The sequence below is a fragment of the Demequina pelophila genome (assembly GCF_000971175.1).
GTDB lineage: Bacteria > Actinomycetota > Actinomycetes > Actinomycetales > Demequinaceae > Demequina > Demequina pelophila.
In genome coordinates, this window is the sequence record NZ_BBLY01000010.1 from 1 (window position 1) to 56,532 (window position 56,532).

Below are 56,532 nucleotides of genomic sequence, written 5' to 3' on the forward strand. Positions count from 1 at the left end.
CGCGGACACCGGGGGGAGAGGATCATGGCACGCACTGTGCTCGTCCGTGCACTGCTGTCCGTCGCCGCGGCGATCGGACTCACCGCGGCACTGGCCGCGCCCGGCGCCTCCGCGCCGCCACATCCGACGCCTGGCGATGATCAGCGCGTCATCTCGATGCCGAACGCGTACGGCTCGAAGTTCTACGACAACGCCGTCACGGGGCCCGGGGGCGACTACGTGGCCTTCGCGGGCGCGGCGCTGGCCGACTACATCGCCGTCTACTGCCCGGACCGGATGTCCGAGCCCGACACGGTCTTCGGCACGCTCCGAGTCAAGCCTGACGGGCCGCTGCTCGCGCCCGGCAGTAAGGATCGCTTCTGGGTGAGCGCCACGCGGGTGCCCGTCGAGGTCTACGAGTACGACGGGGGCGACGCGTACGTGTTCCTCGACGCCGTCTGCGACGGCCTCGAGCCCACGCTGTACGCCGCGGGTGCCGGCGTCCTCTGGGGACGCGGGACCAACGAGTACTCCACCAACGGTGCCGGCGAGACGGTCGCGGCGAGGCTCGAGGAGAACGGCGTGCGCGCCTCCCTGCCCGGGGTGGACGGGTCGAGCGTGCAGGTGCGCGGCTACGCGGACCTCGAGTATCGCGTGGTGAACCCGGGCACGCCGGCCCAGCGCGTCGAGTTCGACGGGCCGCCCCTCGCGGTGAGCCTCGACGTGTGGGGCGGGTGACCGCCATGCCCGCACTCGGAGGGTCCAGGAAATGTCGGGATTGTGGGATCCGCGTTCCGGGCCTACGGTCGAAGGAGGTCCCGCGGGACCGCCGCGCTGTCCGCGATTCGCGAGCGTTGCCACAGGGGGAGGCGCTCGCCGGAGGTCTCAGGACCTGGGGGAGGGAATCATGACACGCACCAGGACCTCGCGCGCGCTGATGTCCGTCGCGGCGGCCATCGGCCTCACGCTCGCGGTCGCGGCGCCGAGCTCCGCGGCTCCGGAACAGCCGACGCCGGGCGACGACCATCGGGTGTTCCAGCCGGAGTACACCACCACCAAGATCTACGACAACTCGTTCGACCCCGGCGGCCCCGACTACGTGGTCTTCGCGGGCGCGAGCGCCGCCGAGTGGTGTGCGGCCGACCCCGAGGTGGGCCCGCCCACGATCCCGCCCGTGGCCATGAGAGTGCAGCCGAACGGGCCGATCCCGGCCGATGGCACGACCGATCGGTTCTGGCTCGAGACCCGCGTCCCCATCGAGGTGTGGGAGTTCGACACTGGCGACATCTTCGGCTTCCTGGGCGAGTACTGCACGGGCGTTCCGCAGGAGCTCGTGGGCTCCGGAACGGGCCGGCTGTGGATGCGCGGCGGCACCGACTACGTGGGGCCGGACACGGCGCCCGACTACTACCCGTTCACCACGGGCGTCCGCCACGAGGAGAACGGCATCCGGGCGTCGCTGACGGCGCCCGACGGATCGCGCGTGCAGGTGCGCGCCTACTCATCCGGGACGCTCGTGATCGGCATCCCGGACGAGGGCGACGACTTCATCGTCGCGGGCAGCCCGCCGGTCGGCATGTACGTCGACGTGTGGGGAGGCGGGCGCTGAGCGGCGCCACCATCCCTGTCACGCAAGCGGGGGCCGATGCGTCGCATCGGCCCCCGCTTGCGCGTTCGCGTACTACGCGGCGGCGCCGATCTTCGCGGCGACCAGTTCGGCGAGCTGGACCGCGTTGAGCGCCGCGCCCTTGCGCAGGTTGTCGCCCGCGACGAACAGCACCAGGCCGCGCGTGCCCTCGAGGGACTGGTCCTGGCGGATGCGGCCCACCAGCGACACGTCGCCGCCGGCGGCCGCGAGCGGCGTGGGCACCTCCTCGACGCGCACGCCGGGGGCGTGGGCGAGGATCTCGTAGGCGTCCGCGGGGGTGATGCCGCGCTCGAACTCCGCGTTGATGGACAGCGAGTGGCCGGTGAACACCGGCACGCGCACGCACGTGCCGGACACCATGAGCTCGGGCAGCTCCAGGATCTTGCGCGACTCGTTGCGGAGCTTCTGCTCCTCGTCGGTCTCGTTCGAGCCGTCGTCCACCACCGAGCCCGCCATGGGCAGGACGTTGAAGGCGATGGGGGCCACGTAGACGTCCGGCGACGGGAACTCGACCGCCGCGCCGTCGTGGACCAGTGCATCGGCCCCCTCGACCACGGCCTGGGCCTGGCCATGGAGCTCGCGCACGCCGGCCAGCCCGGAGCCGGACACGGCCTGGTACGAGCAGACGACCATGCGCTCGAGGCCCGCCGCGTCGTGCAGCGGCTTGAGCACCGGCATCGCGGCCATGGTGGTGCAGTTGGGGTTGGCGACGATCCCCTTGGGGATGATGTCGAGGGAGCCGGGGTTGACCTCGGCGACGACGAGCGGCACCTCGGGGTCCTTGCGCCAGGCCGACGAGTTGTCGATGACGATCGCGCCCGCGGCCGCGAAGGCCGGCGCGTACTGCTTCGACGCGGCACCGCCCGCGCTGAACAGCGCGATGTCGATGCCCGCGTAGTCGCCCGAGGCGATGTCCTCGACCGTCACCTCCGTGTCGAGGTGGGGGAGCACCTTGCCCGCGGAGCGGGACGAGGCGAAGAAGCGCACGCGCGCCTCAGGGAAGCGCTCGGCGACGAGCGTGCGCATGACGGCGCCCACCTGGCCGGTGGCGCCCACGATGGCGAGGGTCAGGGTCATCGGCCGGTACCTCCGTATACGACGGCCTCGCCCTCGGTGGAGTCGAGGTCGAAGGCGGTGTGGACCGCGCGCACCGCCTTGTCCAGGTGGTCCGCGCGGGTGACGACGGAGATGCGGATGTCCGACGTCGTGATCATCTCGATGTTGACGCCCGCGTCGCGCAGCGCCGCGAAGAACTTCGCGGACACGCCCGAGTTGGACTTCATGCCGGCGCCGATCAGCGAGATCTTGCCGATCGTGTCGTCCGTGGTGAGCGAGGCGAAGCCGATGTGCTCGGCGTCGGCCTCGATCGCGGCGAGCGCCTCGGGGATCGAGGCCTGGGGGAGCGTGAAGGAGATGTCCGTGACGCCCGTGTTGGTCGCGGACACGTTCTGCACGATCATGTCGATGTTGACGCCGGCGCGCGCGACGGCCTCGAACAGGCGTGCGGCCGAGCCCGGCACGTCGGGCACCGCCGTGACGGTGATCTTGGCCTCGGAGCGGTCGTGCGCGACTCCCGCGATGATCGGCGATTCCATCTCGTCTCCTTCTTCAGTCTCGCCCACGACCCAGGTCCCTTCAAGACCGGAGAACGACGAGCGCACATGGATGGGCACGTTGAAGCGGCGCGCGTACTCGACGCAGCGCGGCATGAGCACCTTGGCGCCGGAGGCGGCCATGTCCAGCATCTCCTCGTAGGTGATGCGGTCGAGCTTGCGGGCGGCGGGGACGATGCGCGGGTCGGCCGTGAAGACCCCGTCCACGTCCGTGTAGATCTCGCACACGTCCGCGCCGAGCGCGGCGGCGAGCGCCACGGCGGTGGTGTCCGAGCCTCCGCGACCCAGCGTGGTGACGTCCTGCGTCTCCTGGTTGAGGCCCTGGAAGCCCGCGACGATCGCGACGCGGCCCTCGCCGAGCGCGCGCTGCAGGCGGCCGGGGGCCACGTCGATGATGCGCGCGTGGCCGTGGTGCTCGGTGGTGATGACGCCGGCCTGCGGGCCGGTGAACGCCTGCGCCGGCACGCCCTGCGCGTGGATCGCCATGGCGAGCAGCGCCATCGAGATGCGCTCGCCCGCGGTGAGGAGGATGTCCATCTCGCGCGGGTCGGGCGCGGACGAGACCTCGTTGGCGAGGTCGATCAGCTCGTCGGTCGTGTCGCCCATCGCGGACACGGTGACGACCACGTCGTTCCCGGCGCGGACGGTGTCGACGACCCGGCGGGCGACGCGGCGCAGTGCCTCCGCATCGGCGACCGACGAACCGCCATACTTCTGGACCACAAGGGGCATGTAGGAACTCCTGGTAGGTGCGCATGCCCGGGACGCGGACAGCGCGGTCCATTCTACGGGCGCCCGGTCCCGAGCACCCGGCGGCCCCGCATTTCCTGTCGATTCGCCGCCCCAGGCTGCGGCGGAGCCCCTCGCTCAGGCCGGCTGGGCGCGCTCCACCCAGCGGCGCAGGTGCGCCACCTCGAGGTCGAGCGCCTCGGCCGCGCCCAGCAGGTGCGACAGCTTCGCGGCGCCCTCGAGCCCGGTGAACAGGTGCAGCGCGCGTCCGCGTGCCGCCCCCTCGGAGTAGCCGAGCGCCTCGAACTGGTCCTGGAGCCAGCGCAGCACGCGCTCGTAGAGCGCGGCCACCTCCTCGGCGAGGCCCGCCGACGGGCGCGCGAGGTCCGGGCCCAGCGAGCCCAGCACGGGGCCGTGGCGGAGCGCCTCCTCCAGGTCCGCGTCGTAGGAGTCGACGAAGGCGATCAGCCGGGCCTTCGGGCCGTCCGCCGCCGCGCACTGCGCCAGGCGGGTGTCGAGGCGCGCGCCCAGGGCGTCGAGCACCGCGCGCACCAGGGCGTCCTTGGACTTGAAGTGGTAGTAGACGGAGCCCGCGGCGACCTCGGCGCGCTCGGCCGCGTGGGCCAGCGTCCAGCCGGCGACGCCGCTCTCGCGGGTGAGCTCGAAGGCGGCGGTGGTGAGGCGCTCGCGCTTGTCGGAGGTGGGACGGGGCATCGGAACTCCTTCGGTCGGACGCGCAAGTCAGTGAACCCGCTACCCGCGACGATAGCGCAGCGGCGGGCCTCCGCGAGGGCCGGTCACGGCGCCCCGAGGCGCGGGGCCCGGCCTCCCCGAGGAGCGTCCGGACCAGTCCGTCATTGCCCGCGCGGGAGGCGCCCTGCCATGCTGGGCGCGCGGTCGTCGGCGCCGGGATCTTACCCGCGCTCCGCGGCCCTCGGGCGGAGGGAACCCATGGGAGACGGTGCGGAGCCGGCGGTCCAGGCGCGTGACGTCGCGCGCGCCTTCGGGGACGTGCAGGCGGTGGCCGCCGCGAGCCTCGAGGTGCGGCGCGGGACGGTCACCGCGCTGATCGGCCCCAACGGCTGCGGCAAGACCACGCTCATGCTCATGCTCGCCGGCCTGCTGCGGCCGGACTCCGGCGAGATCCGCGTGGAGGGGGCGGACCCGCGGACGGACGCCGCCGCGGTGAGGGACGCGATCGGATGGATGCCCGATCAGCTGGGCACGTGGGACAACGTGACCTGCGCGCAGACCCTCGCACTCGTGGGCCGCGCCTACGGCCTCGCTCGGGCCCAGGCGCGCGAACGCGCCGCCACGCTGCTGGACCTGGTCCACCTGGGCGAGTTCGCCGACCGCCCCGCGCGGGTGCTGTCGCGCGGCCAGAAGCAGCGCCTGTCGCTGGCCCGCGCGCTCGTCAACGACCCCGCCGTGGTGCTGCTCGACGAGCCCGCGAACGGCCTCGACCCCCGCTCGCGCGTCGAGCTGCGCCACCTGGTGCGCGACCTCGCGGCCCACGGGCGCGCCGTGCTCATCTCGAGCCACGTCCTCAGCGAGCTCGACGAGATGGTCGACGACGCGGTCTTCATGTCCAAGGGCCGCACGCTCGGCGACGAGGTCGCCCAGGAGGTCGCCCGCGCCCGGGCCCGCTATCGCATCGGCTCGATGGACGATGCTGCGCTCGCCGCGGACCTGCGCGCCGCCCGGGTGGAGGTCGACGATCGCGACGGGCTGGTGGTGAGCCTGTCCGGCGAGGAGGAGGCCGCGGCGGCGCTCGCGTGGATGATCGGCCAGGGGCACCGGATCCACCGGTTCGCGCCCGCGGGCAGCGCGCTCGAGCAGACGTACATGGCGATGGAGGAGGAGCGGCGATGACCGCTGTCGACGAGCACGAGGGCGCCGCCCCCGACCCGCACGGCGGCGGGGCGGGCGCCTCCCCGGCCACCGCATCGTCCCCCGCCGAGCGTCCCGGGCGCGGCAACCCGTGGCGGCCGAGCCTGAAGGGGATCGCGCTCGCGACCCGGATCGAGCTGCTGCGGCGCCGGCCCTCGCCCAAGGGGCGGATCTTCTACGGGGCGGCGGTCGGCTCGGTGCTGGTGCTCAGCGGCGTGGTCGCGTGGCAGGCGTCGGGCGACCTGACCTCGACCCCGCTCGAGCTCACGCTGATCCTCGCGCTCGCGGCCGGCATGCTCATCGGCCCGTCGCTCTCGGCCACGTCGATCAACGGCGACTCGACCGAGGGTGTCCTCGCCCCGCTCCAGATGACCCGGCTCACCGCGGGGGACCTCGCCCTGGGCAAGCTGCTCGCGGCGTGGGCGTACTCGCTCGCGGTGCTGGTCACCACCGTGCCGGTGCTCGCGTACGCCTTCAGCCGGTCCGGATGGACGGTCGGGGAGCTGGCGATCGTGCTCGCCGCGATCGTGCTCGCGGTGCTGGTCGCCACCGCGATCGGGCTCGCGTGGTCGGCGCTCGCGGCCCGGGCCGTCGCGTCCGTGTCGCTCGCGCACCTCACCACCGCGTTCCTGCTGGTGGGCACGCTGCTCGTCTACTTCTTCATCCAGCCGCTCCTGCCGTCCGTGACCCAGACCGTGACGAACCGCTGGCCGGCCTTCGAGACCGACGAGCAGTGGCAGAACCCGGAGGAGTTCATCGACGAGGTCGAGTGCATCGAGGACTCGTGGACGTACACCTCGCCGCGCACCGAGCTGGCCGCGTGGATCCTGCTGCTCAACCCGGCCGTGATGCTCGCGGAGACCGCGCCCGTCATCGACCCGCTCACCTGGGAGGAGGACGGCCGCGCCGCGCCCGGGGCATTCTCCGGGATCCACCAGGCGGTGGGCTCGGCGAGGCTCGGGCCCGAGGAGGCCCGCTCCTACGACGAGTGCGCGGCGATCGCGTCCGGCGGCATCGACGTCGGGGGCGACTCGTGGGCCCAGCGGCAGCAGGAGTCGGCGCTGATGGAGCGCAGCCCGTGGCTGGGTCTCGCGGTGCAGGCGCTGCTGCTCGCGGGGTCGCTGGTGATCGCGATCCGGCGGCTGCGGGTGCCGTACCGGACGCTGCGCGGCGGGACGCGTGTGGCCTGACGCGGGTGGCCTGACGCGGGTGGCCTAACGGGCGCGGCGCTGTGAGGCCGCGGCGCCCCTACTTGACCGCGGTGCGGCCGGCGAACGCCCGGCCCAGCGTGACCTCGTCCGCATACTCGAGGTCGCCGCCCACCGGCAGTCCGGAGGCCAGGCGGGTGACGGTGACGCCCATGGGCGACAGCATCCGCGCGAGGTAGGTCGCGGTGGCCTCGCCCTCGATGTTGGGGTCCATCGCGAGGATGACCTCCTCGATCGCGCCGTCGCCCAGGCGGGTGAGCAGCTCCCGCACGCGCAGGTCGTCCGGGCCCACGCCGTTCATGGGATCGATCGCGCCGCCGAGCACGTGATAGCGGCCGCGGAACTCCCGCGTGCGCTCGATGACGGCCACGTCCTTGGGCTCCTCGACCACGCACACGACGTTGTCGGCGCGGCGCGGGTCCTCGCAGATGCGGCAGCGCGTCGACTCCGCCACGTTGCCGCACACCTCGCAGAAGTGCACGCGGTCCTTGATCGCGGTGAGCGCGGCGGCGAGGCGCTGGACGTCCGCCGGATCCGCGCCCAGGATGTGGAAGGCGATGCGCTGCGCGCTCTTGGGGCCGATGCCCGGCAGGTGGCCGAGCTCGTCGATCAGGTCCTGGACCGCGCCTTCGTACATGGGGACCAGGGTAGGCCCGCCCGGGGACATCGGCCGATGCGCCGCGCGCCGGGCGTTGGCAGACCCGGAACCCGCTCGTGCCCGGCTGGTGCCCGGCTCAGTCCTGGATGATCGTGCCGCCCAGCATCTGCGCGACCACCTCGGTGGCGCTCAGCTGCGACTCCTCGGCACGGGCGTCGTCGTCGGAGATCTCCTCCTCGTCGAACGGCGGCTCGATGTCCGGGGGCACGTCCGCGGGAGGCTGCGGGGGCGGCGCCGATGCGACGGCGGCCATGACGGCGGCCGCGCCCGAGGTGGGGGTCGCCGCGGCGGCGGGTCGGCTGGACGGAGCGGTGGCGGGCGGGGGCCCGCTCGGGGCGGCGGCGGGAGACGGGGTCGGCCGGGTCGCGGCGGGTCCGTTTGCGGCGGGTGCCGGGGCCGATGCGCCGGTTCCTCCCCGCGCGGGCGGCACCGGACCGACGATCGCCTCGATGCGCAGTTGCAGCCCGAGGGTCTCGCGCACGGCGAGCGCGACGTTCTCCTTGTGATTTCCCCCATCGAAGCGCCCGGCCAGCGGCGCGTTGTCGAAGGCCAGCGTGAGCACGCCGCCCTCGACCGAGGCGACCTGGGCGCTCTGGCTCACCATCGCCCAGGTGACGCGACGGCGCTCGAGGGTGCCCAGCACCTCCGGCCAGCGCCGACGGACCAGCTCCGTGTCGGCCGCGCCGCCCGCGCCGGAAGGGGTGCTCGCCGGTGCCGGTGCGCTCGGCTGGGCTGTGGGAGCGTTCGACGCCGCCGCGGCCTGGGGCGCTGGGGGGCGAGCAGGCGGGGCGGCGGGCGCGTTCGCGGCCGGGGTGGGGCGCGTCGGAGCGGTCGGTGCCGGAGTCGGGGAGGGTGCCGGAGCGGCCCACGGGTCCTCGTCCTGCGGCGGTGCGGCCGGGGCCGGGGCCGGGGCCGGGGCGGTCGGGGCGGGGGCGGTCGCGGCCGGGGTCGGCGTGGGCGCGGGCGCGGGTGCCTGCTGCGGCACGGTTGCCGGGCTCGCGGCCGGGCTCGCGGCCGGACGGTTCGCGGCCCTCACTGCGGCCATCGCAGCCTCGCGGGCCGAGGCGGCATCGCCCACCGGCTCGGCGGCCGGGGCCTGCGCAGGGGCCGGAGCCGAGACGGGCCGTGCCGATGCGGCCTGTGTCGGAGCGACGATCCCCGTGGCAGGTGCGGCGACCGCCCCGGCGACCCCCGCATCGGCCGCAAGAAGACGTGCGCACAGGAGTTCGAGGTGGAGGCGCGGGGAGGTGGCGCCCACCATGTGGGTGAGGGCGTCGTTCACCAGATCCGCGGCCGCGGAGCCGCGGGCCAGGCCCAGCGACCGGGCCTGCTCGCGCATGGTCGCGAGCTGATCCTCGGGCATGTCGCCGAGCGCGCGGGCGCCGGCGTCGCCCGACGCCGCGAGCACGAGCAGGTCGCGCAGGCGCTCGAGCAGGTCCTCGACGAAGCGGCGCGGCTCGTGCCCCGTCGCGATGACGCGGCTCACCACGTCGAACAGCGAGGCGCCGTCGGCCGCGGCGATCGCGCCCACGGCATCGTCCAGGAGGGTCGCGTCCGTGAACCCCAGGAGCGTGATGGCGCGCTCGTAGGTGACGCCCGCGGCGTCGGACCCGGCCATGAGCTGGTCGAGCACGGACAGCGAGTCGCGCACCGAACCGCCGCCCGCGCGCACCACCAGCGGCAGCACCCCGGACTCGACGGAGACGGATTCGGCCTCGCACAACGTCTGCAGGTAGTCGGTGAGCACCGGCGGCGGCACCAGGCGGAACGGGTAGTGGTGGGTGCGCGAGCGGATGGTGCCGATGACCTTCTCCGGCTCCGTGGTCGCGAAGATGAAGCGGATGTGCGGCGGCGGCTCCTCGACCAGCTTGAGCAGGGCGTTGAAGCCCTGCGTGGTCACCATGTGCGCCTCGTCGAGGATGAAGATCTTGTAGCGGTCGCGCGCCGGGGCGAAGGCGGCCCGCTCGCGCAGCTCGCGGGCGTCGTCGACGCCGTTGTGCGACGCGGCGTCGATCTCGACCACGTCGACCGAGCCGGCGCCCCCGCGGGCGAGCTCGACGCACGACGGGCACGCGCCGCACGGGGTGTCGGTGGGGCCCTCGACGCAGTTGAGGCAGCGGGCGAGGATGCGCGCGGAGGTGGTCTTGCCGCAGCCGCGCGGCCCGGAGAACAGGTAGGCGTGGTTGACGCGGTCCGCCCGCAGCGCCTGCATGAGCGGCGTGGTGACGTGCTCCTGCCCCACCACGTCGGCGAAGGCGTCGGGGCGGTAGCGGCGGTACAGCGCGGTGGTCACGGGTACGACTCTAGTCGCGGGGTCCGACGCGCCGATGCGGCTGTCCCCAGGGCATGAAAGGACCCCCCACGCACCCGACAGAGCCCGCTTACCCTTGCTTCATTCCTGACCTGGGGGAGTTGGGCGAGATATCGCCACGTGAGGGGTCGCCGATCATTCTAGCGGCTCGGCCGGGGGTTCCGGCCCGGTTTCGTGGTCCCGCCCAAGGTCGGGTACCATTGCCGGGCTTGGAGGATTCGCCTAGTGGCCTATGGCGCACGCTTGGAAAGCGTGTTGGGTGCAAGCCCTCAGGGGTTCGAATCCCCTATCCTCCGCCATTTGCAGGGCCGACGCGACGGGACGGTGCACGTGAATCAGCCTGCCGACGGCCGCACGGACGTCCGGCGCGCACGCGTGCGCCGTCACCGCCGCGAGCGCCAGATCATCGTCTTCGGCGTCCTGATCATCCTGGTCGCGATCGCCGGACTCTTTGCCGCCGGCGTGTACCGCGGCGACGTCGAGGGTCCGTTCTCCGCGCCGTTCACCACCCCGGTGGGCGCCTTCGAGTCGGACGTGACGTTGGCCTGCCCCCCGCCGGACTCGTACCCGCTGCCCTCGGACCAGGTGGCCGTGCGCGTGCTCAACGGCACGGACGTCAACGGCCTGGCGGGACGTGCGATGGACACGCTCGAGAGCCGTGGATTCGTCAAGGTCGCGGTGGGCAACTGGAGCCTCACGCACTCGGACAACGTGCGCATCGTCTTCGGCGCGGCCGGCGTGCAGCACGCCTATACCGTCGCCCGTCAGTTCGAGTCCGCGGGACTGGTGCTCGACAACCGCGAGGGCACGCTCGTCGACGTCATCCTGGGTGACGGCTTCGCCGAGGCGCCCGCGCTGCGCGACGCGCTCGCGCCCGAGCTGTCGCCGGACCTGGCGCTCTCGGCCAACGCCGAGTGCCTGCCGGTCAGCCTGATCACGCCGCGACCCGCGCCGCGCAACCTGCCGGACAACCCGCTCGACCCGTCGCCGGAGCCGTCCGCGTCGGCATCCGCGTCGCCCTCGCCCAGCGCCGAGTCCTGACTCGCTGCCCGCTCGCGGGCGCTCGACCGCAACCGCCCGGCACCGGTCACCCGACCGCCACCGCGGCCGTGCGGTAGCGCAGGCGCAGCGTCCCGGCGGCGACGGCGAACACCGCCGCAATCGCGCAGGAGGCGGCGAACAGCGCCGGAAAGTCGTCGGCGGCGACCGACCACGTGCCCAATGCGGATCCCCCCACGCCGCCGCCGAACAGCGCGACGCCGAAGAGCGCCATCCCCAGCGGTCTCGCCCCGGTCATCACGTCCGTCGCCCAGGCCTGCAGCTGCGTGTGCGCACAGGCCCAGGAGAATCCCAGGGCTATCACCGCGACAGCCGCGGTCGCGAGCGAGATCGCGCCGGCGAGGATCGCGTAGCCGGCGGTCGCCGCGCCGCCCCCGGCGGCGAGCAGCGCCCACGCCGGCAGCCGGATCACCAGGGCGCGCACCGCCGGGGCCCAGGCGACCACGGAGATCCCGAAGGACGCCACCGCGAGGCCGGCCAGGCTCACCGCCACGTCGACCGATTCGAGCGCGACGGGGATGTAGTTGATGACGCCCACGAGCAGGGCGCCCTCGACCGCGGCGAGCGCGAGCACCCCATGGGCCCAGGGGTTGCGAGCGATCCGGGGTATCGACGCGAGGAACGACACTCGAGCAATCCCCTCCGCGGGAGGGGGTGCGAGCGCGAACAGGGTGCACAGTACGGTGCCCAGCGCGGCGCTGGCGGCGAAGGCCAGCCGCCAGGACCACCAGTCGGCCAGCGCCGCGGCCAGGGCCGTCCCGACGGCCACGCCGAGCGAGAGCGCCGTGGCGAGGTTGACGGTGGCGACGCCCCGCGCCCGCAGGTCCCGTTGCTCGCCGATGCGCACCAGGATCGTGGGGACGATCGCGGCCAGCGCGGCGCCCGCGATGCCGCGCGCGACGGTGAGCGTCGTGATGCTGGTCGCGGTCGCGGCCGCGAGCGTCGCCGCCGCCGCGAGCCCGCTGGCGAGCGCCAGGGTGCGCAGTTGCCCGATCCGGCCGACGAGCGCCGCCCACGGCACCTGGGCGCCGGCGTAGGCGAGCACGTAGACCGTGATGGTGTGGGACACCTCCTCGGGGGAGGCTCCGAGGTCCGCGGCCGTCCGCGTGATCATGGGGGCGGTCAGCGCGCGATCGAAGAACGCGAGGAACGCGGCGCTCATGATGGCCGCCGGTACCGCGCGCTCCCATCCCGCAGCCGTGCGCACGCCCCCTGATGGCAGTCGCATGCGCGTCAGGTCTCAGTCTCGCTCGACCCAGCGGTCGATCGCCCACACCAGCGCGAACGCCATGCCCGGGTCCACGCCCTGCCACACGTCGACGGTGTAGCGGTCGCGCATGGCGAGCCACTTCTGGGTGATCTGGATGACGACGCCGCCGTCGCCGTTGCGCAGCGTGTAGTCCTTCTCCATGAGGTTGCCCTCGAGCAGCCATTCCTCGCCCGAGGCCAGGGTCACGTCGATCTTGTCGCGCACGAACTTGAACGGCTGCGCGCGAAGGTGTGCCACCTGGTTGCCGGCGGCGTCGGTGACGTCCATCCGCTTGGGGATGCCAAGCATCCTGCCGGTCACCTCGTAGAGCTTGGTGCCGTCCGGCGCCAGGATGTCCGCCCGCGGGCGCGGTCCCATCTTCCCGTCGACGAGGAAGAGGTCCTGCTCCGTCGCCGGGTCGAAGACGCGGAAGTCGCGGCCCGCGCCGAACTTGCTCTTCATGATGTGGCGCGTGTAGCCCTCGGGGACGGCGGGCACGGACATGGCGGCTCCCTCGTGTCGGATGGGTCCACGCTAGTCGGTCGCAGGGCGCCCCGTCATGGCCCTCGGCGGGTGCGTTCAGGCGCCGTCGCGGGCGCCCATGCCCGCCCCCGACGCCCGTGACGGCTCCGCCTGGCCGAGCCGCTCCCGGAAGTACTCGATGGTGGGGACGAGCCCCTCCTCGAGCGCGATGGTGGGTGCCCAGTCGAGTTGCTCACGGGCGACGGTGATGTCGGGGCGTCGCTGGCGGGGGTCGTCATGGGGCAGGTCGCGGTGCTCGATGGTCGAGCTGCTGCCGGTCAGCCGGATCACGGTCTCCGCGAGCTCGAGCATGGTGAACTCGGCCGGGTTCCCCACGTTGATGGGGCCGGTGGGGGCGCCGTCCGCGTGCATGAAGCGGACCATGGCGTCGACGAGGTCGGAGACGTAGCAGAAGGATCGCGTCTGCAGCCCGGAGCCATAGATCGTCAGGGGCTCACCGTTGAGAGCCTGCACGATGAAGTTCGAGACCACGCGACCGTCCGCCGGGTCCATGCGTGGGCCGTAGGTGTTGAAGATGCGCAGGACGCGGATGTCGAGCCCGTGCTGGCGGTGGTAGTCGAAGAACAGGGTCTCGGCCGCACGCTTGCCCTCGTCGTAGCAGGACCTGATGCCGATGGGGTTGACGCGGCCCCAGTACTCCTCGCGCTGCGGGTGGATCTCGGGATCCCCGTACACCTCGGACGTCGACGCCTGGAGGATGGTCGCGCGGACGCGCTTCGCCAGGCCCAGCATGTTGATCGCCCCGTTGATCGACGTCTTGGCCGTCTGCACCGGATCGCGCTGGTAGTGGATGGGCGAGGCCGGGCAGGCCAGGTTGTAGATGCGGTCGACCTCGACGTAGAGCGGGAACGTCACATCGTGGCGCAGCAGCTCGAAGCGCGGATGCTGGAGCAGGTGCTGGATGTTGCGCTTGGAGCCGGTGAAGAAGTTGTCGACGCACAGGACGTCGAAGCCCTCGGCGAGCAGGCGATCCGCGAGGTGGGACCCCAGGAAGCCCGCCCCGCCCGTGATCAGTACACGCTGCTCGCCGTCCGGATCGATCATCGTTCCTGCCCCCTGGGTCCGATGAGCCCGATGCTATGCCCGATTCGTCCGGCTTGTGAAGGGTGGGCGTGGCGCGTGCGGCCCCGGGCCGCTGGTGCCGCGGGAGCGGGGGCCCGCCCGCACATCGGCCCCGGTCGTGCCGCCGGCGCCCCGCGCGGCCCCGCCGGAACATGCAAGAAGCCCCGTGATTCCTGGATCTACCAGGAATCACGGGGCTTCTCCGCTGGCGGTGACGGTGGGATTTGAACCCACGGTACGGGGTTACCGTACACAGCATTTCGAGTGCTGCACCTTCGGCCGCTCGGACACGTCACCGCGGAAGAGATTACCCGTTGTTCATCTCAAGTCCTAATTCATAGGTCCCGGGTGACCGAAGTCACTCGCGCGGCGCCCGCGGATGCACCAGCGCGGTGAGCACGGCGATGCCCGCCCCGACGAGTGTGTCGACGATGCGCTCGCCCACCACCGCGGGGGTTCCGAACTCCCCGATCGAGGTGGTCACCAGGATGAGCGCGAGCGGCGTCACGGCGGTCACCGCGAGCGCGTAGTGCCGGGTGATGATGATCTCGGTGATGAACTGCAGCGAGCCCAGGACCAGCGCCACCAGCGGGGGGTTCATGGGCAGCAGCGACAGCAGCAGGTACAGGCCCGCGCCGGCGATGGTGCCGACCGTCCGGTGCAGGCCCCGGTTGACCGCGAGGCCGCGCCCGGGCATGACGCCCACGACCACCGCGCCCGCCGCGACGGTCCAGTAGGCGCGGTCGGGGTCCACCCACAGGACGGACAGCAGCGTGCCGGCCACGGCGACGATCGCGGTCCGCACCGCGAGCTCGCGTGCACCCCGATCCCACTCCGGCGGCGCGAGCAGCACCTTCAGCGGCCGGGGGGTCACCGTCCAGTGGACGCGTCGCACCAGGGGCGCGATGCTCACGATCACGGCGAACAGGCAGCCGCCGCCCACGCAGGCGACGAGGGTCGTCGGCGGCACCCCGCCCGTGACCGCGTGCGAGGACATCCCGTAGACGATGATGGGGAAGAGCGGGCCCGGCGGACCGAGGCGGTAGCCGTGCACCGCGATGCCCACGCCGGCCGCCACCGCGATGAGCCCGAGCGCGCCCAGCGCGGGTTCCGGCCCGAGCGTGGCGCCCAGCACGGCGGACAGGACGATCACCAGGCCCGCGATGGGTCGCAGCCGCAGCCGCTCGAGGCGCGGCAGTCGCGAGAAGTATGGCACGGTGAAGGCGCCCACGCTGGCGAGCAGCCCCAGCTCGAACCGGCCCGCGAGCGCGCCGACGAGGAGCGGGGTCACCAGCACCACGGTCGCCTGGAGCGCCACGGGCCATCGTGGCGCTCCGGGCGGCCCGATGGTGCCCAGGCTCAGCACGGCGTTGCGCATGCCGTCGCGCCACACGTCGATCCGGCGATCCGGGGCCTCGGCCACCTAGCGCCTCGCCTCGAAGAAGCGCCCGAGCAGGGCGGCGGACTCGGCGGCACGCACGCCCGACACGACCTCGACCTTGGCGCCGATGCGCGCGTCGCGCACCACGTCCCACTGGGACCCGGTCGCGCCCGCCTTCGCGTCCCACGCGCCCAGCACCAGGCGCGGGATACGCGCCTGGAGCATCGCACCCGCACACATGAGGCACGGCTCGAGGGTCACCACGAGCGTGCACCCGTCCAGGCGCCACGTGCCCAGGGACGATGCGGCGGCCCGGATCGCGACCACCTCGGCATGGGCGGTGGGGTCGCCGCCCGCCTCGCGGCGGTTGCGTCCCTCGCCGATCACCTCGCCGGCGGGGGAGAGCACCACGGCGCCGACGGGCACGTCGCCGTCGGCGACCGCCTCGCGTGCCAGCGCGAGGGCGCGGTCCATCGGCCCCTCCCACTGCACGTGCATGCGGTCAGGCTACCCGCGCATCGTCCCGGGTGCTCGGGGCGATGAAGGCGATAGTCTCGAGCCATGCAGCTGCACGTCGCGGACCACCCGCTCATCCGTCACAAGGTCACCGTCCTGCGCGACAAGAACACCAAGTCGCCCACGTTCCGCCTGCTGGTGGACGAGCTGGTGACGCTGCTCGCGTACGAGGCGACGCGCCAGGTGCGCGTCGCCGAGCGCGAGGTCGAGACTCCGCTGACCTCGACCGTCGGCACGGTCATCGCGGACCCGCCGCCCATCATCGTCCCCATCCTGCGCGCGGGCCTGGGCATGCTCGACGGCATGACTCGCCTGCTGCCGAGCGCCGAGGTGGGCTTCCTGGGTCTCAAGCGCGACGAGGAGACCCTCGAGGCGGTCACCTACGCGAACCGGCTGCCCGAGGACCTCACCGGCCGCCAGGTGTTCCTCATCGACCCGATGCTCGCGACCGGCGGCTCGCTCATCATGGCGATCGACTACGTGCTCGAGCGCGGCGCCACCGATGTGACGTGCGTGTGCCTGCTGGCCGCCCCCGAGGGCATCGAGAACGTGCGCGTGGCCGTGGGTGAGCGCGCCGACGTGTCCGTGGTGGTCGCGCAGGTCGACGAGCGCCTCAACGAGCAGGGCTACATCGTGCCCGGCCTGGGCGACGCGGGCGACCGCCTCTACGGCGTCATCGGGGACTGACCCGGCCGCTTCACCTCTCTCCCTGCGGACACTCCGCACGGAATTTCAGCCGACACGCCGCATCGTCCCCGGCCGGGGCGGTGCGGCGTCGGCGTGTCGCGCCCCGATCCGTGCGCAGTGTCCAGAAGTGCGTCCACAGGCGACCCTGCGTGTGTCCACAGCGCGCCCACAGATTTCTCCACAGGACCACAACATCTAGGGGCCGAGGGCATGAATCGCCCCCAGATGTTGTTGCACAAGCATGTGATTTCGCACTAGTGTCGAAGCCACGCGCCGAGCGCACGACTGCAGGCCTCCACCCCGGGGACGAGCCGCCCGCTCGGCGGACAACCGCATGCCAGAGCGGGCGCACGCCCGCATCCACTCTCGAGGGGGAGCATCCGTGACGATCACCGAGAACTCTGCGGGCCAGACGACCGCCGCCGCGCCGGAATCGCCCGGCATCCACGTCACCAAGCGCGACGGCACGCGCGAGCCGTACAACGCCGACCGCATCAACAAGGCGATCGAGCGCGCCGCCGCCGGCCTGCCGGACCAGATCTCGATCACCACCCAGATCGCGTCGGAGCTCGCGATCACGCTGTTCGACGGCATCACCACGGAGCAGCTCGACGAGGCCGCGATCGGCGTCGCCGTTCAGAACGTCAAGGACGACCCGGCGTTCGACACGGTCGCCGCGCGCCTGCTGCGCAAGGTGATCTACAAGCGCGTGCTGGGCGGCTACGACACGGAGCTCGAGCTCGCGCTGCTGCACCAGGCGCGGTTCCCGGGCTACATCCGCGACGCGATCGAGGACGGACTGCTGGACCCGCGCCTGCAGGAGCTGTTCGACCTCGACGCGCTCGCGGCCGCGCTCGACCACACGCGCGACGACCGCCTCAAGTACATCGGCACCGTGACCATGCGCAACCGCTACATGATCACGGACCGCCACCGGAAGTCGCTCGAGGTGCCCCAGTACTTCTGGATGCGCGTCGCCATGGGCCTGTCGCTCAACGAGGCGGACCCGACCGGCACGGCGCTCGAGTTCTACGAGAAGATCTCCACGCTCGACTACCTGCCCGCGGGCTCGACCTTGGTCAACGCCGGCACGTCCTACCCCCAACTGTCCAACTGCTTCGTCATGCAGATGGAGGACGACATCGAGCACATCGCCAAGAGCGTGCGCGACGTCATGTGGCTCACCAAGGGCACCGGCGGCATCGGCCTGTCGGTCACCAAGCTGCGCTCGGAGGGCTCGCCCATCCGGTCGAACAACACCACCTCGACCGGCCCCATCCCGTTCATGCACACCATCGACTCGACGCTGCGCGCGGTGAGCCGCGGCGGCAAGAAGTTCGGCGCGCTCGCGTTCTATATGGAGAACTGGCACCTGGACTTCCCGCAGTTCCTCGACCTGCGCCAGAACTCGGGCGACCCGTACCGCCGCACCCGCACCGCGAACACCGCGGTGTGGATCTCGGACGAGTTCATGAAGCGCGTGCGCGAGGACCGGGACTGGTACCTGTTCGACCCCGCGGACACGCCGGACCTGGTCGAGCTCGTCGGCTCGGAGTTCTCCGCCCGCTACGCGGAGTACATCGCGCTCGCGGAGGCCGGCAAGCTGCGCACCTACAAGAAGATGCGCGCCCGCGAGCAGTACAAGCAGATCCTGGTGACCCTCCAGACCACGTCGCACCCGTGGCTCACCTGGAAGGACACCATCAACAACCGCGCCCTCAACACCAACACGGGCACCATCCACCTGTCGAACCTGTGCACGGAGATCTGCCTGCCGCAGGACCGCGACAACATCTCGGTGTGCAACCTCGCCTCGATCAACCTGCCGCAGCACCTGGTGGACGGGCGGATCGACTGGGACCGCATGAAGGACTCGGTCCGCACCGCGGTGCGCCAGCTCGACAACCTCGTGGACATCACCCTGTCCTCGGTGCCGGAGTCGGAGTTCGCCAACCGGGAGAACCGCGCGGTGGGCCTGGGCGTCATGGGCTTCACGGACATCACCGAGCGGCTGGGGCTCGCGTACGAGTCGGAGGAGGCCTACGCGCTCATCGACGAGATCGTCGAGTTCGTGTCCTTCCACGCGATCGACGCGTCGGCCGACCTGGCCCGCGAGCGCGGCGCCTACAACAACTTCGCGGGCTCGGGCTGGTCGCAGGGCAAGGTGCCCTTCGACACCATCGCGCAGGTCGAGGCGGACCGCGGCGTGCCCGTGACCGTCGACCGCACCGTGCGCCAGGACTGGGACACGCTGCGCGAGAAGGTCCGCGGCGGCATCCGCAACGCCACGCTCATGGCGGTGGCGCCCACCGCGTCGATCGGCCTCGTGGCCGGCACCACGCCGGGCTTCGACCCGCAGTTCTCGCAGATCTTCTCCCGCAACACCTCGTCGGGGAAGTTCCTCGAGGTCAACACCAACCTGGTGCGCGACCTCCAGAAGTTGGGCATCTGGGAGGACGTCAAGGACCAGCTGCTCGCCGCGCAGGGCGACCTGTCGCGCGTCGACGGCGTCCCGGAGCACCTGGTCGAGGTCTACAAGACCTCCTTCCAGCTCGACCCGCACGCCTTCCTCGAGGTCGCGGCCCGCGCCCAGAAGTGGATCGACCAGGCGATCAGCCGGAACATCTACCTCGAGGACCGCGACGTCGACAAGATGATGGAGCTGTACGCCTTCGCGTGGGAGAAGGGCGTGAAGACCACGTACTACCTCCACATGAAGCCGCGCCACACCGCCGAGCAGTCGACGGTCCGCGTCAACAAGACCGAGAACATCAACCGCACCGGCTCCGCCTCCGGCCGCTCGGCCGGCGGGTCCGCCGCGGGCGGCGCCCGCAAGGGCTTCGGTGGCGCGCGCCGCGGCTTCGGCGGCGCCACGGCGGCCGCGCCCTCGGCCGCAGCACCCTCTGCCGCCGCGCACTCGACCCCCGCGGCTCCCGCCGTGACCGGGGACGATGCTCCGGCCGCCTCCGCGCCGGCCGCGCCAGAAGCTGTGGTCGCCGAGGCCGCGCCCCAGCCCGCCTCCCGCGGGTTCGGCGGCTTCGGTGCCGCGAAGAAGGCGGCGCCCGCCGCCCCGGCGCCTGTCCCCGCCGAGCCGGTCGCGACTGAACCGGTCGCTGCCGAGCCCGCCACCGCATCGGCGCCGGTCCCGTCCCCCGAGCCCGCCACCGCATCGGCCGACGTGCTTGACCGGGTCGCCGCGCAGGCCTTCGCGACCGCTCCCCAGGAGCGGCCGGAGGTCCCGCCGACCACCCTGCCCCAGGGCGTCGAGGCGCCGGCGCAGGACGTGACGGCGGCGGCCCCGGAAGGCGCTACCGTGCTGGATGTGGTGGGCAGCGTCGCCTCGGACGAGACCGACATGGTCGACGGCGTGGCGTGCCCTGTGGACCCCATGGAGCGGCTCCAGTGCGAGTCGTGCCAGTGACGGTCCGCCGCATCGTCATCCCCGACACCCCTAAGGAGATTTAGATGGCCATCCTCGGCTCTGGCGTCCAGGACGGACTGCTGCTCAAGCCCGTCACCTACCAGTGGGCCATGGACCTGTACGACCAGGCGGTCGCCAACACGTGGTTCCCCAACGAGATCCAGTTGGGCGAGGACCTCGCGGACTTCAAGAAGATGACGGACGACGAGAAGCACGCGCTCCTCCACCTCATCTCCTACTTCAACCCCAACGAGCTGCTGGTCAACAAGGCGCTCGCGTTCGGCGTCTACCCCTACATCAACGCTCCCGAGGGCCACCTGTACCTCGCGAAGCAGATGTGGGAGGAGGCCAACCACTGCATGACCTTCGAGTACATCCTCGAGACCTTCCCCATCGACCGCGACAAGGCGTACTCGGCGCACGTCGAGGTGCCCTCGATGGCGGCGAAGGAGGCGTTCGAGTCGAAGTCCATCAAGCGGATGACGGAGGACACCCTCGACATCTCCACGACCGAGGGCAAGAAGGACTTCATCCGGAACCTCATCGCCTACAACATCATCCTCGAGGGGATCTGGTTCTACTCGGGCTTCATGGTCGCGCTGAGCTTCCGCCAGCGAAACCTGCTGCGCAACTTCGGCTCGCTCATGGACTGGATCATCCGAGACGAGTCGCTGCACCTGCAGTTCGGCATCAACCTCATCCTCACGGTGCTCGAGGAGAACGAGGACCTGCAGGACCCGGAGTTCGCGGACGAGATCCGCGGCATGATCCTCCAGGCAGTGGAGATGGAGGAGGCCTACAACCGCGACATGTTCCCGCGCGGCATCCTGGGCCTCAACGCGGACTACGTGAACCAGTACGTCAAGTACCTCACCGACCGCCGCCTCGAGGAGCTGGGCTTCGAGCCCGAGTTCAACGTGGCCAACCCGGCCAAGTGGATGGCCGCGGCGAACGACACCCTGCAGCTGGTCAACTTCTTCGAGCAGCAGAACACCTCCTACGAGGTGAATGCGCAGGCCACGCGCAAGCAGTAGACGGATGGTGGATAGTCGGTAGACTGGTAACCATCACGAGACGCCCGGCGATGAGCGATCGCGCCGGGCGTCGTGCTGTGCCCGGGGAGGTCGCCGCATCGTCCGGTGGCCCCGGCCCCTGAGACACGGGGAGTGGGACGCGTCCGTGCGTCCCACTCTCGCGGCCCTGGCCGCCCCCGTCCTCATGGAGCCACCGTGACCACCACGCTCGCGCCCGACACGATCGCGCACAGCCCCGGCGACCTGCTGACCCGCCGCCAGCGTCTCTCGTACGTCCTCATGCTGGGCGCGCTCGTCGCGCTCGGCCCGTTCACCGTCGACCTCTACCTGCCGGCCTTCCCGCAGGTGGCGGCCGAGCTCCAGGCGACCGATGCGGCGATCCAGCTCACGCTGACGGCCACCATGATCGGGTTCGGCCTGGGTCAGCTCGTGGTGGGTCCGCTGTCCGACGCGCTGGGGCGCAAGCGTCCGCTCCTGGCCGCGACCGCGCTGCACATCGTCGCCTCGATCTTCGTCTCGTTCGCGCCCACGGTCGAGCTCGTCATGGCGGGACGCGTGCTCCAGGGCATCGGCGCCGCGGGCGGCGGCGTGGTGGCCGTCGCGATCGTGCGCGACCTGTTCGCGGGTCAGCGACTGATCCGCATGCTCGCCAACCTCGCGCTCGTCACGGGCCTCGCGCCGGTGCTCGCGCCGGTGATCGGCTCGCAGCTGCTGCGGGTCATGGACTGGCGCGGCGTGTTCGTCGCGCTCGCCGGCTACGGCATCGTCATGGTCCTGGTCGCCGGCCTCCTGCTGGTCGAGACCATGCCGGAGACCAAGCGCGGCACCTTCACGGTGAGCGCCACCGCGGGCCGCTACAAGAAGCTCCTGGGCGACAAGGTGTTCGTCGGCGTGGCCATCGTCGGCTCGATGGCGTTCACCGCGCTGTTCGCGTACCTGTCGTCCTCGTCGTTCGTGCTGCAGGACATCTTCGGGCTCTCGCCGCAGGAGTACGGCCTGGTGTTCGGCATGAACTCCGTGGGCCTGGTCATCGCCAACCAGACCTCCGCCCGCGTCATGAAGTGGTTCCCGCCGCGCGCCGTCGCGACCGCGGGACTCGCCGTGATGGCCACCGGCTCCGTGCTGCTCCTGGTCGCGGGCCTGCTCGACCTGGGCCTCATCGGGGTGCTCATCCCGCTGTTCTTCGTGGTGGCCTCGCTGGGCATCATCGGCCCCGCCGTGCAGATCACCGCGCTCAAGGACCACGCCGGCGAGGCGGGCACGGCGGCCTCGCTGCTGGGCGCGCTCAACTTCGGCGTCGCGGGGATCGTCTCCCCGGTCGTGGGCGTCCTGGGCGTCTCCGTCGTGTCGATGGCCGTGGTGATGATCGGCGCGCTGACCGTCGCGCACCTGGTGTTCTGGATCGTGGTGCGCCCCCGCATGGAGACCACCGTCGTTGCGTGATCTCGCGCGTCGGTGCGTGACCCGGGTCTGCCTCGGGCCGTCTCTTGGCGGGTCGGTCTCGGGCCGTCTCTTGGCGGGCCGACGGCGCCCGCGCGACCCGGCCCGGCGCGCCGGGGCGGGCCGTCCGGTGCCCGGGCCCCGCGCTCGCTAGCGTGTCCTCATGACCCTGCGCGTCGCCCTCCTCGTCTACGACGGCTTCGACCTCCTCGACGCGGGAGCGCCCTACGAGGTGTTCCTCACCGCGTCGCGGCTGCTCGAGCGCGACGGCGGCGCGGCGGTGTTCGAGGTGGTGCTCGCGACCCCCGGCGGCGGCGACGTGACCGCGCTGGGCGGGATGACGCTCACCCGCCTCCACGACGCCACCACGCTGGGGGTCTGCGACGTGATCGTGGTGCCCGGCACGGTCGACGTCGCGTGCGCGCTCGCGGACTCGACCCTGGTGGCCGCCATCGAGACCCTGTCCGGGCGGGCGGCGGTGACCTCGTCCGTGTGCACGGGCGCGTTCCTGCTCGCGCGCGCGGGCCTGCTCGACGGACTCGAGGCCACCACGCACTGGGAGGACCTCGCGGACCTCGCCTCGTGCGGGGAGGTGGCGGGCGTGGTGCCCGGCGTGCGCTGGGTCGACGAGGGCGCCGTCGTCACCGCGGGCGGCCTGGCCTCGGGTCTGCACATGGCGCTGCACCTGGTGGCGCGCCTGCACTCGGTGGAGCTGGCGCGCCGCACCGCGCGTCAGCTTGACGTCGACTGGGACCCGGCGCCGGCGCGTTGAGCGCCGCGGCTCTGCTCCCGGACCCGGCGCGGGGCCGTTCGCCCTGGCCGCCGCGCGCCTCTCGGCCGTGGCCCGCTCAGCCGCGCCCCGCTCAGCCGCGCGGCGTCAGCGTCAGGGTGAGCGGCCCGAGCAGGAACTCATCGCCATGGGCGTCGACCTGCAGCTCGTGGAGCCCCGCCGTCACCCTGCGCGTCTGGAAGGACTTCGCGTCGACCCCGAGCGAGTTGGCGTACGCGCTGCCGAACGCGGTCGAGTCCGCGGCGTTGCCCGGGTTCGCCGTAAAGCGCTCGGCGCCGGTCCACCCCCACGGCGTCAGCGTCGCGCCGGAGACGGCCACGCGGTTGTCGTGCCGGCCGCGGTCGCCGTCCCACGCGACCCAGCCCAGGGCCAGGTCCGTCGCCTCGTCCACCGCGAATGGCACGGTGACCCGGTCGCCGTCCAGCCACGTGGCGCCGTCCAGCTGGACCACGGTCGCCTCCGGGAGATCCGGATGCGAGTACACCACCGTGAGCGCGAATCCGCCGTACAGCCCGCGATCGTGGTCGCGGGCCTGGGGCAGTGCGATGTCCGCGACGGCGTAGGAGCCATTGCCCGCGCCCGCGACCAGGGAGGTGACGTCCGCCTGCGCCTGGTACGCGCGGCGGCCGTCGTATGTCAGGGTCTCGACCGCATCGGCCGTCACGGTGACGTAGTCGCCGCCCGGCACCCGCAGGCGCGCGTGGTCGGTCCGCTCGGTCCACCAGCGGCTCTCGCTGCCGCGGTCCGAGGTGACCGACGACCACGTCAGGGTGGCCGTCTCCACGGTCGCGCCCGTCGGCAGCAGGCTCGTGTCGAGCGTCGTCACGCCGGAGGCGAGCCGCCCGCCCGCCGGGTTGGCGGGCACCATGCGGTACGCGTCGTTGTCGAGCGCCGGGTTCGCGTCCGAGGCCTGCGAGTCCATCGCCGCGGCGCAGCCGTTCGACGGCAGGTCGCGACAGACGAGCAGCGGCGCGCCCGCCTGCACCGCGGCGACCCGGCCCGTGATCGGCGCGCTCGGATCCAACGGTGCGGCCGCGTCGGCGATGCCCGTGCGCACCCGGAACGATGCACTCGCGTCCCCGGCGACGACGCTCACCTCGGTCACGGCATCGTCCGCGAGCGTCGCGTCGTCCTCGAGAGGCGCGAGGTCGAGACGCAGGGGAGCGGATTCACCCGGAGCCAGCGCGTCGAGGCCGCAGTCGGCGATCGCACGATCGGCGGTGATCTCGCATGTCCAGTCGCCCGCGGTCACCACGGACTGGGTGGCGAACGCGAGATAGGCACGGACCGATGCGACGGTCGCCACCGAGGTCGCCGCACCCCCGGCTGGCGGCGCCGCGAAGGCGAGGCCCTGCGGGAGGACGATGCGCGCGGTGAGGTCTGCGGCGGGGCCGTCGCCCGTGTTGGTGACGGAGGTCCCGATCGCGGGAGCGGCGCGGTCGATCGCCAGGTAGCCGAGCGGGGGAGCGGCGAGGGTGAGAGTGGCCGGGGAGGTGGGCTCGTCGGGCTCCCCGGGGGTGCCGGGCTCGTCCGGCTCATCCGTGTCGCCGTCGCCAGGATCTCCATCGCCCGCACCGTTGTCGGAACCATCGCCGGAATCTCCGTCGCCCGTGCCGGAATCACCACCGGCGTCGGGCCCATCGCCGGTGTCTCCGTCACCGGAGTTGCCCGAGCCGTCGCCGCTGTCGCCGTCACCGGACTCGCCCGAGCCGTCACCGGACTCGCCCGAGCCGTCATCGCCATCGGAGTCGGACCCGTTTCCGGCGTCGCCGTCACCGGCATCTCCATCACCTGCACCAGCGTCGGATCCATCGCCCGAATCTCCGCCATCGGTGCCGGAATCGCCTTCGATGTCGGGCCCAGCGCCGGAGCCTCCGCCATCCGTGTCGCCGGCCGCGCCACCCTCCGAGCCGCTCGAGCCGCCGCCATCACCAGCGCCGCTGTCGGATCCATCGCCGATGTCTCCGTCGCCCGCGCCGGAATCGCCACCGGTGTCGGATCCAGCGCCCGAAGCTCCGCCGTCCGTGCCGGGGGTGCCGCCGCCCACCCCGCCGCCGCCCGCCGACGTCGACGAGCCCGCGGCGCCCGAGCCGGACCCGGCCACCGCATCGTCCGTGGTGCCAGAGGCGGACGTGCCGGCGTCGGACCCATCGAGCTCCTCGCCGTCCTGCGTCTGAGGCGGCGCGGCGTCGTCGTCGGAGGACTCGGCGTCCTCCGGCGGGGACGAATCGTCGGTGGCCGGCTCGGTCTCCGCGGCCGCGCTCGCGACGGGGACGTCCTCGCCCAGGTCGTCGTCTGGCGTGCCGTCGCCGCCGATGAGTCCGAAGATGCTCGCGCCGGTGATCGCGAGCGCCGCGATGCCCAGCGTGGCCGCGGCGGGGAGGGCGAGCGCGGCCAGGCCCTGCAGCAGGGCCGCGACTCCGCCGGCCGCCGCGGCACCGCCCGCACCGGCGCCCGCAGCCGCGCCCGTGGTGGTGGCGGCGCCCGCGCTCCCGCTCGCTCCCGACCCGGTGCCGCCCGCACCGCCCCCACCGGACCCGGATCCGGCACCCGACCCGCCGCCCGACCCGCCGCCCGACCCGCCGCCCGACCCGCCTCCCGCCGCCGTCGCGATGCCCGCGCCCAGCGGCAGGCCGGTCTCAAGCACCTGCATGCCTGCGAGGCCGAGCACCAGGGGTGCGATGACGGCGCGCAGGCCGCGGTTGACGTCGTCGAGCTCGGCGACGAGCGCGGCGCACTTCTCGCAGTTCTCGACGTGCGCGTCCACCCGCGAGTGCTCGCGCGTGCTCAGGCCTCCACGCACGTAGGCGCCCAACTGTGCGTTGGCCTCCGCGCAGTCGGCCGAGTCGACCGCCGCGAGGTGCTCCTGGAGGTACCCCTGACGGAGCGCCTCCCGGGCCCGATACGCGAGCGCGGCGACGCCGTTGGCGCTCAGGCCCAGCAGCGGGGCGATCTCCTTGGGGGACTTCTTCTCGACCTCGGTGTACCAGAGGACCGCGCGCCAGCGTTCGGGCAGGGCGCGGAAGGCCCCGGCGACCATCGACTGCTCGAAGCCCTCCAGTGCGGGCTCGTCGGAGCCGGCCTGGGCGCCCATCGCGGCCTCGAACTCGGACATGTCGTCGCGCGGGCGGGTCCGGTGCGAGCGCTCGATGAGGTCGAGCCCGGTGCGGCGCACCGTGGTGAAGAGGTAGGCCCGGAACGCGAGATCCGGGCCCGCGCCGCGCTGCAGCGTCCGAAGGATGCGCGAGAAGGACTCGGAGACCACGTCCTCGACGTCCGACGCGGTGGGCGTGTAGTGATGCGCCACCTTGCGGGCCGCGTCGACGTGACGCTCGTAGAGCACGCCGAAGGCCGCCGAGTCGCCGGCGCGCACGCCTGCGATCAGCTCGGGGTCGCTGGACGCAGGGGTCCACAACGACATCGCCTCCGGCTTCACTCCGGGTCGCTCCCTCGGGATGGCGGAATTTGTCCCATTCTCCCGAAGTCCCTGGTGCGAGCGGAAGGCTGGCCCATGAGAGATTCGTCACACCCGCCGACGTGTGCGGGCGCGAAAGATTTCGCGGAACCCGCGTCATAGCCACGGGGCCGCCGGCTCTCAAGGGGTATGAACGAGGTCGACGTCCCGGGAGCGGTGCCCCTGCTGTCGCGGTGGGAGGCCGCGAGCCTCGACTCCGTCTGGCTGGGCGACGACGACTGGTTCACGCCGGCCGTCGAAGCGCTCGCGGAGGCGCTCGAGGCCGGGGACGATGCGCGGGAGCCCGCGCGCCGGCTCGGCCGGGCCCGTGCGGTCGCCGGGGTGGGCATCGCCGAGGCGATCGACGACCTCGCCCTCGCGTACTCGCTCGGGGAGCGGGGCGACGCGCCCCTCGAGGTCGTCAAGGCGTTGTGCGAGGGCTGGAGCGACGGCGACGCCGCCCAGCGCGTCGAGCCTGCGGTGACCGATGCGGAATCCGGCCTGACGACGGGCCTGTACCTGGGGCAGCGGCTCGCCGAGACGTACGGGATCGCCCGTCGCGAGCGCGCCCAGGTCTCGGAGTCGTTCGCGCTGGTGATGGTCGACGTCGAGGTCGCCTCCGGCGACCCGTGGGGCCGCATGGCGCGCAGCGCCGCCGTGGGGCATGCGCTGCGGGCCAGCTACGGCGCCGGACACCCGATGTCGCGCATCGGCGACGGGCTCTTCGCGGTGCTCGTGCGGCGCGGCCCCGCGCTGGGGGCGGGGCTGGCGGCCGTCCGGGATCAGATCGCCCGGAACGCCGATCGCATGCGTGTGGGAGCCCTGCTGCGGCAGCCCCCGCGCATCTGGGTGGAGCCACTGCCGGATCGCCACGACTATGCCGTGGCGCTCCTGGACTCGCTCCGCCGCTGAGGGGGGCCGGGGCCGGCGCCGTGCTGAGGGCGGTGCCGGCCCCGATGGCACCCGGGGCAGTATCGGTCCAACGCTAGGACCTTCGACTGCCGCGTCGTATTTGTATGCGGCATAACATCGTGGCATGCTCGAAACGCCTGCCACGGACCTGCGCTCCCGCCTCCTCGAGGGCGCACTCGAGATCGTCAATACTCATGGGGCCGCGGGCCTCACCGTCCGTGCGGTGGCGAAGGCCGCGGGATGCTCCACCATGGGCGTCTACACGCACTTCTCCGGCAAGTCCGGGCTCATGGACGCCGTGGTCGAGTGGGGCTTCGACTCGCTCGACGAGGCGCTCGCGACCTCCTTCGACGCGCGCGGAGCGGGAGCCGATGCGCTCGTCGCCGCGAGCGAGGCGTTCGTCGAGTGGGGACTGACCTACCCGACGCAGTTCCAGGCGATGTTCGTGCCGGCCGCTCAGGGCTACGAGCCCGGCGAGCAGGCGCGCGTGCGCGCCGTCGAGACCTTCTACGGCCACCGCTCGCGGGTGGCCGCCGCGCTGTGCGGTCCGGATGCGGACCCGGCGCCCTGCCACGACGCCGCCGCGCGGCTGTGGGGCACGCTCCACGGGCTGGTGCTGCTCGAGCTCATGCACCGGTCGCAGGCCGAGCACGGGGTCGAGCGCCTCACCGACTGGCGGACCGCGGTGCGCTGGGCCGTGGCGGCTCTCGAGGCCGCGCCGGTCGCCGTCGAGGCCTGACCCGAGCGCCTCGCCCTTCCGGGGTCCGCGCCCTGGGCGTGTTCCGCGGTTGCGGGCGCTATTCGGCGGCCGCGGGCTCCTGCGTGCGGTGGCCAGCCCACAGCACGATGGTGCGGCCCTCGTCGCGCCGGGCACGTTGCCCACGCTCGACGATGACGACGTTGCCACTCGGGCCGGTGGTGAACACGCGTGAGCCGGTGTCCGCGCGCGGGCGCAGCCGCTCCACCTCGGTCTCGAGCTGCTGCACGCGGCGCGTGAGCGTGAGGATGCGCGCGATGCCGGCGAGGTTGATGCCCTCCTCCTGGCTCAGGCGCTGGATCTCGCGCAGCGTCGCCACGTCGCGCAGCGAGTAGCGGCGCCCGCCTCCCGGGCGGCGACGCGGCACCACCAGGCCCAGGCGGTCGTACTGGCGCAGCGTCTGCGCGTGCATGCCCGCGAGCTCCGCCGCGGCGGAGATGAGGAACACGGGCTCATCGACGTCGGGCTGCTCCATGGTCCACCTCCTTGCCGGTCACGGTAGCGGGTGCGTCGGGTCGAACGGGCCGTGCGGCTCAGCGCGCCGCGTCGGTGTACAGGGATGCGCGCACGTCGTCGTGGCCCGAGGCCTCGACGAGCGCGTCGAGCGCCTTGCGGGCGTCGCGCGAGAGCTTCTTGGGCACGGCGACCTCGATGGTGACCAGGAGGTCGCCGGTGCCCTTCTTCGACGTGAGGCCGTGTCCCTTCACGCGCAGCGTGGTGCCGGACTGCGTGCCCTGCGGCACCTTGACCCGGACCTGCTCACCCGTGAGGGTGGGCACCTCGATGTGGGCCCCGAGCACCGCCTCGTCGTAGCGCACGGGGACGCGGGCCTTGAGGTTGAGGCCGTCCGCGGTGAACACCGGGTGCTTGGCGACGTGCACGGTCAGCAGCAGGTCGCCGGCGGGGCCGCCGTTGCTGCCCGGGCGGCCCTTGCCGGGCACGCGGATCTTCTGCCCGTTCGCCACCCCGACGGGGAGACGGGTCGACACGGTCTGGCCGGACAGGCCCAGCTGGACCGTCGCGCCCTCCGCGGCCTGGCGGAACGTCACCTCGACCGCGGCGGCCACGTCCTGGCCCTTCTGCGGTCCCTGCTGGAAGCCCCCGCCGAACAGTCCGCTGAGGATGTCGTCGAAGCCGCCGCCCTGGCCGCCGAACTGCTGGCCACGGAACTGCTGGCCCCCGCGGCCGCCGCCGAACATCCCGCCGAACATGTCCTCGAAGTTGCCCGCGCCGCCGGGGCCGCCGGCCTGGAAGCGGGCGCCCCCGCCCATGGCGCGGATCTGGTCGTACTGCTGGCGCTCCTCGGCATTGGACAGCACGGAGTAGGCCTCGCCCACGTCCTTGAAGCGCTGCTCCGCGCCGGCGTCCCCGGGGTTGCGATCGGGGTGCAGGTCGCGGGCGAGCTTGCGGTACGCCTTCTTGATGTCCTCGGCGCTCGCGTCCTTGGAGACGCCCAGCGTCTTGTAGAAGTCCTTCTGGAACCAGTCCTGGCTGGCCATGGCGCCTCCTCTCTGTCAGTCGGGTGCTACTCGGGCTGGGCGACGATCACGCGGGCGGGGCGCACCACGCGCTCGCCCACCTGGTGGCCGGGCTGCGCCACGTGCTGCACGGTCGGCTCGGCGACCTCGGTGCTCGGCTGGGACATGAGGGCCTCGTGGTGCTGCGGGTCGAACAGGTCGCCCACGGCGCCGAACGAGCTCCAGCCCATCCGGCCCAGCGCCGCCTCGAGCTTCTCCGCGATGGACGCGAAGGGGCCCTCCGCGAGGTCGCCGTGCTCGCGCGCGGCGGCGATGTCGTCGAGCACCGGGATGAGCGCCTCGATTGCCTTGATGGTCGCCTTCTCGTGGATGAGCTCGCGGTCGCGGTCCACGCGCTTGCGGTAGTTCACGTACTCCGCCTGGAGCCGCTGCAGGTCCGCGAGGTGCTCGGCGGCCTTCGTGTAGGCGGCGTTCAGCGCATCATCCGCGCCCTGCTCGTCCGCGTTGAGGTCGTCGATTCCGTCCTCGTTCTCGTCGAGGAACGTGCCCTCGGGGACGTCCTTGCCCGCCTCGTTGAGGATGCGCTCGGCCTGGGCCACCGCATCGTCCTGCGGCTCGTCGGGCTGGGGGGTGGTGTCGGTCATGGCTGCCTTCCCGGTGGAGCGGCGCCGAGGGCGGGCGGCCCGGACCCGAAGGCCCGGCCACCCGCCCGGGGCGTGCTACTTCTTGTCGTTCTCGTCGTCGACGATCTCGGCGTCGACCACGTCGTCGTCCTGCGGCGCGCCGGCGGCGGTCTGGGCCGCGGAGTCCGCGGCCACGTTCACGCCCTCGGCCTGCTGCGCGGCGTAGACGGCCTCGCCGATCTTCTGCGCCTTCTCGACGAGCGCCTCGTGCGCGGTCTTGATCGCGTCGACGTCCTCGCCCTCGAGCGCGGTCTTGACCTCGGCGATGGCGGACTTGACGTCCTCCGCGACCTCGGCCGGGACCTTGTCCTCGTTCTCCGACAGGATCTTCTCGGTCGAGTAGGCGAAGGCCTCCGCGTTGTTGCGGGTCTCGGCGTCCTCGCGGCGCTTCTTGTCCTCTTCCGCGTGCTCCTCGGCGTCCTTGACCATGCGGTCGATGTCCTCCTTGGACAGGGCCGAGCCGCCGGTCACGGTGATCGACTGCTCCTTGCCGGTGCCGCGGTCCTTGGCGTGGACGTGGACGATGCCGTTGGCGTCGATGTCGAACGTCACCTCGATCTGGGGGACGCCCCGCGGGGCCGGCGCGATGCCCGACAGCTCGAAGGTGCCGAGCAGCTTGTTGTCGCGGGCGAACTGGCGCTCGCCCTGGTAGACCTGGATGAGCACGGAGGGCTGGTTGTCCTCGGCGGTCGAGAAGACCTCGCTCGACTTGGTCGGGATCGCGGTGTTGCGCTCGATCAGGGAGGTCATGACGCCGCCCTTGGTCTCGATGCCCAGGCTCAGCGGCGTGACGTCGATGAGCAGGACGTCCTTGCGCTCGCCCTTGATCACGCCGGCCTGCAGCGCGGCGCCCACGGCGACGACCTCGTCCGGGTTGACGCCCTTGTTGGGCTCCTTGCCGCCGGTGAGCTCCTTGACGACCTCGGTGACCGCGGGCATGCGGGTCGAGCCGCCCACGAGCAGCACGTGGTTGATCTCCGACAGCTTGATGCCGGCGTCCTTGATGACCTGGTGGAACGGGGCCTTGGTGCGGTCGAGCAGGTCCTGCGTCATCTGCTGGAACTGCGCGCGGGTGAGCTTGGTGTCCAGGTGGACCGGGCCGTTCTCGCCGATGCTGAGGTACTGCAGCGAGATGGTGGTCTGCTGCGAGGAGCTGAGCTCCTTCTTGGCCTGCTCGGCGGCCTCGCGGAGGCGCTGGAGGGCGGACTTGTCCTTCGACAGGTCGATGCCCTCGGTGTTCTTGACCTCCTTGACCAGGTGGTCGACGATCCGCTGGTCCCAGTCGTCGCCGCCCAGGCGGTTGTCGCCCGCGGTGGCCTTGACCTGGATGGTCGAGAACTCGTCCTCGTCCTTGCCCACCTCGAGGAGCGACACGTCGAAGGTGCCGCCGCCCAGGTCGAAGACCAGGATGTGCTCGTCCTGCTCGCCCTTGTTCAGGCCGTACGCGAGGGCCGCGGCGGTGGGCTCGTTGACGATGCGCAGCACGTTGAGGCCCGCGATGGTGCCGGCGTCCTTGGTCGCCTGGCGCTCGGCGTCGTTGAAGTAGGCGGGGACGGTGATGACGGCGTCCGTCACGGTCTCGCCCAGGTACTCCTCGGCGTCGCGCTTCAGCTTGCCCAGGATGCGCGCGGAGATCTCCTGCGCGTTGTACTTCTTGTCGTCGATCTCCTGCGACCACTCGGTGCCCATGTGGCGCTTGACCGACGCGATGGTGCGGTCGACGTTGGTGACGGCCTGGCGCTTGGCGATCTCGCCGACGAGCACCTCGCCCGTCTTGGAGAACGCGACCACCGACGGGGTGGTGCGGGCGCCCTCAGCGTTCGCGATGACGGTGGGCTCGCCACCCTCGAGGACCGACACCACGGAGTTGGTGGTGCCGAGGTCGATGCCGACTGCTCGTGCCATGTTCGTGCTCCTTCTGCGGCCAGGGTGCCGCGCTGAAATCTCGCGCTCGGAACTTGAGCGACTGAGACTCAAGTTAAGTCGCGGGGTGCGCGATGTCAAGCCGTGGGCGTAAAAGTTGAGCGAACTCTGCTCAAGTTCTGAGGAGGGGCTCGCCCGCCTTCTGCCCGCGCGCTGCCGCCCACCCAGCCCCGCCCGCGTCGGCGCAGCGGAATTGGTAGCTGGTGGTCGGTTTCGCGAGGTTGATGCACCTGAGGGGTAGGTGGTTGTCGTTCTCGCCGTCAGCGGAGGCGGCGAATGCGCTGCACCACGTTGTCGCACTCGCGGCGCGCGAATCCCAGGCGGTCGTACAGCGCGATCGCCGGGGCGTTGGCGGCTCCGGTGTGGAGAAAGGGCGTGCGGCCCGCGGACACGATCCCGTTCGCCACGTGCTCGATCAATGCGGTCGCGAGTCCCTGGCCGCGGTGCGACTCGCGGACGCACACGGCGCTGATCTCGGTGAAGCCGCCGGTCGTGAGCCGCTCGCCGGCCATGGCGACCAGCCGTCCGTCGTCTCGCACGCCGTAGTAGCTGCCGCACAGGTGGGTCTCGGGCAGGAACGGACCCGGCTGGGTCTCCTCGACGAGCGCCACCATGTCAAGCGCGTCATCGCTGCCCAGGCGGATGAGATCGCGTTGGAACGAGCCAAAGCCTGTCGGTGCGGTGAACTGAACGACGGGGAACTGCTCGACTTCCCAGCCCGCGGGCACCTGGTGCGGCCTGCCGAACAGGACCACCTCGTCGTCGCCGACGATCTCGGCGAGGTCTGTCCAGTCGGCCGCGGTCGGGTGCGGCGGCACGGCGGCGAACCTGGCGACCGATGGCCGGTACCGGACCGCGCGCCCCTCGGCGATCGCCAGGTGGGCGTGCGGTCCGCTGAGCGCGTGCCACACGGGCTGGTCGAGCTCGGGCTGGTCGAGCTGCGGCTGGTCGGGCTCGTCAGGCAGGTCAATCACGCGGCTCAGGGTAAGCGGCGTTCGCGGCCTCGAGGCGCCCCGAAGCGGAGTGCGCCGGTGTGCGTTGGTGCGCGCTAGCCGAATTCACGCGTTTTGGGCGGCGGACACTCCGGCGGTGCTGCTGGTGGTGGCGAGGGGAGGGGTGCCGCTGGATGTGCCGCGGGTGCCGGGTGCAGGGGTGGTGCGGCGCCCAAAGTGCATGAATTCGGCTAGCGAACGAGGCTGGACCCGGTCGCGTCGGCGGCTGTTGGTCGCCCAAGCGACCATGAGCTACCCCTGGCGCGCAGCAACCTTGCGAAACCGACCACCAGCTACCCATTCCGCGTTGGGGTGGGGCGGGCAGGGCGAGGCGGGGCCGCGGTTCAGTCCGCCAGCACCCCGTCGCGCATCCGCAGCACGCGGTCCGCCATCACCTCGGCCTCCGCGGGGTCGTGCGTCACCACGATGCCGGTGGTGCCCGTCGCGCGCAGGATCTCGCGCACCTCGACCGCGAGCCGGCCGCGCAGTTCGGCGTCGAGCGAGGACAGGGGCTCGTCGAGCGCGAGGAGGCGCGGCCGCGGCGCGAGGGAGCGAGCCAGGGCGACGCGCTGACGCTGGCCGCCCGAGAGTTCGGCGACGTCGCGGTCGCCCAGGCCCTCGAGCCCCACGAGCGAGAGCAGCTCCGCCACCCGCGCGCGGCGCTCGTCGCGCGCGATCCGCGCCATCTCGAGGCCGAACGCCACGTTGCGGGCCACGGTGAGGTGCGGGAACAGCTGCCCGTCCTGGAAGACCAGGCCGAACGAGCGCCGATGCACGGGCACCCGGGTGAGGTCGGCGCTGTCCCACGACACGGATCCGGCGCTGGGCTCGACCACGCCCACGATCGCTCCGAGCAGCGACGACTTGCCGCAGCCGGACGCCCCGAGCAGCGCGACGGTCTCCCCGCGCGCGACCTCGAGGGACACCCCGCGCACCGCCTCGACGGGCGGGCGGCCCGGATAGGTCACGCGCATGTCGCGCACGACGAGCCCGTCGCTTGCGGCGCCGGGCCGCCCCGCGCCCCCGGCGCGAGGGGCGCCCGCGCCCGACACCCCGGCGCGGGGGGCGCCCGCGCCTGGCACCCCGGCGTCCACCCCGCTCACAGCTCGGCCCCCACGCGGGTGCGAAGTCGATCGGACAGCAGCATGACGCCTCCGGTGATGAGGGCGAGGAGCACGGCGGCGGCGAAGGCCATGCCCACATTCTCGATGCCCGGTCGGCTCAGCAGTCGCGCGATCGCCGTGGGCAGGGTGGGACGGTCGGGTCGCGCGACGAAGACGGTCGCCCCGAACTCGCCCAGCGAGATCGCGAACGCGAACACCAGCGCCCCCGCGGCCGCGGAGCGCAGCAGCCGCGCGTCCACGTTCCACCACACCCGCCAGGGCGACGCGCCGAGCGTCGCGGCCGCGGCCCGAAGGCGCGGATCGATCGCGCGCGCGGCCGGCAGCAGGACGCGGAGCATGAGCGGGAGCGCCACCACCGCCTGCGCGATGGGCACGAGCCACCACGACGCGCGCAGGTCGACTCCCAGCACGCTGCGATTGAGGGTGAGCAGCAGCCCCAGGCCCACCACCACCGAGGACACGCCGAGCGGCAGCATCGCGACGCCCTCGAGCGCCGTGGCCCGCCGGGTGCGCGCCGCGACCAGCTGCGCAGTCACCAGCCCCACCGCGGCCGCGAGGGCCGTCGCGACCAGCGCGGTCACCACCGAGTTCACCGCGGCCTGCCACACCGGCACAGGCAGCACCCCGCGCGCCGGCTGGGCGAACAGCGCCGCGTAGTGGTCGAACCCGTGCCCGTCCGCGGTGCGCAGCGACCGCTCGACGAGCGCGGCCAGGGGCAGCGCCATCAGGAGCAGCGTGGGCGCCAGGGCGGCCGCGACGCCCACGCGCTCGAGCCCGCGCGGCCCGCGCGCGCCCCCCACCGCGACCGGCGCACGCCCGCGCCCGGCTCGCGCGCTCACCGCGAGCGCCACCCCCACGAACGCCACCTGCACCACCGCCAGCACCGCGGCCGCGCGCAGGTCGAGGAATTGGTTGACCTGCAGGTAGATCTCGGTCTCGATGGTGCGTACGCGCGACCCGCCCAGCACCAGCACGAGCGCGAAGGACGTCGAGCAGAACAGCATCACCACGGCGGCCGCGGACACGATCGCGGGCCGCAGCGCCGGCATCGTCACCCGCCAGAAGGCCCGGGCGCGGGAGGCGCCCAGGGTGCGCGCCGCATCGGCCAGGCGCGGGGAGAGCGCCTCCCAGGCGCCGCCCACGATCCGCACCACCACGGACACGTTGAAGAACACCAGCGCCAGGACGATCGCGACCGGGCTCTGGTCCAGCCCCCACGAGCCCAGCAGGCCCGAGCGCGCGAACAGCGCGGAGAACGCCGCCGCGACCACGATGGTGGGCAGCACGAACGGCACCGTCACCAGCGCGCGCACCCCGCGCGAGAAGCGCCACGAGAAGCGCGACAGCGCCCACGCCGCCGGGACGCCGAGCGCGAGCGAACCCGCCGTGCCCGCCAGGGCGAGGGCGACGGTGGTGCCCAGCGCGCGCATCGTCCGGGGTCGGGCGAGCACGGCGAGCGCGCCGCCCAGGTCCCCGCCCTCGGCGAGGCCGCGGGCCAGCACGGACCCGACCGGCCACAGGAAGAACAGCCCCAGGAAGGCGAGCGGCAACGCCGCGAGCGCCCACCAGAGGCGGGCGCTCGCGGGTGCGGGGTTCACGGGGCTCGAGGCGCGGGAGGGGCCGGGGCGGGCGCGGTCAGTCGAGGACCGCGGCGGTCCAGGCGTCGATCCACGCGTCGCGGTGCGCGTCGATGGTCGCCGGGTCGAGCGTGGCGGGGTCGTCCGCGAGGGGCGCGAACTCGGCCCACTCGGCGGGTACCTCGACCGACGAGGACACCGGGTAGACGTACATGTTCTCCGGCAGGGCCGCCTGGAACGCGTCGGAGAGCATCCACTCGACCACGGCCTGCGCGCCCTCGGGGTTGGCCGCGCCCTCGAGCACGCCCGCGTACTCGACCTGCCGGAAGCAGGTGTCGAGCATCGCGGCGGTCGCGGGCTCGCCGTCGGCGACCTCGTACGGCGGGGACGAGGCGTAGGACAGCACGATCGGGTAGTCCCCGCCGTAGTTGGGCGCGGAGAAGTCCGTGTAGTAGGTGTCCGACCACGAGGCGGTCACGCGCACGTCGTTCGCCCGCATGTCCTCCCACCAGCCGGCCCAGCCGTCCTCGCCGAACTCCGCGACGGTCGCGAGCATGAACGCGAGGCCGGGAGAGGAGGTCGCGGGGTTGGTGACGGAGACCTGGCCCGCGAAGGCCGGGTCGGTGAGGTCCGCGAGCGCGGGCGCCCCGTCGGGGAACGCCGCGAGGTCGTAGTTGAGGCACACGTCGGAGAAGTCGACGGCGGTCAGCAGGTCCTCGGCGCCCGGGATCGCGTACGCGGCGGCATCGCCCGCGGCCGATGCGGTGGGCGAGTAGGCGGCGAACACCCCCGCCTCGGTGGCGCGGGTGGCGAAGGTGTTGTCGACGCCGTAGACCACGTCGCCCAGCGGCGCGTCCTTGGTCAGCACGAGCTGGTTGACCAGGATGCCGGCGTCGCCGGGGGCGACGAACTCGACCGTGAGGCCGGACTCGGCCTCGAGGTCGGCGAGCAGCGCATCGTCCACGAAGAAGCTGTCGTGCGTGACGACCGTGACGGTGCCGGCGGCCTCGCCGGCCGTCGCACCGTCCGTGGCCCCAGTGGCGGGGGACGATGCGGTGGTCGCCTCGTCGGTCGGGTCCGGGGCCTCGTCGTCCGCCGCGCAGGCGGCGAGGGCGAGGACGGACGTGGCGGCGGCCGCGATCGCGGCGGTGCGCAGGATGCGCATGGGTGACCTCCTTGGTGAGGAGGGGACGAGACTCGACTCCCTACGCCGGTGCGAACCGGATCAGGTGCGAGGGTCTGCGGCGGGTCCGCACTCTCAGCGCTCTTGCTCCCTGGCGGGAAGCGCTCCCCTGTCGTGAGCCGCCAGGATAGCGCGCGGTCCGGGGCGTGCGGACTACTCGAACACGAGGGTGGCCGCGATGGCCCGCACGGTCGCCGCGCACTCGGGCACGAGCGCGCTGCCGATGCCGGTGACGATCGCCTGGGAGGTGCCGTCGTCGACCGCGGCCGCGCAGTGCTCGTACGCGAACTCGGCCTCCGGGTCGCGCACCACCGCGAGGTGGGCGTCGTACCCGGCGGCCACGGTGAGCGTCTCCACGGTGGCCGGGGTGTCGGAGGCGAACTCCACCATCTGGGCGGCGGTCTCCTGCGGCGGATACGCGTCGGAGTAGCGGTGGAAGGCGACGATGCTGAGGGCCAGCCCGTCGCCCGGGGTGGTCCACCAGCCCACCGACTCGAAGAACTCGCCCGGGCCCGGGCCGCCCTCGACCTCGCCCTCGGCGATTCGCTCCCACCCGGGGTCGACCGCGAAGGTCAGCAGGCCGGACGGCGCAGTGAGGGTGGTCCAGCCGTCGGGTGCGGTGGCGGGAGTGGCGGCTGATGCGGTCGCGGCCGATGCGGTCGCCGCCGAGGCGGGGGCGCTCGACGTCGGTGCGGGCGAGGCCGACGCAGGTGCGGGCGAGGCTGACGCCGCCGCGACGGCGCCCGCGTCGGCGGGGTCCTCCGCGGGGCCCGGGTCCGCGCCGAGGCCGGAGTCGCCCGAGGCGGGCTCGAGCGCGCCGAGAGCCACGTAGCCGGCCGCGGCCGCCATGAGCGCGCCGACCGCGATCGCCGCCGCCGTCAGCACCGGGCGGCGCGGGCCGCCCGTCGAGGCCGCGGTCGAGGGGCCGTGGCCGGACGCCGTGCCGGGCGCCGTGCCGGACGCCATGCCGGGCGCCATGCCGGGCGCTATGCCGGGCGACGCCGTTGCCGGCTCACCGGCGGCCGCTGCCGGCACCGAGCCCGGCGCGACCGCCGACCGGGGCGCCAGCGACTGTGCCACGCCCGACGGGAGGGTGTCCGCGCTCCAGCGCGTGCCGTCCCACCAGCGAGCCCGCGACGGGTCCTCGGGATCCGGGTACCAGGCCGCCGGTGCACGGCTCGCGGCGGCCAGCTCCGCCGCGCGTTGCGCGGTCGCGTGGTCCGCGAACGGGTCCGCGAAAGGGTCGTCCTGCTGCATCGTCATCCCCCCGGCTCGTGATGCGTACAGCCGGACTATAGCGACGTCATGCCAGGAAGATGGGTGAATGTGACGCGACTCACCGCGCACCGGTGGGTGAGGTGCGGCACCGGCACCGGCACCGGCACCGGCACCGGCGCCGGCGCCGGCACCGGTGCCCGCCCGCTCAGTCCAGGTCGATGCGGTGGAAGCTCTTCCAGCTGAGCGACGCGGTGGGGCCGCGCTGGCCCTTGTAGCGCGAGCCGTAGCGCTCCGAGCCGTAGGGGTGCTCGGCGGGGGAGGACAGCCGGAAGAAGCACAGCTGGCCGATCTTCATGCCCGGCCACAGGTTGATGGGCAGGGTCGCCGTGTTGGACAGCTCGAGCGTGACGTTGCCCTCGAAGCCCGGGTCGATGAAGCCCGCGGTCGAGTGCGTGAGCAGGCCCAGGCGGCCCAGGCTCGACTTGCCCTCGAGGCGCGCCGCGACGTCGTCCGGCAGCGTCACGGACTCGTACGTCGAGCCGAGCACGAACTCGCCCGGGTGCAGCACGAAGGGCCCGTCCTTGACATCGACCAGGCGCGTGAGCTCCGGCTGCTCGGCGGCCGGGTCGATCGCGGCGTACTTGTGGTTGTCGAAGACGCGGAAGTAGCGGTCGAGCCTCACGTCGATCGACGAGGGCTGGATCATCGCCTCGTCGTACGGCTCGAGGGCGACCCTGCCCGTGGCGATCTCCGCCCTGATGTCCCTGTCCGAGAGCAGCATGACGACACCCTAGTGGCGCCGCCGGGCCTCGCCTACCCCGGGTCCGATCCGGGCGCTCTGTCGCAATGGTCGAAACGCTTCGATAGAGTGGGGGCGTCGGCGGCACGATGCGGTGGCCGCCCCAGCCGGAAGGGAACCCCCAGCATGCAGTTCGGTCACTTCGACGACGAGGCTCGCGAGTACGTCATCACGACGCCCCACACCCCCTACCCGTGGATCAACTACCTGGGATCCCAGGAGTTCTTCGGGCTCGTGTCCCACACGGGTGGCGGCTACTGCTTCTACCGCGACGCGAAGCTGCGCCGCCTCACGCGCTACCGCTACAACAACGTGCCCGTCGACGACGGCGGCCGCTACTTCTCGATCAACGACGGCGGCGACGTGTGGAGCCCCGGCTACCGCCCGTACAAGACCGAGCTCGACTCCTTCGAGACGCGCCACGGCATGGGGTACACCCGCATCACCGGCGCGCGCGGCGGCCTCACCGCCTCGGTCCTGCTCTTCGTCCCCGTCGACGTCAACGCCGAGATCCACCGCGTCGAGCTCACGAACACGACCGACGCCCGCAAGGACGTCGACCTGTTCAGCTTCGTCGAGTTCGCCCTGTGGAACGCCGAGGACGACCAGACCAACTACCAGCGCAACCTGTCCATCGGCGAGGTCGAGGTCGAGGACGGCGCGATCTTCCACAAGACCGAGTACCGCGAGCGCCGCGACCACTACGCGGTCTACGGCGTCAACGCGCCCATCGCGGGCTTCGACACCGACCGCGACACCTTCCTGGGCTTCGGCAACGGCTTCGACGAGGCCGCCGTGCCGCACGCGGGCCAGTCGCAGAACTCGGTCGCGTCCGGCTGGTACCCGATCGCCTCGCACCACCTCGAGGTCTCGCTCGAGCCGGGCGAGTCGCGCGCCTTCACCTTCGTGCTCGGCTACCTCGAGAACCCGCGCGACGACAAGTGGGAGGCCCCCGGCGTGATCCGCAAGGACGGCGCCCGCGAGCTGCTCGCCCGCTTCGCGACCGACGAGGCCACGCTGGCCGAGTTCGACCGCCTCACCGCGCACTGGGACTCGCTGCTGGGCAGCTACACCGTCGAGTCGGGCCACGACAAGCTCGACCGCATGGTCAACACCTGGAACCAGTACCAGTGCATGGTGACCTACAACATGTCGCGCTCCGCGTCCTTCTTCGAGACCGGCATGGGCCGCGGCATGGGCTTCCGCGACTCCTCGCAGGACCTCCTGGGCTTCGTCCACCTGGTCCCCGAGCGCGCCCGTGAGCGCATCATCGACATCGCGTCGACCCAGTTCGAGGACGGCAGCGCGTACCACCAGTACCAGCCGCTCACCAAGCGCGGAAACCACACCCTGGGCTCGGGCTTCAACGACGACCCGCTGTGGCTCATCCTGGGCGTCGCCGCCTACATCAAGGAGACCGGCGACTTCGCGATCCTCGACGAGCAGGTGCCGTTCGACAACGACGAGTCCAAGGCCGAGTCGCTCATGGAGCACCTCAAGCGCTCCTTCGACTTCACCGTCAACAACAAGGGCCCCCACGGGCTGCCGCTCATCGGCCGCGCCGACTGGAACGACTGCCTCAACCTCAACTGCTTCTCCACGGAGCCCGGCGAGTCCTTCCAGACCACCGGGAACCGCACCGGCGGCGTCGCCGAGTCGGTCTTCATCGCCGGCATGTTCGCCGCGATCGGCCCCGAGTACGTCGCCCTCGCGCGCCGCCGCGGGGACGATGCGGAGGCCGCCCGGGCCGAGCAGGCCATCGAGGAGATGAAGGCCGCGGTGCTCGAGCACGGTTGGGACGGCGACTGGTTCCTGCGCGCGTACGACTACTTCGGCAACAAGGTGGGCTCCGCGGAGAACACCGACGGCCAGATCTGGATCGAGCCCCAGGGCTTCTGCATCATGGGCGGGATCGGCGTCGAGGACGGGCGCGCCGCCCGCGCCCTCGACTCGGTGCGCGAGCGCCTCAACACGCCCCACGGCATCGTCCTGCTCAACCCGCCCTACCGCGAGTACCACGTCGAGCTGGGCGAGGTGACCTCCTACCCGCCGGGCTACAAGGAGAACGCGGGCATCTTCTGCCACAACAACCCGTGGGTGATCATCGCGGAGACCGTCATCGGCCGCCCCGAGCGCGCGTGGGAGTACTGGAAGCAGATCGCCCCGGCCTACCGCGAGGAGCAGTCCGAGGTCCACCGCCTCGAGCCGTACGTCTACGCGCAGATGATCGCGGGCAAGGACGCGGTGCGCCACGGCGAGGCCAAGAACTCGTGGCTCACCGGCACGGCGTCGTGGAACTTCATCACCGTCTCGCAGTACCTGCTGGGCGTGCGCCCCGACTGGGACGGCCTGCGGATCGAGCCGTGCATCGGCGCCGAGGTGTCGGACTACACCGTCCGCCGCACCGTGCGCGGCGCGGAGTACGTGATCCGTGTGGCGAACTCCGGCGGCACGGAGCCGTCGCTGGTCGTCGACGGGCGGCCGCTCGACGGCACGGTGGTGCCGTACGCCGAGCCCGGCTCGGTCGTCGAGGTGTCCGTCACCGTCTGATCCTGCGAAACCCCCGGACCGTGCGTCCGCGGGTCTCCGCATCCCGCGCGCCGGGTCGCCTTCGGGCGGCCCGGCGCGCGGCGTCTGCGGGCTCGAGCGGGGCCCGAGGGCCCTCGTGTGCACGCCCGCCCGCGTGAGAGACTGGCCTATCGGTCGCGGAGAGGGGGCGTGCATGGACGACGCCGGTTTCGCGCGCGCGTACGCGCGCTCCGCGCCCCTCGTCCACACGCTGGGGCTGTCCTCGCTCGGCTCGGTCGACGAGGCTGAGGATCTGGTGCGCGACGTCTTCGTCGCCGCGGCCCGGGACGATGCGCGGGGCGCCGGAGCGCTCGAGCCCGAGGCCCTCGTGGGGGCGGCGGCGACGCGCATCGGCACCACGCTGGAGTCGCGCGCGCGGGAGCAGCTCGCGCTGCTCGACCGCGACGCGCCCTCGACCGCTCCGGTGAGCGACGTCGAGTCCGTGTCCGAGGCCGCCGAGCGGCTGCTGCTCGCCGCCGCGCTCGAACGGCTCCCGGCCGAGGATCGCGAACTGCTCGAGCGCGTGCTGGTGCGCGGCGAGGACCGCGAGGAGCTCGCGCTGATGCTCGGCCTCGCGGAGGAGGAGCTCGCCCGTCGGCTGGTCGACGCGCTCCTGGCCCTGTGGACCGGCCCGCGGCTCGACGCCCCGCACGCGCCTGCGGCGGCGCTCGCCGCGCGGGCGTTGCGGATTCCGGCCGCCGACGACCATCGCGCGCATATCGCCCAGTGCCGCGACTGCAAGCAGGCGTGGCGTGGCCTGCACGACCTGAGCGGGCGCATCGCCCGCGGCTCCGGCGGTGCGGCGCTCGTGCCGCCGCGCGCCACGCTGGAGGACCGGGTGCGCCAGGCCATCGCCTCGGGCGAGGTAGTCGAGCCGGCGCGCGACTGGCGCCAGGAGGCCGCCGACCGCGAGCGGCGCGAATTGCGGCGCCGCACCATGATCATGGGCGTCGGCCTCGTCCTCATCGGCCTGTTCGCCGGCCTCGCCGTCGTGGTCTCCCAGTGGCTGGTCGAGCCCGAGCGCGACGTGATCGCCGCGGCCCCGCTGACGGATCCCCGCACGGGCGGCACCGACGACGTCGGCGAGCTCGAGGTGCATCTCCGTGACGGCGGCAGGCGGGTGCTGTCGATCCGCGGGCCCTTCTCCGAGTATCCGGACGCCTCCCTCGTGGTGTGGCTGACCGAGACCGGCGGCCATCACGAGCGCATCGGAGTCCTGGCGTCCTCCTACGCGGAGATCCCCGTCCCCGAGGGGCTCGACCTCACGGATGCCGCGATCAGCATCACGCGCGAGCCCTGGGCCGGGGACCTCGAGCCCGTGGGCGAGGTCGTCGCGATCGCGCTGCTCGGCTGACGCCCGCGTGGGGTCCCCACCCCCGTGCGGCCCCCACGCCCGTGCGGCCTCCACCCCCGTGCGGCCTCCACCCCCGTGCGGCCTCCACCCCCGTGCGGTCCGGGACAATGTGGACCGCAAATGAAGCCGCTTTGCGCCCTGCGGGACGCTGAGGACCGATGCAGGGTGGCGGCGGCGGTCTCCACTGTCCCGCAGGGCGCGAGTCAGCCCAAGAAGCGGTCCTGAGTGTCCCGGTCCGGCGGAGGCTGGCTGAGGCCGGCGCGGGGAAGGCCGGCGAGTCCGGGCGACGGCGGCGCGCGGGAGACGCAGCCCCAATTCTGCTCACAGCGAAACTTCGCCGGTCCTGCATCCAGAACCCGCGCATCGTCGGAAGTCCCTCATGAAGGCCCGCCGCACCCGGTGGCGGCCGGAAATGGAGGGAATCATGCGCACCTCGATCCTTGCCGGCGCCGCTGCCGGCACCCTGCTCGCGGCCGGTGCGGCCGCCCCCGCGTTCGCCGACGACCACATGGCCAGCCTCTCCGTGCTGCACGGCGTCCCTGACCTCACGGTCGACGTGTACGTCAACGGTGAGCTCACTCTCGACGACTTCGCGCCCGGCGACCTGGCCGGTCCGCTCGAGCTCGAGCCCGGCACCTACTCCGTGGCGCTCACGGCCGCGGACGCCACGGATGACTCGGCCCCCGTGCTCGGCCCCATCGACCTGCCGCTCGAGGGCGGGATGAACTACACCGCCGTCGCGCACCTGGACGAGGCGGGTGACCCCACCGCGAACCTCTTCACCAACGACACGTCCGAGACCGCCGCGGGCGAGGGCCGGCTCACGGTCCGCCACACCGCCGCGGCCCCCGCGGTCGACGTGTGGGCCAACGGCGAGGTCGCGTTCGAGGACCTCGCCAACCCCGACGAGGTGATGACGGACCTTGCGGCCGGCACCATCGAGGCGGCGGTCTCCGTCGCGGACGACTCCAACCCGGTGCTCGGCCCGGCCGACGTCCCCATCCAGGAGGGCGTCAACACCATCGTCTACGCGTGGGGCTCGGCCGACGCCGGCAACCTCGACCTCGCGGTCCAGACCGTCGACGTCCACTCGGCCACGCCGTCCGCCGTCGCGGCCGGCACCCAGGGATTCGCCGACACCTCGTCGGGCTTCCCGTACGCAGCCGTGGCCCTCGGACTGGGTCTGCTCGCGGCGGCGGGCCTCGGCGCCCGGGCCGCGGTCCGCACCCGCTGACGCATCCGTCCGAGACCACCCCAGGTGCGGGGCGCGCCCTCCCCCCTATGGCGCGCCCCGCACCGCCCCGCATCTTCGTCCCCTGGAGTCACCATGCGCCTCGCCCCCGCCCTTGCGGTTCTCGCGCTCGCCGCGTGCACCCCGGTCACGACCGGGGACGATGCGACGGCGGGCCCCTCCGGCGCCCTCGCCGGGGATGTCGTCGCCTCCGTCGAGGTGCAGGCGCCGGTCGCGGCGCCGGGCGTCGCCTCTCCGGCGGCCGAAGCCCCGACTCCGGCGCCCGACGCCCCGCTCCCCGCGCCCACCCGCGCGGGCGCACCCGAGGTGACCGTCGCATCGTCCTCCGTCACGGACGTCCAGGTGGCGCCCGCGCCGGTGCGTCTCCAGGTCGAGCGCTTGGGGATCGACATGGAGATCGTGGGGGTCGGATACGCCGCGGACGGAGGGATGGAGCTGCCGGCGACCGCGGCGACGGCGGGCTGGTTCCGGCTGGGCGGCAACCCGTCCGGCGGCCTGCGCGCCGACGCGAACACGGTGGTGGCGGCCCACGTGGACGACCCGAGCGGGCTGGGCCCGTTCGCCGCGCTGCGCGAGGCGCGGCCCGGCGACCGCGTGGTCGTGACCGACGCCTCCGGCGCGACGTGGTCCTACACCGTCGAGCGCGTCGAGCAGACCTCGAAGCCGGACGTGGACTTCTCGGCGGTGTTCGCGCGCGACGGCGACCCGCGGCTGGTGCTCGTCACGTGTGGTGGACGCTGGGACGCGGGTGCGCAACACTACGAGGACAACGTCATGGTCTGGGCGGCGCCGGAGGGAGGCGCCGGGTGATGGTCGTGACGACGGCGACGAGGGCGGTGCGGATGGCGGCGGAGCAATTCCCGTCCGAGGACCGCGCGCTCGACCACGAGTTCGCCGCCGGCGCGGAGGGCTCGCTCGAGCGGCTCTATGCGTCCGCCTCGCGGCTGGTCTACACGCTCGCGCTGCGCGCGCTGGGCGACGGCGCCGAGGCCGAGGACGTCACCCAGCAGACCTTCGTCTCCGCCTGGCGCACGCGGGAGGGCTACGACCCTGAGCGGGGTTCGGCCCGCGCCTGGGTGGTCGGGATCGCGCGCCGGCGCATCGCCGATGCGCTGGATGCCCGGGCGCGCGAGCGTCGCCGGGTCGAGGCGGTCGCCGCGCGACCCGAACCGGTGGCCGAGGATCCGCTCGACGGCCACGCGCAGCGCATCCTGGTGCGCGCCGAGGTCGAGGGGCTGGGCCCGCCCCGGAATCAGATCGTGGAGCTCGCGTTCTTCGAGGGCTGCACGCACCAGCAGATCTCCGAGCGGATGGACATGCCGCTCGGCACGGTGAAGAGCCATCTTCGCCGCTCACTGATCGAATTGCGACGTGGATTGGAGGCCGCCGATGCGTCACTGTGACGACGAGGTGCTCGCCGCGCTCGCCTTCGGCGACCCGGTGGGCGCGGAGGATTCCGCCCACGTCGAGTCCTGCGCCGCCTGCCGCGCCGAGGTCGCCGAACTGCGCGCCTTCCAGGAGGTGCTGGTCGAAGCCGGCGCGGAGGGCCCGCTCGCGGCGCCGCCCGCGCGGGTGTGGGAGGGGATCCAGGCCGAACTGGCCCAGGACGAGGCGACCGGGCGCCGGCCCGAGGCGATCCTGCGGGCCGAGCCCGTCTCTCTCGCCGAGCGGCGCGCGCGCCGCGAGCCCCGCCACCTGTTCAAGCCATGGATCGTCGGCGCCGCCGCGGCGGCCGGCGTGGTCGTTGGCGGCGTGGGCGTGGGGCTCGTGATGGCGGGCGGCGACTCGTCGCCCCAGCAGGCCGTCGTGGCGCAGGCCGGCCTCGCGGATCTTGCCACGGAGCGGTCCGTGGGCGAGGCGCGGGTCGAGCGTCGCGACGACGGCACCGAGGTGCTGGTCATCGAGACGGAGTACGCGCCGGCCGAGGGCGGCGCGCTGGAGGTGTGGCTGATCGAGCCCGAGATCGTTGGGATGGTGTCGCTCGGCTTCCTCACCGCCGATGCGCAGGAGTTCGAGATCCCCGCGGGCTACGACGTCGCGGCGTTCCCCATCGTCGACATCTCCGTCGAGCCGTCGGACGGCGACCCGACGCACTCGGGCGACTCGGTCACGCGGGGCGTGCTCGAGAGCTGAGCCGTGGCGCCGCGCTCGGTCCGGGACAGTGTGGACCGCCAGCAAGCGGTTCTCGCGCGCTTCGGGACAGTGAGGACCGCTGTGGCCCAACGGCCGCGGTCCCCACTGTCCCGCACCGCGCACAGACCCCGGATCTGCGGCCCTGAGTGTCCCGGACGGCGGCGGGCGCCGGGCGGCGGTCGGCGCCGGGCGCGGCAGGCCGGCCGCGCCGGAACCCCGCTACGGCCGCTGGGAGAAGCGCTCGAGGAGCTCGCCCTCGCCAGCGACCACCAGGAGGTCGTCGGGGCCCACGATGGTGTCCGGCTTCGCGTACTCGAAGTCCCGGCCCTGGGCCTTGACGCCGATCACGTGGACGCCGTACTTCTCCTCGAGCCCCAGCTTGTCGAGCGAGAAGTGGTGGGTCTCCTTGGGCGGGCGCATCTTCACGATGGTGAAGCCGTCCTCGATCTCGATGTAGTCGAGCATGCGGCCGCCCACGGAGTGCGCGACGCGCGCGCCCGCGTCCGCCTCGGGCAGCACCACGTGGTGGGCGCCGATGCGCTCGAGGATGCGCTTGTGCTCCGTCGAGGTGGCCTTGGCCCAGATCTCGGGCACGCCTGCGTCGACCAGGTTTCCGGTGATGAGCACGGACGCCTCGAGCGAGGTGCCCACGCCCACCACGGCCGCGGCGAAGTCCTGCGCGCCGATCTGCTCGAGGGCGCGCGGGTCGGCGCCGTCGGCCTCGACGCAGGGCAGGCGTCGCGACCACCACTCGACCAGGTTCGGGTCGCGCTCCACCGCGAGCACCTCGATATCCATCGAGTCGAGGGTGTCCGCGAGCGCGGAGCCGAACCGCCCCAGGCCGAAGACGAGGACGCCGGTGCGGGAGTCGTTGCTAGCCAATGAGCGGCCTTTCTGACGGGTAGCGGATCACGCGCCGCTGACGGTTGAGCGCGAGGGCCGCGGCGATCGTGACCGACCCGAGGCGTCCCACGAACATCAGTATGGTCAAGGTGAGCTTGGCGTCGGCCGGCAGATGCGACGTGATGCCCGTGGACAGGCCGCACGTGGCGTACGCGGAGACCACCTCGAACAGCACCTCGTCGAGCCTCAGCCCGATGGTGCCCGGCCGATACGGCAGGAACACGTCCGTGGTCTGCGCGAGCATGATGCCCGAGCCCAGGATCACGAACGCCAGCGAGATGACCGTCACCGCGACGGCGAGGCGCAGCACCTCGGTGCCGATGCGCTTGCCGAACGCCTCGATGTCGCGGCGGCCTCGCGCCTCCGCCCAGATCGCGAGGATGAGGACCGCGACGGTGGTGACGCGGATGCCGCCCGCGGTGCCGCCCGAGCCGCCGCCGATGAACATCAGCACGTCCTCGAGCAGCCACGTGTGCTCGTGCATGGAACCGTGGTCGATCGCCGAGAACCCGCCGGAGCGCTGGTTGATCGACACGAAGAGCGTCTGCCACACCTTGGTCGCGTGATGGTATTGGCCCAGCGTCGCGGGGTTGTTCCACTCGAACAGCGCGAGCATGCCCGCGGAGATCACGGACAGCAGGCCCACCATGACGAGCGTGAGCTTCGTGTGCAGCGACCACTCGCGCGGGTGGCGCCACGACCGCAGGAGGTTGAGGTAGACGGGGAAGCCCAGGCCGCCGATGAACACGCCCAGCGCGATGGGCGCGCGGAACAGCGGGTCCGAGGCGAACGGGATGATGCCGTTGGGGTCGGGCACGAATCCGGCGTTGTTGAACGCGGAGATCCCGTAGAAGATCGCGTGCCAGATCGCGGTGGGGAGGTGCTCGTGATGGGCGAGGAGCCGCCAGAACAGCACGAACGCGATCGACAGCTCGGTCGCCGTGGACACGATGATGATGGTGCGCAGCAGCTGGCGCACGTCGCCCAGGCCGGTCGCGCGCGCCTCGCCGGCCGCGAGGATGCGCTGCGTGAGGCCGATGCGCCGCGAGACCGCGAGCCCCAGCAGCGACGCGAGCGTCATGATGCCCAGGCCGCCCACCTTGATGGCGAACAGGATGACGCCCTGGCCGAACCCCGACCAGTACGAGCCCGTGTCGACCGTGACCAGGCCGGTCACGCACACCGCGGAGGTCGCGGTGAAGAGCGCGTCGATGAACGGCGCGCGCACACCCGACTGGGTGGCCTGGGGGAGCGACAGGAGGCCCGCGAAGAACAGGGTGACCAGGCCGAACGCGCCGAGGGCGAGGCGCGCGGGGGACTGCAGCCCCACGCGGTCGAACCACTCCCTCGCGCGCTCACGCGCGGCACGCAGGACGGGCATCGGTCTCCTTCATCGCCGCGCCGGGGCGCGGGGTGGCCGGGAGCCCGGACGGGGTCCCCACCCCCCATCATCGTCACGTGTCGCACACTTCACAACTGTCACTCCAGCACCTACAGTGGGGAATGCATCCGGCCGATGACAGGGCAGGACGCATCGAAGGGACAACACACATGGCAGACAGCCCGCAGCGCACCTCGTTCATGACGGTGAACGAGGTGGCCCAGATGGTGCGTGTGTCCCGCATGACCGTCTACCGGTGGATTCACGCGGGCGAACTGCCCGCGGTGCGCTTCGGACGGTCCTTCCGCGTGCCCCAGCAGGCCGTCGAGCACTTCATGGAGCAGGCCGCCATGGCGGGGGTCCGTTATCACGAAGATGACGAGCAGGCGACCGGCACGGTAGGCTAGGCGGCTGTCTGTCGCGTCCAGCGCGATCTGGACGTCGGCGTGCTCGTCACGCTCCGCAGCAACTGTCATCGAATGAGGTAGGTCCCGTGGGTTCTGTCATCAAGAAGCGTCGCAAGCGCATGTCGAAGAAGAAGCACCGCAAGCTGCTTCGTAAGACGCGTCACCAGCGCCGCAACAAGAAGTAAGGGCGAAACGCCCTCGCGAGGCCCGCATCGTCCCCGGACGGTGCGGGCCTTCTGCCTTTCCAGGGACGATGCGCCGGTCGCGCACTCGCGTTCCGCGGGCGCGGAAGCGGCTCGCCTGTCCAGCGCGCCGGAGCGCCGGTCGAATGGGGTTCATGATCCTGAACCGTGTCCGCGTCGCAGTTGCGCGTGTTCTGCCAGAGCGGGTGGCGCTGCCCGCTCTGGTGGAGCTGTTGCTCACCACCGCGCTGATCTTCCTGGTCGTCCTCGCCGTGCGCTACGTGTTCGGCACTCCGTTGGGTCCTCGACCAGAGTCCACCGTAGGCAGCCTCGCACTGATCGGAATCGTGGTGGGGGTGCTGCTCTGGGTCGTCATCGAGTCGCGACCAGGCCGGTACAGCGGTGGTCATGTCAATCCGGCGATCACCGTGCCGCTGTGGATCCTGGGGCTGTGCCCGCGCGAGCGCGTGCTGCCCTACGTCGGCGCCCAGTTGCTGGGCTCGGTGCTCGGCACGTGGCTCGCGGACGTGGCGACCGGTGGGGAGGTGGCTGAGATCGGCTATGCACTCATTCGGCCCGCGGCATCGGTTGCTGGCGCCACGGTGCTGGCGGTGGAGGCCGGCGTGGGCGGAGTGCTGGTGTTGGCGGTCGCATGGACTGTCGCGCGCCTGCCGCGCGTCCCGGTCTCGGTGGTGATCGGCGTCTTCGTCGCGGTCCAGCTAGTAGCGCTCGGCCAGTGGACCGGTGGTGTGTTGAGCCCCGCCCGCCAGTTTGGATCCGCGGTCCTGAGTTCGGAGCTGGCTGTCGCGGCCCCGTCGTTGGTCGGACCAATCCTGGGTGCAGCGCTGGCTGCCACCCTGATCAGGCAGGCCGGCTGGTGGTCGCCGTCAGCGGTCGAGCAGACCGCCGAGCGTGCGGACGAAGCTCGCGTAGCAGCGGGCGCCTGACAGCAGGGCGGACACGCTCGCGGGGTCGTTCAACACACCGATCAGCTGGTCGAGAACCGTCCGGAAGACGGCGCGCTGGTCGGGGCTGACGGCCAACAGGACCACCAGGCGCACCGACGCGTCGCCCCACGGCATCGCCCGGTCCGCCACCATCACGGAGATGCCTGTCGCTCGGGCGTTGTGGAGCAGGGAGTGTGGCACAGCGAACTGCGGGCCGAACGCCGTGGACGAGCGGCGCTCGCGGTCGAGCACATCGTCGATGAAGGCCTCGTCGACGTACCCTTCGCGGTGCATCGTGGCGCACATGCGCTCGAGTGCCTCCTCCCGGGAGCCCGCGCGCTCGACCGCGTGGAACAGGGCCGGGTCGACGAGCGACAGCACCTGCGAGCGCAACTGCTGCTTGGAGATGCGGGCGCGCTCGGAAGCGATGGCGCTGCGCACGCGCGCAATGTCATCCGCGCTCATGAAGGGGCTCACGCGGACCACCGGGGCGGCGACGTCCGGACCCAGGTCGACGGCCGAGACCACCAGGTCCGTCGTGACCTGGGACCAGTCATGGTCGAGAGCGGTGATGATGTCCTCGACCACCGCGGCATCGGCGGTCGCCTCACGCAGCCGCCGCGCGGCCTCCGTGTGGAGGTCGTGGTACTGCGGCACCACGCAGGACACCCGCACCATGGGTCCGCGCTCGAGCTCGCGCTGGAAGAGCGTGCCCAAATGGAAGGAGAGGAAGTCAACCTCGCCGCCGCGGATCTGGACGCCCGCCCGCGCCTCGAGCGCGCTGGCGAACAGCAGCGCCATCTCGTGGAGGAGCGGGTGCATCGACTTGAACGCCCCGCCCAGCGGGTTGCGCAGACCGCGCCCGGTGCGTGCACGGGACAGCAGTGTCTGCACGTGCAGGCTCAGCCCGCTGAGGCTGCGCTCGTCCGCGACCTCGAGGCCGTAGTACTCGGAGACGACGCGCATCGAATCGTGCACCAATTGCCGCACTTCGGTCGTGGTATCGGGGCTCTCGGAGTCGCCGAAGCGCGCGACGATGATGTCGCAGAGCAGTGCGCGTTCCTCGGGGGGCAGCGTGGTGCCGCACATCGTCTCGATCGCCTCGACCACGCCGTCGAGCGCGGGGGCCTGCGCCCCCGTATGCCCGGAGATGCTGTCGATCGTGTGGCCGGCCCGCACCCGGTCGGCGGCGATCACCAGGTGGATCACCAGATCGTTGAGCGCGTACTCGTTGACGTTGAGGTCGCATGCCGCCAACGCCGCGCGGGTGCTGCGGCGCAGGGCGCGCACGTCGAGGTCGGGATAGTCCTGCTCGAAGGCGTGCAGCGCCGCCGGGTTGGCGCCTTCGGCGGCGTCGAGCAGCACCTGGCGCACCAGGCGCCGCTTGTTGCGCTCGCTACCTTCGACGCGCACGGTGCTCCGGTCGCGCCGCAGGCGCAGGTCGTGGATGACGAAGAGTTCGCGGACCCGCGTGAGGTCCGCCTCGATCGTTTCGAAGCTCACCGCGAGGCGCTGAGTGAGGTCGTCCACCGACACGCCCTCGGGCGCCGCGACCACCTCGCGCGCGATGAAGCACAGGCGCTGGCGCGGGGTGTCGATCCGGCGGCGACCGTGCCCCTGGCGCGATCGATATCGCTGGTACATGGCGATATCGAGGGTGTAGCCCTGGTGGGAGGCCTGCACCATCGTGGTGCCGGCGCGCGCGTTGAGCGCCTTGACGTCCTGGCGGATGGTGCGGCTGGTCACCTCGAGCGCGGTGGCCAGCACGGCCCCGGGCACGGGCGCGGAGGCGTGGCGCAACTCACGGAGCAGTGCCTCGCGGCGGTCGATGGTCATCGTTGTCCTTCGATCGAACGGAATTACCGAGTATCCGAGGGCGCGATGCGGCCAGTTGGGGGCGAAGGTCCCGATTTCCGCCGTCGCGGAAGCGGTTTGGGGCGGCGCGGGCTTCCGCGACCGCGGAAGCCGTGTGCGGCGGTGATCAATTCCGCGGCCGCGGAACCCCGTTGCCTGTCGAAAGGGCTTGCGCAACCGCGAGGGTGGGTCCACGGCAAGCTCCCGCCGACAAGATGGCGGGACCGGACGCGGGGCACGAAGACGTGCGCCGCGGAGAGGAGCTCCGATGAGCACCACGCGAGTTTTGCTGGTCTGCGGATCAGGCGCCAGCAGCGGTTTCATGGCGGCGAACATTCGCAAGGCCGCGACCGCGCAGGGCATGGACGTCAGCGTCATCGCCCGCAGCGAGAGCGAGATCGAGAACTACGTCGAGGACATCGACGTCCTCATGGTGGGCCCGCACCTGGCCTACATCGTCGACGAGGTCGACGAGTACATCGGTGACAACCCCGTCACCGTCATCCTGATGAAGCCCGCGTACTACGCGACGCTCGACGGCGAGCAGGCGCTCGCCCACATGCTCGCGGAGACGGGGGTCCCCGCATCATGAACAAGGTCGTCTCTTGGCTCGAGACGGAGTTCGCTCCCCGCATGACGAAGGTCAACACCAACGTGTGGGTCGTCTCGGTCCGCGACTCCATCATGCAGATCCTGCCGTTCATCCTGGTCGGCTCGGTCTTCGTGATGCTGGCCATCCTCAACGACTACTTCCCGTCGCTGCCGAGCTTCTGGACCCCGTTCGGCTGGACCATGGGGCTCATCTCGCTGTTCGTCTCCTTCCTGGTGCCGTTCAACCTGATGGAGAAGAAGCGCCTGCGCAAGCAGCGTCTCATCGCCGGGCTCACGGGCCTGTCGCTCTTCCTCGTCATCATCACCCCGCAGGTGATCGCCGACGGCGAGGTCGGCTTCGGCCACTCGGCGCTCGGTGCCGGCGGCATGTTCGTCGCGCTGTTCTCCGGTCTGTTCACCGGCCTCGTGATGTCGCTGTTCGGCAAGTTCACGTTCTTCAAGGAGGACTCGGCCATCCCCGAGTTCGTCCGCGCGTGGTTCGACGCGATGATCCCGATCGGCCTCATCGTGGCCACGGGCTGGGTCGTCGTGGACATCGTCGGCTTCGACCTCTACAACATGGTGCTCGGCGTGTTCATGCCGCTCGCAGGCGTGATCGAGACCCCGTGGGGCTTCACCCTGCTGATGATGCTGTACGTGTTCCTGTACTCGATGGGCATCAGCTCGTGGGTCCTCACCCCGGTGGCGCACCCCGTGATGCTCGCCGCGATCACCGCCAACATGGCCGGCGACGCGGAGAACCTGGTGACCTCGGCCACTGTCTACTCGGCCTACCTGTGGGTCGGCGGCATCGGCTGCACCATGCCGCTCGTCATCATGCTCATGCGGTCGCGTGCCAAGCGCCTCAAGGCGCTGGGCCGGGCCTCGGCGGTGCCCGCGGTGTTCAACATCAACGAGCCGGTCGTGTTCGGCGCGATCGCCTGGAACCCGATGCTCATGGTGCCGATGTGGCTCCAGGGCCTGATCCTGCCGCCGCTGGTCTGGTTCTTCACCAAGACGGTGCACTTCGCCCCGATCCCGATGCGCCAGTTCGAGATGTGGTACGCGCCGTTCCCCCTCGCCACCTGGCTCACCACGGGTGCGATCACCGGCATCCTGCTGATGGCGCTGATCGTCGCGGTCGCGACCGCGATCTGGTTCCCGTTCTTCCGTGCCTACGAGCGTCAGGTCGTTGAGCAGGAGACCGCGGAGCTCGCCGCGAAGGAGGGCAAGAAGGCCGCTGAGGCCGCCCGTCGCGAGGCCGCAGACACCATCCAGGTCGCCACCCCGGCCTGATTCAACCTCGGACGGGCGCCCGGGCCACGGGCGCCCGCCCACCCCTCAAGGAGACACACCACCATGACCAACGACCCCATCGTCGCCGCGTCGATGCAGATCCTGCTCGGCTCGGGCGACGCCCGAAAGCTCGCCGCGGAGGCAGTCGCCGCACTGGCCGTCCCGGACTTCGACCTCTCCGAGGAGCGCCTCGACGCCGCACAGGCCAAGCTCAAGGCCGCGCACGCCGTGCACACCGACATCATCCAGTCCGAGGCGGGCGGCGAGGGCAGCCAGATCGGCTTCCCCGTTCTCTTCAGCCACGCGCAGGACACGATGATGTCCACCGACTCCGAGATCAAGAGCGCGCGCCGTCTGGTGCCCGTGGTCCGCGGGCTCCACGACCGCCTCGCGGCCGTCGAGGCCGTTCTCGCTGCGGAGGTGGCCCGATGATCAACCTGTCGAACCCCGCCGCCGGCACCTTCCCCGAGACCTTCCTCTTCGGCGGTGCAATCGCCGCCAACCAGGCCGAGGGAAACTGGCAGGTTGGCGGCAAGGGCTGGTCCCTGGCCGACCTCAACCGCTACGCCGGAGAGCTCGCCCCGCACGAGCGCAACAACTTCGAGACCACGACGGACGAGGTCCGCGCCGCGATGGAGGACTCCGTCGGTCGCTACCCCAAGCGTGACGGCATCGACTTCTACAACACCTTCGACGCCGACCTCGAAATGATGGCCGGGACCGGGATGAACTCCTTCCGCACGTCGATCTCGTGGGCCCGCGTGTTCCCGAATGGCGACGACGCCGAGCCCAACGAGGAGGCGCTCGAGTACTACGACCGTCTCATCGACTCGATCCGTGCCCACGGCATGGAGCCGGTCATCACCGTGTCCCACTACGAGATGCCGGTGGACCTCACGCTGCGATACGACGGCTGGCACTCGCGCGAGCTCGTCGACCTCTTCGTCAAGTACTGCGAGGTGGTCCTCCGCCGCTACGCAGGCAAGGTGAAGTGGTGGATCCTGGTCAACCAGATCAACCTCATCAAGCACGAGTCCTTCAACCACCTCGGTGTCGCAGCGGACCGCGTGGAGGACCTCTGGTCGGCGAAGTATCAGGCTATCCACCACGAGCTCCTGGCCTGCGCCAAGGCCACCCGCATCGGTCGCGAGATCGACCCCGAGTACCGTTTCGGTGTCATGCTCGCGCACGGCAACCAGGACCCGGCCTCCCCGCGTCCCGAGGACCGGCTCGCTGCCCTGCAGCAGAACCAGATGGAGTACTTCTTCTCCGACGTCGCGCTGCGCGGCGAGTACCCGGGCTACGCGCGTCGATTCTTTGCGGACCGCGGCATCGAGGTGACGGCCCAGCCGGGCGACCTCGACGACCTGGCCGCGGGCACCGCCGACTTCTTCTCCTTCTCCTACTACTTCACCCGCATGGTGGACGCAGAGTCGTGGAAGACGCGCAGCTACCTCACGAACCCGCACCTCGAGGCCAACGAGTGGGGGTGGGAGGTCAACCCGACCGGGCTCCGCGTGGCGCTCAACGAGTACTGGGACAGGTATCAGGTGCCCATCATGATCGCGGAGAACGGCTTCGGTCACCGCGACGAGGTCGGGCCCGACGGCACCATCCGCGATGACTACCGCATCGCGTACATGCGCGACCACCTCAAGGCCGTGCGCGACGCGATTGCGGACGGCGTCGACGTGGTCGGCTGGTACTGGTGGGGTCCCATCGACATCGTCAGCTGCTCCTCGAGCGAGATGGCGAAGCGCTACGGCTTCATCCACGTCGACCTCGACGATGAGGGTGCGGGCACCGGCGCGCGCACCCCCAAGGAGAGCTACCGCTGGTACACCGACGTCATCGCCTCGCGCGGCGCGACGCTCTAGGAAGGACGCTCATCATGGCAACACGCACCGTCGAGGTCGGCTCGTCCGTCGGCCTGCACGCCCGGCCCGCCTCGCTGTTCGTCGAGGCGGCCCAGGCCACCGGTCTCGCCATCGAGATCGGCCGTCCTGACGCCGACCTCATCGACGCGGCGAGCATCCTTGGCGTCATGGCGCTCGGCGTCAAGCACGGCGAGCCCGTGCGACTCGTGGCCGAGGGCGACGGCGCCGACGCGGCGTTGGACTCCTTGGTGGAGTTGCTCGAGCGCGACCTCGACGCGGAGGCCTGACGTGTCAGGACGCATGCCCACCGGCCTGGGCGTGAGCCCGGGCGCGGCGGCCGGACCGGTGGTGCAGGTCGCACCGCCGGTCCGCCCGCCGGCGGACGAGCCCGCACCCGCCGACACCGATGCCGCCACCGCGCACGTGCTCGACGCACTGGCGTCCGTCGCGCAGGAACTCGACGCGCGGG

General features: G+C 72.1%; 51 protein-coding genes, 2 tRNA genes, 1 other RNA gene and 1 riboswitch (1 of these 55 only partly in view). Of the genes, 28 read left to right on the top strand and 26 right to left on the bottom strand.

Annotation, left to right across the window (positions count from 1 at the left end; genetic code table 11):
* Positions 1-24 precede the first annotated feature (24 nt).
* Positions 25-717, top strand: coding sequence for a hypothetical protein (locus AOM03_RS11955; RefSeq protein WP_156157747.1), 693 nt, complete (start codon positions 25-27; stop codon positions 715-717).
* Between the two features lie 169 nt (positions 718-886).
* On the top strand, positions 887-1,588 hold the full coding sequence (locus AOM03_RS11960; protein WP_156157748.1) for a hypothetical protein: 702 nt from the start codon (positions 887-889) through the stop codon (positions 1,586-1,588).
* Between the two features lie 72 nt (positions 1,589-1,660).
* Here AOM03_RS11960 and AOM03_RS11965 read toward each other — a convergent pair whose 3' ends face one another.
* The 3 genes from AOM03_RS11965 to AOM03_RS11975 all read right to left on the bottom strand — a co-directional run bounded on the left by AOM03_RS11965 (position 1,661) and on the right by AOM03_RS11975 (position 4,683).
* On the bottom strand, positions 1,661-2,704 hold the full coding sequence (locus tag AOM03_RS11965; protein ID WP_062381683.1) for an aspartate-semialdehyde dehydrogenase: 1,044 nt from the start codon (positions 2,702-2,704) through the stop codon (positions 1,661-1,663).
* Positions 2,701-3,972 (bottom strand): aspartate kinase, encoded by a 1,272-nt coding sequence (locus tag AOM03_RS11970; protein ID WP_062381685.1) that lies wholly within the window; start codon positions 3,970-3,972, stop codon positions 2,701-2,703. Before AOM03_RS11970 ends, AOM03_RS11965 begins: the two co-directional genes overlap by 4 nt.
* Before the next feature lie 135 nt (positions 3,973-4,107).
* Positions 4,108-4,683 (bottom strand): TetR/AcrR family transcriptional regulator, encoded by a 576-nt coding sequence (locus tag AOM03_RS11975; protein WP_062381687.1) that lies wholly within the window; start codon positions 4,681-4,683, stop codon positions 4,108-4,110.
* A 237-nt stretch (positions 4,684-4,920) separates the two neighbouring features.
* On the opposite strand from AOM03_RS11975, the gene AOM03_RS11980 reads away from it, so the two are divergent.
* Together AOM03_RS11980 and AOM03_RS11985 are read left to right on the top strand one after the other, a co-directional pair.
* A complete protein-coding gene (locus AOM03_RS11980; RefSeq protein WP_062381688.1) occupies positions 4,921-5,841 on the top strand; it encodes an ABC transporter ATP-binding protein in 921 nt (306 codons plus the stop codon).
* Entirely contained in the window at positions 5,838-7,049 is a 1,212-nt protein-coding gene (locus AOM03_RS11985) for an ABC transporter permease (RefSeq protein WP_062381689.1), read from the top strand. The genes AOM03_RS11980 and AOM03_RS11985 overlap by 4 nt, the downstream gene beginning before the upstream one ends.
* A gap of 58 nt (positions 7,050-7,107) precedes the next feature.
* Here the strand turns inward: AOM03_RS11985 and recR are convergent, their stop codons facing one another.
* The 3 genes from recR to ffs form a co-directional block, all read right to left on the bottom strand.
* Entirely contained in the window at positions 7,108-7,704 is a 597-nt protein-coding gene (gene recR / locus AOM03_RS11990; RefSeq protein WP_062381692.1) for a recombination mediator RecR, read from the bottom strand.
* Between the two features lie 97 nt (positions 7,705-7,801).
* Positions 7,802-10,018, bottom strand: a complete 2,217-nt coding sequence (locus AOM03_RS11995) for a DNA polymerase III subunit gamma and tau (RefSeq protein WP_062381693.1) — start codon at positions 10,016-10,018, stop codon at positions 7,802-7,804.
* Positions 10,019-10,072: 54 nt separating this feature from the next.
* Positions 10,073-10,169, bottom strand: an RNA gene (gene ffs / locus AOM03_RS12000) — signal recognition particle sRNA small type.
* 78 nt (positions 10,170-10,247) lie between these two features.
* Here ffs and AOM03_RS12005 point away from each other — a divergent pair.
* Positions 10,248-10,335 (top strand) — tRNA-Ser (locus AOM03_RS12005).
* Positions 10,336-10,366: 31 nt separating this feature from the next.
* A complete protein-coding gene (locus tag AOM03_RS12010) occupies positions 10,367-11,077 on the top strand; it encodes a LytR C-terminal domain-containing protein (RefSeq protein ID WP_162197285.1) in 711 nt (236 codons plus the stop codon).
* 46 nt (positions 11,078-11,123) lie between these two features.
* On the opposite strand, the gene AOM03_RS12015 is transcribed toward AOM03_RS12010, so the two are convergent.
* The 6 genes from AOM03_RS12015 to tadA all read right to left on the bottom strand — a co-directional run bounded on the left by AOM03_RS12015 (position 11,124) and on the right by tadA (position 15,828).
* Positions 11,124-12,257, bottom strand: a complete 1,134-nt coding sequence (locus tag AOM03_RS12015; protein WP_062381697.1) for an MFS transporter — start codon at positions 12,255-12,257, stop codon at positions 11,124-11,126.
* 78 nt (positions 12,258-12,335) lie between these two features.
* Complete coding sequence (locus AOM03_RS12020; RefSeq protein ID WP_062381699.1) at positions 12,336-12,848, bottom strand: LURP-one-related/scramblase family protein; 513 nt, start codon at positions 12,846-12,848, stop codon at positions 12,336-12,338.
* 75 nt (positions 12,849-12,923) lie between these two features.
* The gene (locus AOM03_RS12025) at positions 12,924-13,931 is read right to left on the bottom strand and encodes a UDP-glucuronic acid decarboxylase family protein (protein ID WP_062381701.1); all 1,008 of its coding nucleotides are present in this window, start codon (positions 13,929-13,931) and stop codon (positions 12,924-12,926) included.
* A 224-nt stretch (positions 13,932-14,155) separates the two neighbouring features.
* Positions 14,156-14,246, bottom strand: a tRNA-Ser gene (locus AOM03_RS12030).
* A 61-nt stretch (positions 14,247-14,307) separates the two neighbouring features.
* A complete protein-coding gene (locus AOM03_RS12035; protein WP_062381703.1) occupies positions 14,308-15,372 on the bottom strand; it encodes an FUSC family protein in 1,065 nt (354 codons plus the stop codon).
* On the bottom strand, positions 15,373-15,828 hold the full coding sequence (gene tadA / locus AOM03_RS12040) for a tRNA adenosine(34) deaminase TadA (RefSeq protein WP_439645046.1): 456 nt from the start codon (positions 15,826-15,828) through the stop codon (positions 15,373-15,375).
* Between the two features lie 63 nt (positions 15,829-15,891).
* Here tadA and upp point away from each other — a divergent pair, with 63 nt between their 5' ends.
* The 5 genes from upp to AOM03_RS12065 all read left to right on the top strand — a co-directional run bounded on the left by upp (position 15,892) and on the right by AOM03_RS12065 (position 23,200).
* Positions 15,892-16,533, top strand: a complete 642-nt coding sequence (gene upp / locus AOM03_RS12045; protein ID WP_062381705.1) for a uracil phosphoribosyltransferase — start codon at positions 15,892-15,894, stop codon at positions 16,531-16,533.
* Positions 16,534-16,915: 382 nt separating this feature from the next.
* Positions 16,916-19,954, top strand: a complete 3,039-nt coding sequence (locus tag AOM03_RS12050) for a ribonucleoside-diphosphate reductase subunit alpha (protein ID WP_227589987.1) — start codon at positions 16,916-16,918, stop codon at positions 19,952-19,954.
* Between the two features lie 44 nt (positions 19,955-19,998).
* A complete protein-coding gene (locus AOM03_RS12055; protein WP_062381707.1) occupies positions 19,999-20,988 on the top strand; it encodes a ribonucleotide-diphosphate reductase subunit beta in 990 nt (329 codons plus the stop codon).
* 195 nt (positions 20,989-21,183) lie between these two features.
* Positions 21,184-22,431 carry a multidrug effflux MFS transporter gene (locus AOM03_RS12060; RefSeq protein ID WP_062381709.1) on the top strand — a complete coding sequence of 416 codons (1,248 nt, stop codon included), beginning with the start codon at positions 21,184-21,186 and terminating at the stop codon, positions 22,429-22,431.
* 160 nt (positions 22,432-22,591) lie between these two features.
* Positions 22,592-23,200 carry a DJ-1/PfpI family protein gene (locus AOM03_RS12065; RefSeq protein WP_062381710.1) on the top strand — a complete coding sequence of 203 codons (609 nt, stop codon included), beginning with the start codon at positions 22,592-22,594 and terminating at the stop codon, positions 23,198-23,200.
* Positions 23,201-23,291: 91 nt separating this feature from the next.
* Here AOM03_RS12065 and AOM03_RS13105 read toward each other — a convergent pair whose 3' ends face one another.
* Positions 23,292-26,639 (bottom strand): sigma-70 family RNA polymerase sigma factor, encoded by a 3,348-nt coding sequence (locus tag AOM03_RS13105; RefSeq protein ID WP_156157749.1) that lies wholly within the window; start codon positions 26,637-26,639, stop codon positions 23,292-23,294.
* Positions 26,640-26,822: 183 nt separating this feature from the next.
* Between AOM03_RS13105 and AOM03_RS12075 the strand changes: the two genes are divergently transcribed.
* Together AOM03_RS12075 and AOM03_RS12080 are read left to right on the top strand one after the other, a co-directional pair.
* Complete coding sequence (locus AOM03_RS12075) at positions 26,823-27,584, top strand: hypothetical protein (RefSeq protein ID WP_062381712.1); 762 nt, start codon at positions 26,823-26,825, stop codon at positions 27,582-27,584.
* Between the two features lie 124 nt (positions 27,585-27,708).
* A complete protein-coding gene (locus AOM03_RS12080) occupies positions 27,709-28,323 on the top strand; it encodes a TetR/AcrR family transcriptional regulator (RefSeq protein WP_062381714.1) in 615 nt (204 codons plus the stop codon).
* A 58-nt stretch (positions 28,324-28,381) separates the two neighbouring features.
* Here AOM03_RS12080 and AOM03_RS12085 read toward each other — a convergent pair whose 3' ends face one another.
* From AOM03_RS12085 to dcd, 10 genes are all read right to left on the bottom strand, one after another.
* Positions 28,382-28,816, bottom strand: coding sequence for a heat shock protein transcriptional repressor HspR (locus AOM03_RS12085; RefSeq protein WP_062381716.1), 435 nt, complete (start codon positions 28,814-28,816; stop codon positions 28,382-28,384).
* Positions 28,817-28,874: 58 nt separating this feature from the next.
* Positions 28,875-29,840, bottom strand: coding sequence for a DnaJ C-terminal domain-containing protein (locus AOM03_RS12090; protein ID WP_062381718.1), 966 nt, complete (start codon positions 29,838-29,840; stop codon positions 28,875-28,877).
* A 26-nt stretch (positions 29,841-29,866) separates the two neighbouring features.
* Positions 29,867-30,463 (bottom strand): nucleotide exchange factor GrpE, encoded by a 597-nt coding sequence (grpE, locus tag AOM03_RS12095; RefSeq protein WP_062381720.1) that lies wholly within the window; start codon positions 30,461-30,463, stop codon positions 29,867-29,869.
* A gap of 75 nt (positions 30,464-30,538) precedes the next feature.
* On the bottom strand, positions 30,539-32,407 hold the full coding sequence (dnaK, locus tag AOM03_RS12100) for a molecular chaperone DnaK (protein ID WP_062381722.1): 1,869 nt from the start codon (positions 32,405-32,407) through the stop codon (positions 30,539-30,541).
* Positions 32,408-32,685: 278 nt separating this feature from the next.
* Positions 32,686-33,399, bottom strand: coding sequence for a GNAT family N-acetyltransferase (locus tag AOM03_RS12105; RefSeq protein WP_227589988.1), 714 nt, complete (start codon positions 33,397-33,399; stop codon positions 32,686-32,688).
* Positions 33,400-33,761: 362 nt separating this feature from the next.
* The gene (locus tag AOM03_RS12110; protein ID WP_062381777.1) at positions 33,762-34,391 is read right to left on the bottom strand and encodes an ABC transporter ATP-binding protein; all 630 of its coding nucleotides are present in this window, start codon (positions 34,389-34,391) and stop codon (positions 33,762-33,764) included.
* 125 nt (positions 34,392-34,516) lie between these two features.
* On the bottom strand, positions 34,517-36,139 hold the full coding sequence (locus AOM03_RS12115) for an ABC transporter permease (RefSeq protein WP_062381724.1): 1,623 nt from the start codon (positions 36,137-36,139) through the stop codon (positions 34,517-34,519).
* A gap of 37 nt (positions 36,140-36,176) precedes the next feature.
* Positions 36,177-37,283 (bottom strand): thiamine ABC transporter substrate-binding protein, encoded by a 1,107-nt coding sequence (locus AOM03_RS12120; protein ID WP_062381727.1) that lies wholly within the window; start codon positions 37,281-37,283, stop codon positions 36,177-36,179.
* Positions 37,284-37,303: 20 nt separating this feature from the next.
* Positions 37,304-37,422, bottom strand: a riboswitch (TPP riboswitch).
* A 32-nt stretch (positions 37,423-37,454) separates the two neighbouring features.
* On the bottom strand, positions 37,455-38,564 hold the full coding sequence (locus AOM03_RS12125; RefSeq protein WP_062381729.1) for a DUF2510 domain-containing protein: 1,110 nt from the start codon (positions 38,562-38,564) through the stop codon (positions 37,455-37,457).
* A gap of 160 nt (positions 38,565-38,724) precedes the next feature.
* On the bottom strand, positions 38,725-39,300 hold the full coding sequence (gene dcd, locus AOM03_RS12130; RefSeq protein ID WP_062381731.1) for a dCTP deaminase: 576 nt from the start codon (positions 39,298-39,300) through the stop codon (positions 38,725-38,727).
* Positions 39,301-39,444: 144 nt separating this feature from the next.
* Between dcd and AOM03_RS12135 the strand changes: the two genes are divergently transcribed.
* From AOM03_RS12135 to AOM03_RS12160, 6 genes are all read left to right on the top strand, one after another.
* A complete protein-coding gene (locus AOM03_RS12135) occupies positions 39,445-41,868 on the top strand; it encodes a glycoside hydrolase family 94 protein (RefSeq protein WP_062381732.1) in 2,424 nt (807 codons plus the stop codon).
* A gap of 172 nt (positions 41,869-42,040) precedes the next feature.
* On the top strand, positions 42,041-43,240 hold the full coding sequence (locus AOM03_RS12140; RefSeq protein ID WP_062381734.1) for an anti-sigma factor domain-containing protein: 1,200 nt from the start codon (positions 42,041-42,043) through the stop codon (positions 43,238-43,240).
* 424 nt (positions 43,241-43,664) lie between these two features.
* Positions 43,665-44,474: a DUF4397 domain-containing protein gene (locus AOM03_RS12145; RefSeq protein ID WP_062381779.1), complete on the top strand. Its 810-nt coding sequence runs from the start codon at positions 43,665-43,667 to the stop codon at positions 44,472-44,474.
* A gap of 93 nt (positions 44,475-44,567) precedes the next feature.
* Positions 44,568-45,302, top strand: a complete 735-nt coding sequence (locus tag AOM03_RS12150; RefSeq protein WP_062381736.1) for a class F sortase — start codon at positions 44,568-44,570, stop codon at positions 45,300-45,302.
* Positions 45,302-45,895, top strand: coding sequence for an RNA polymerase sigma factor (locus AOM03_RS12155; RefSeq protein ID WP_062381738.1), 594 nt, complete (start codon positions 45,302-45,304; stop codon positions 45,893-45,895). Before AOM03_RS12150 ends, AOM03_RS12155 begins: the two co-directional genes overlap by 1 nt.
* On the top strand, positions 45,882-46,625 hold the full coding sequence (locus AOM03_RS12160) for an anti-sigma factor (RefSeq protein ID WP_062381740.1): 744 nt from the start codon (positions 45,882-45,884) through the stop codon (positions 46,623-46,625). Before AOM03_RS12155 ends, AOM03_RS12160 begins: the two co-directional genes overlap by 14 nt.
* A gap of 219 nt (positions 46,626-46,844) precedes the next feature.
* Here the strand turns inward: AOM03_RS12160 and AOM03_RS12165 are convergent, their stop codons facing one another.
* Both AOM03_RS12165 and AOM03_RS12170 read right to left on the bottom strand, forming a co-directional pair.
* The gene (locus tag AOM03_RS12165; RefSeq protein WP_062381742.1) at positions 46,845-47,507 is read right to left on the bottom strand and encodes a potassium channel family protein; all 663 of its coding nucleotides are present in this window, start codon (positions 47,505-47,507) and stop codon (positions 46,845-46,847) included.
* Entirely contained in the window at positions 47,500-48,909 is a 1,410-nt protein-coding gene (locus AOM03_RS12170) for a TrkH family potassium uptake protein (RefSeq protein ID WP_062381743.1), read from the bottom strand. Before AOM03_RS12170 ends, AOM03_RS12165 begins: the two co-directional genes overlap by 8 nt.
* A gap of 170 nt (positions 48,910-49,079) precedes the next feature.
* Between AOM03_RS12170 and AOM03_RS12175 the strand changes: the two genes are divergently transcribed.
* The 3 genes from AOM03_RS12175 (at position 49,080) to AOM03_RS12180 (ending at position 50,445) form a co-directional block, all read left to right on the top strand.
* Positions 49,080-49,316 carry a helix-turn-helix domain-containing protein gene (locus AOM03_RS12175; protein WP_062381745.1) on the top strand — a complete coding sequence of 79 codons (237 nt, stop codon included), beginning with the start codon at positions 49,080-49,082 and terminating at the stop codon, positions 49,314-49,316.
* Positions 49,317-49,402: 86 nt separating this feature from the next.
* Positions 49,403-49,501 (top strand): 30S ribosomal protein bS22, encoded by a 99-nt coding sequence (locus AOM03_RS12565; RefSeq protein WP_005504750.1) that lies wholly within the window; start codon positions 49,403-49,405, stop codon positions 49,499-49,501.
* Between the two features lie 152 nt (positions 49,502-49,653).
* Complete coding sequence (locus tag AOM03_RS12180) at positions 49,654-50,445, top strand: aquaporin (protein WP_162197286.1); 792 nt, start codon at positions 49,654-49,656, stop codon at positions 50,443-50,445.
* Here AOM03_RS12180 and AOM03_RS12185 read toward each other — a convergent pair.
* Positions 50,386-52,281, bottom strand: a complete 1,896-nt coding sequence (locus AOM03_RS12185; RefSeq protein WP_062381748.1) for a BglG family transcription antiterminator — start codon at positions 52,279-52,281, stop codon at positions 50,386-50,388. The two genes, AOM03_RS12180 and AOM03_RS12185, sit on opposite strands and share 60 nt — an antisense overlap.
* Positions 52,282-52,567: 286 nt before the next feature.
* Here AOM03_RS12185 and AOM03_RS12190 point away from each other — a divergent pair, with 286 nt between their 5' ends.
* The 6 genes from AOM03_RS12190 to ptsP all read left to right on the top strand — a co-directional run.
* On the top strand, positions 52,568-52,891 hold the full coding sequence (locus AOM03_RS12190; RefSeq protein ID WP_062381749.1) for a PTS sugar transporter subunit IIB: 324 nt from the start codon (positions 52,568-52,570) through the stop codon (positions 52,889-52,891).
* 41 nt (positions 52,892-52,932) lie between these two features.
* Positions 52,933-54,186, top strand: coding sequence for a PTS sugar transporter subunit IIC (locus AOM03_RS12195; RefSeq protein WP_227589989.1), 1,254 nt, complete (start codon positions 52,933-52,935; stop codon positions 54,184-54,186).
* Positions 54,187-54,249: 63 nt separating this feature from the next.
* A complete protein-coding gene (locus AOM03_RS12200) occupies positions 54,250-54,618 on the top strand; it encodes a PTS lactose/cellobiose transporter subunit IIA (RefSeq protein WP_062381751.1) in 369 nt (122 codons plus the stop codon).
* Entirely contained in the window at positions 54,615-56,063 is a 1,449-nt protein-coding gene (locus AOM03_RS12205) for a glycoside hydrolase family 1 protein (RefSeq protein WP_062381752.1), read from the top strand. The genes AOM03_RS12200 and AOM03_RS12205 overlap by 4 nt, the downstream gene beginning before the upstream one ends.
* A 14-nt stretch (positions 56,064-56,077) precedes the next feature.
* The gene (locus AOM03_RS12210) at positions 56,078-56,350 is read left to right on the top strand and encodes an HPr family phosphocarrier protein (RefSeq protein WP_062381754.1); all 273 of its coding nucleotides are present in this window, start codon (positions 56,078-56,080) and stop codon (positions 56,348-56,350) included.
* 13 nt (positions 56,351-56,363) lie between these two features.
* Positions 56,364-56,532 carry the 5' end (the start) of a phosphoenolpyruvate--protein phosphotransferase gene (gene ptsP, locus AOM03_RS12215; protein WP_062381756.1) on the top strand. 1,499 nt of this gene lie beyond the right edge of the window, so only the first 169 of its 1,668 coding nucleotides appear in the window; the start codon lies at positions 56,364-56,366; its stop codon lies beyond the right edge, outside the window.

Bases quoted from the DNA above. Each gene is read 5' to 3' on its own strand.
- AOM03_RS12145 (WP_062381779.1), top strand. From the start codon at position 43,665: ATGCGCACCTCGATCCTTGCCGGCGCCGCTGCCGGCACCCTGCTCGCG.
- AOM03_RS12075 (WP_062381712.1), top strand. From the start codon at position 26,823: ATGAACGAGGTCGACGTCCCGGGAGCGGTGCCCCTGCTGTCGCGGTGG.
- AOM03_RS11965 (WP_062381683.1), bottom strand. From the start codon at position 2,704: ATGACCCTGACCCTCGCCATCGTGGGCGCCACCGGCCAGGTGGGCGCC.
- AOM03_RS12025 (WP_062381701.1), bottom strand. From the start codon at position 13,931: ATGATCGATCCGGACGGCGAGCAGCGTGTACTGATCACGGGCGGGGCG.
- AOM03_RS12110 (WP_062381777.1), bottom strand. From the start codon at position 34,391: ATGCGCGTGACCTATCCGGGCCGCCCGCCCGTCGAGGCGGTGCGCGGG.
- upp (WP_062381705.1), top strand. From the start codon at position 15,892: ATGCAGCTGCACGTCGCGGACCACCCGCTCATCCGTCACAAGGTCACC.
- AOM03_RS12055 (WP_062381707.1), top strand. From the start codon at position 19,999: ATGGCCATCCTCGGCTCTGGCGTCCAGGACGGACTGCTGCTCAAGCCC.
- AOM03_RS12205 (WP_062381752.1), top strand. From the start codon at position 54,615: ATGATCAACCTGTCGAACCCCGCCGCCGGCACCTTCCCCGAGACCTTC.
- AOM03_RS11970 (WP_062381685.1), bottom strand. From the start codon at position 3,972: ATGCCCCTTGTGGTCCAGAAGTATGGCGGTTCGTCGGTCGCCGATGCG.
- AOM03_RS11955 (WP_156157747.1), top strand. From the start codon at position 25: ATGGCACGCACTGTGCTCGTCCGTGCACTGCTGTCCGTCGCCGCGGCG.
- AOM03_RS12125 (WP_062381729.1), bottom strand. From the start codon at position 38,564: ATGACGATGCAGCAGGACGACCCTTTCGCGGACCCGTTCGCGGACCAC.
- AOM03_RS12065 (WP_062381710.1), top strand. From the start codon at position 22,592: ATGACCCTGCGCGTCGCCCTCCTCGTCTACGACGGCTTCGACCTCCTC.
- AOM03_RS12150 (WP_062381736.1), top strand. From the start codon at position 44,568: ATGCGCCTCGCCCCCGCCCTTGCGGTTCTCGCGCTCGCCGCGTGCACC.
- AOM03_RS11980 (WP_062381688.1), top strand. From the start codon at position 4,921: ATGGGAGACGGTGCGGAGCCGGCGGTCCAGGCGCGTGACGTCGCGCGC.
- AOM03_RS12175 (WP_062381745.1), top strand. From the start codon at position 49,080: ATGGCAGACAGCCCGCAGCGCACCTCGTTCATGACGGTGAACGAGGTG.
- AOM03_RS13105 (WP_156157749.1), bottom strand. From the start codon at position 26,639: ATGTCGTTGTGGACCCCTGCGTCCAGCGACCCCGAGCTGATCGCAGGC.
- AOM03_RS11975 (WP_062381687.1), bottom strand. From the start codon at position 4,683: ATGCCCCGTCCCACCTCCGACAAGCGCGAGCGCCTCACCACCGCCGCC.
- dnaK (WP_062381722.1), bottom strand. From the start codon at position 32,407: ATGGCACGAGCAGTCGGCATCGACCTCGGCACCACCAACTCCGTGGTG.
- AOM03_RS12080 (WP_062381714.1), top strand. From the start codon at position 27,709: ATGCTCGAAACGCCTGCCACGGACCTGCGCTCCCGCCTCCTCGAGGGC.
- AOM03_RS12190 (WP_062381749.1), top strand. From the start codon at position 52,568: ATGAGCACCACGCGAGTTTTGCTGGTCTGCGGATCAGGCGCCAGCAGC.
- AOM03_RS12015 (WP_062381697.1), bottom strand. From the start codon at position 12,257: ATGAGCGCCGCGTTCCTCGCGTTCTTCGATCGCGCGCTGACCGCCCCC.
- AOM03_RS12200 (WP_062381751.1), top strand. From the start codon at position 54,250: ATGACCAACGACCCCATCGTCGCCGCGTCGATGCAGATCCTGCTCGGC.
- AOM03_RS12090 (WP_062381718.1), bottom strand. From the start codon at position 29,840: ATGGCCAGCCAGGACTGGTTCCAGAAGGACTTCTACAAGACGCTGGGC.
- AOM03_RS12195 (WP_227589989.1), top strand. From the start codon at position 52,933: ATGACGAAGGTCAACACCAACGTGTGGGTCGTCTCGGTCCGCGACTCC.
- AOM03_RS12120 (WP_062381727.1), bottom strand. From the start codon at position 37,283: ATGCGCATCCTGCGCACCGCCGCGATCGCGGCCGCCGCCACGTCCGTC.
- AOM03_RS12135 (WP_062381732.1), top strand. From the start codon at position 39,445: ATGCAGTTCGGTCACTTCGACGACGAGGCTCGCGAGTACGTCATCACG.
- AOM03_RS12170 (WP_062381743.1), bottom strand. From the start codon at position 48,909: ATGCCCGTCCTGCGTGCCGCGCGTGAGCGCGCGAGGGAGTGGTTCGAC.
- AOM03_RS12185 (WP_062381748.1), bottom strand. From the start codon at position 52,281: ATGACCATCGACCGCCGCGAGGCACTGCTCCGTGAGTTGCGCCACGCC.
- AOM03_RS12140 (WP_062381734.1), top strand. From the start codon at position 42,041: ATGGACGACGCCGGTTTCGCGCGCGCGTACGCGCGCTCCGCGCCCCTC.
- tadA (WP_439645046.1), bottom strand. From the start codon at position 15,828: ATGCACGTGCAGTGGGAGGGGCCGATGGACCGCGCCCTCGCGCTGGCA.
- recR (WP_062381692.1), bottom strand. From the start codon at position 7,704: ATGTACGAAGGCGCGGTCCAGGACCTGATCGACGAGCTCGGCCACCTG.
- AOM03_RS12180 (WP_162197286.1), top strand. From the start codon at position 49,654: ATGATCCTGAACCGTGTCCGCGTCGCAGTTGCGCGTGTTCTGCCAGAG.
- AOM03_RS11960 (WP_156157748.1), top strand. From the start codon at position 887: ATGACACGCACCAGGACCTCGCGCGCGCTGATGTCCGTCGCGGCGGCC.
- AOM03_RS12085 (WP_062381716.1), bottom strand. From the start codon at position 28,816: ATGGAGCAGCCCGACGTCGATGAGCCCGTGTTCCTCATCTCCGCCGCG.
- AOM03_RS12020 (WP_062381699.1), bottom strand. From the start codon at position 12,848: ATGTCCGTGCCCGCCGTCCCCGAGGGCTACACGCGCCACATCATGAAG.
- AOM03_RS12210 (WP_062381754.1), top strand. From the start codon at position 56,078: ATGGCAACACGCACCGTCGAGGTCGGCTCGTCCGTCGGCCTGCACGCC.
- AOM03_RS12155 (WP_062381738.1), top strand. From the start codon at position 45,302: ATGGTCGTGACGACGGCGACGAGGGCGGTGCGGATGGCGGCGGAGCAA.
- AOM03_RS12160 (WP_062381740.1), top strand. From the start codon at position 45,882: ATGCGTCACTGTGACGACGAGGTGCTCGCCGCGCTCGCCTTCGGCGAC.
- dcd (WP_062381731.1), bottom strand. From the start codon at position 39,300: ATGCTGCTCTCGGACAGGGACATCAGGGCGGAGATCGCCACGGGCAGG.
- grpE (WP_062381720.1), bottom strand. From the start codon at position 30,463: ATGACCGACACCACCCCCCAGCCCGACGAGCCGCAGGACGATGCGGTG.
- AOM03_RS11985 (WP_062381689.1), top strand. From the start codon at position 5,838: ATGACCGCTGTCGACGAGCACGAGGGCGCCGCCCCCGACCCGCACGGC.